The 57,671-nt window shown below is 67.0% G+C and carries 49 protein-coding genes, 1 tRNA gene and 3 rRNA genes (2 of these 53 cut by a window edge); 36 read left to right on the top strand and 17 right to left on the bottom strand.

All coding sequences use genetic code 11. The annotated features are described in order from the left end of the window. The 12 genes from QGN30_RS21025 to QGN30_RS20970 form a co-directional block, all read left to right on the top strand. Nucleotides 1-421, top strand: partial view of an L-threonylcarbamoyladenylate synthase gene (locus QGN30_RS21025; RefSeq protein WP_008254793.1) — the 3' portion only. Its footprint begins 239 nt before the window's first position; the window shows 421 of its 660 coding nt (coding positions 240-660); its start codon lies beyond the left edge, outside the window; its stop codon occupies nt 419-421. Nucleotides 422-482: 61 nt separating this feature from the next. Then, the gene (rfe, locus tag QGN30_RS21020) at nt 483-1,661 is read left to right on the top strand and encodes a UDP-N-acetylglucosamine--decaprenyl-phosphate N-acetylglucosaminephosphotransferase (RefSeq protein ID WP_008254794.1); all 1,179 of its coding nucleotides are present in this window, start codon (nt 483-485) and stop codon (nt 1,659-1,661) included. Nucleotides 1,662-1,877: 216 nt separating this feature from the next. After that, nucleotides 1,878-2,372: an ATP synthase subunit I gene (locus QGN30_RS21015; protein ID WP_036458460.1), complete on the top strand. Its 495-nt coding sequence runs from the start codon at nt 1,878-1,880 to the stop codon at nt 2,370-2,372. Further along, nucleotides 2,365-3,123 carry a F0F1 ATP synthase subunit A gene (atpB, locus tag QGN30_RS21010; protein ID WP_008254800.1) on the top strand — a complete coding sequence of 253 codons (759 nt, stop codon included), beginning with the start codon at nt 2,365-2,367 and terminating at the stop codon, nt 3,121-3,123. Before QGN30_RS21015 ends, atpB begins: the two co-directional genes overlap by 8 nt. A gap of 84 nt (nt 3,124-3,207) precedes the next feature. Next, entirely contained in the window at nt 3,208-3,456 is a 249-nt protein-coding gene (locus QGN30_RS21005) for a F0F1 ATP synthase subunit C (protein WP_024636915.1), read from the top strand. A 9-nt stretch (nt 3,457-3,465) separates the two neighbouring features. Then, nucleotides 3,466-3,999 carry a F0F1 ATP synthase subunit B gene (locus QGN30_RS21000; RefSeq protein ID WP_136244994.1) on the top strand — a complete coding sequence of 178 codons (534 nt, stop codon included), beginning with the start codon at nt 3,466-3,468 and terminating at the stop codon, nt 3,997-3,999. A 6-nt stretch (nt 4,000-4,005) separates the two neighbouring features. Continuing rightward, nucleotides 4,006-5,346 (top strand): F0F1 ATP synthase subunit B/delta, encoded by a 1,341-nt coding sequence (locus QGN30_RS20995; protein ID WP_008254814.1) that lies wholly within the window; start codon nt 4,006-4,008, stop codon nt 5,344-5,346. A 70-nt stretch (nt 5,347-5,416) separates the two neighbouring features. After that, a complete protein-coding gene (atpA, locus tag QGN30_RS20990; RefSeq protein ID WP_014382087.1) occupies nt 5,417-7,072 on the top strand; it encodes a F0F1 ATP synthase subunit alpha in 1,656 nt (551 codons plus the stop codon). 6 nt (nt 7,073-7,078) lie between these two features. Further along, the gene (locus tag QGN30_RS20985) at nt 7,079-7,993 is read left to right on the top strand and encodes a F0F1 ATP synthase subunit gamma (protein WP_008254818.1); all 915 of its coding nucleotides are present in this window, start codon (nt 7,079-7,081) and stop codon (nt 7,991-7,993) included. A gap of 28 nt (nt 7,994-8,021) precedes the next feature. Then, on the top strand, nt 8,022-9,482 hold the full coding sequence (atpD, locus tag QGN30_RS20980; RefSeq protein WP_008254823.1) for a F0F1 ATP synthase subunit beta: 1,461 nt from the start codon (nt 8,022-8,024) through the stop codon (nt 9,480-9,482). Nucleotides 9,483-9,532: 50 nt separating this feature from the next. After that, nucleotides 9,533-9,898: a F0F1 ATP synthase subunit epsilon gene (locus QGN30_RS20975; RefSeq protein ID WP_008254826.1), complete on the top strand. Its 366-nt coding sequence runs from the start codon at nt 9,533-9,535 to the stop codon at nt 9,896-9,898. A 6-nt stretch (nt 9,899-9,904) separates the two neighbouring features. Then, nucleotides 9,905-10,348 carry a DUF2550 domain-containing protein gene (locus tag QGN30_RS20970; protein WP_009955321.1) on the top strand — a complete coding sequence of 148 codons (444 nt, stop codon included), beginning with the start codon at nt 9,905-9,907 and terminating at the stop codon, nt 10,346-10,348. Nucleotides 10,349-10,378: 30 nt separating this feature from the next. Here QGN30_RS20970 and QGN30_RS20965 read toward each other — a convergent pair whose 3' ends face one another. Beyond that, complete coding sequence (locus QGN30_RS20965) at nt 10,379-10,963, bottom strand: cob(I)yrinic acid a,c-diamide adenosyltransferase (RefSeq protein ID WP_026071513.1); 585 nt, start codon at nt 10,961-10,963, stop codon at nt 10,379-10,381. 114 nt (nt 10,964-11,077) lie between these two features. Between QGN30_RS20965 and murA the strand changes: the two genes are divergently transcribed. The 4 genes from murA (at nt 11,078) to rrf (ending at nt 17,815) form a co-directional block, all read left to right on the top strand. Continuing rightward, complete coding sequence (murA, locus tag QGN30_RS20960) at nt 11,078-12,331, top strand: UDP-N-acetylglucosamine 1-carboxyvinyltransferase (protein ID WP_008254832.1); 1,254 nt, start codon at nt 11,078-11,080, stop codon at nt 12,329-12,331. Nucleotides 12,332-12,691: 360 nt separating this feature from the next. Next, nucleotides 12,692-14,222: ribosomal RNA gene (locus tag QGN30_RS20955) — 16S ribosomal RNA — on the top strand. Nucleotides 14,223-14,504: 282 nt separating this feature from the next. Continuing rightward, a 23S ribosomal RNA gene (locus tag QGN30_RS20950) occupies nt 14,505-17,613 on the top strand. An 89-nt stretch (nt 17,614-17,702) separates the two neighbouring features. Next, nucleotides 17,703-17,815 (top strand): 5S ribosomal RNA (gene rrf, locus QGN30_RS20945). The 16S, 23S and 5S rRNA genes sit together here, the layout of an rRNA operon. Nucleotides 17,816-18,048: 233 nt before the next feature. Here the strand turns inward: rrf and QGN30_RS20940 are convergent. Continuing rightward, nucleotides 18,049-19,224, bottom strand: a complete 1,176-nt coding sequence (locus tag QGN30_RS20940; RefSeq protein ID WP_014382089.1) for a PPE family protein — start codon at nt 19,222-19,224, stop codon at nt 18,049-18,051. A 12-nt stretch (nt 19,225-19,236) separates the two neighbouring features. Beyond that, nucleotides 19,237-19,536: a PE family protein gene (locus tag QGN30_RS20935; RefSeq protein WP_008254840.1), complete on the bottom strand. Its 300-nt coding sequence runs from the start codon at nt 19,534-19,536 to the stop codon at nt 19,237-19,239. A gap of 366 nt (nt 19,537-19,902) precedes the next feature. Here QGN30_RS20935 and QGN30_RS20930 point away from each other — a divergent pair, with 366 nt between their 5' ends. Next, nucleotides 19,903-21,057, top strand: a complete 1,155-nt coding sequence (locus QGN30_RS20930) for a PPE family protein (RefSeq protein ID WP_038535548.1) — start codon at nt 19,903-19,905, stop codon at nt 21,055-21,057. Between the two features lie 30 nt (nt 21,058-21,087). Here the strand turns inward: QGN30_RS20930 and QGN30_RS20925 are convergent, their stop codons facing one another. The 4 genes from QGN30_RS20925 to QGN30_RS20910 all read right to left on the bottom strand — a co-directional run bounded on the left by QGN30_RS20925 (nt 21,088) and on the right by QGN30_RS20910 (nt 24,169). Beyond that, on the bottom strand, nt 21,088-21,801 hold the full coding sequence (locus QGN30_RS20925; RefSeq protein WP_008254846.1) for a hypothetical protein: 714 nt from the start codon (nt 21,799-21,801) through the stop codon (nt 21,088-21,090). Nucleotides 21,802-21,823: 22 nt separating this feature from the next. Continuing rightward, nucleotides 21,824-22,132 (bottom strand): hypothetical protein, encoded by a 309-nt coding sequence (locus tag QGN30_RS20920; RefSeq protein ID WP_008254847.1) that lies wholly within the window; start codon nt 22,130-22,132, stop codon nt 21,824-21,826. A 61-nt stretch (nt 22,133-22,193) separates the two neighbouring features. Continuing rightward, nucleotides 22,194-22,685, bottom strand: a complete 492-nt coding sequence (locus QGN30_RS20915) for a methylated-DNA--[protein]-cysteine S-methyltransferase (protein WP_008254850.1) — start codon at nt 22,683-22,685, stop codon at nt 22,194-22,196. Beyond that, on the bottom strand, nt 22,682-24,169 hold the full coding sequence (locus QGN30_RS20910; RefSeq protein WP_009955327.1) for a DNA-3-methyladenine glycosylase 2 family protein: 1,488 nt from the start codon (nt 24,167-24,169) through the stop codon (nt 22,682-22,684). The genes QGN30_RS20915 and QGN30_RS20910 overlap by 4 nt, the downstream gene beginning before the upstream one ends. A 213-nt stretch (nt 24,170-24,382) precedes the next feature. On the opposite strand from QGN30_RS20910, the gene QGN30_RS20905 reads away from it, so the two are divergent. Then, nucleotides 24,383-25,456, top strand: coding sequence for a GGDEF domain-containing protein (locus QGN30_RS20905; protein WP_008254855.1), 1,074 nt, complete (start codon nt 24,383-24,385; stop codon nt 25,454-25,456). Between the two features lie 13 nt (nt 25,457-25,469). Here the strand turns inward: QGN30_RS20905 and QGN30_RS20900 are convergent, their stop codons facing one another. Continuing rightward, nucleotides 25,470-27,095 carry an adenylate/guanylate cyclase domain-containing protein gene (locus tag QGN30_RS20900; RefSeq protein ID WP_014379597.1) on the bottom strand — a complete coding sequence of 542 codons (1,626 nt, stop codon included), beginning with the start codon at nt 27,093-27,095 and terminating at the stop codon, nt 25,470-25,472. Between the two features lie 45 nt (nt 27,096-27,140). Here QGN30_RS20900 and nucS point away from each other — a divergent pair, with 45 nt between their 5' ends. Next, nucleotides 27,141-27,809 (top strand): endonuclease NucS, encoded by a 669-nt coding sequence (gene nucS, locus QGN30_RS20895; RefSeq protein WP_008254859.1) that lies wholly within the window; start codon nt 27,141-27,143, stop codon nt 27,807-27,809. Between the two features lie 22 nt (nt 27,810-27,831). Next, nucleotides 27,832-28,134 carry a hypothetical protein gene (locus tag QGN30_RS20890; protein ID WP_080552542.1) on the top strand — a complete coding sequence of 101 codons (303 nt, stop codon included), beginning with the start codon at nt 27,832-27,834 and terminating at the stop codon, nt 28,132-28,134. A gap of 10 nt (nt 28,135-28,144) precedes the next feature. On the opposite strand, the gene mce is transcribed toward QGN30_RS20890, so the two are convergent. Then, on the bottom strand, nt 28,145-28,612 hold the full coding sequence (mce, locus tag QGN30_RS20885) for a methylmalonyl-CoA epimerase (protein WP_014379600.1): 468 nt from the start codon (nt 28,610-28,612) through the stop codon (nt 28,145-28,147). An 89-nt stretch (nt 28,613-28,701) separates the two neighbouring features. Between mce and QGN30_RS20880 the strand changes: the two genes are divergently transcribed. Next, entirely contained in the window at nt 28,702-29,895 is a 1,194-nt protein-coding gene (locus QGN30_RS20880) for an acetyl-CoA C-acetyltransferase (protein ID WP_008254863.1), read from the top strand. 181 nt (nt 29,896-30,076) lie between these two features. Then, on the top strand, nt 30,077-30,991 hold the full coding sequence (locus QGN30_RS20875; protein WP_009955332.1) for a tetratricopeptide repeat protein: 915 nt from the start codon (nt 30,077-30,079) through the stop codon (nt 30,989-30,991). Between the two features lie 58 nt (nt 30,992-31,049). On the opposite strand, the gene glgB is transcribed toward QGN30_RS20875, so the two are convergent. Both glgB and QGN30_RS20865 read right to left on the bottom strand, forming a co-directional pair. Continuing rightward, complete coding sequence (gene glgB, locus QGN30_RS20870) at nt 31,050-33,278, bottom strand: 1,4-alpha-glucan branching protein GlgB (RefSeq protein ID WP_051475311.1); 2,229 nt, start codon at nt 33,276-33,278, stop codon at nt 31,050-31,052. A 35-nt stretch (nt 33,279-33,313) separates the two neighbouring features. Then, a complete protein-coding gene (locus QGN30_RS20865; RefSeq protein WP_198763772.1) occupies nt 33,314-35,407 on the bottom strand; it encodes an alpha-1,4-glucan--maltose-1-phosphate maltosyltransferase in 2,094 nt (697 codons plus the stop codon). Between the two features lie 295 nt (nt 35,408-35,702). Between QGN30_RS20865 and glgP the strand changes: the two genes are divergently transcribed. Further along, complete coding sequence (gene glgP / locus QGN30_RS20860) at nt 35,703-38,345, top strand: alpha-glucan family phosphorylase (protein WP_038535552.1); 2,643 nt, start codon at nt 35,703-35,705, stop codon at nt 38,343-38,345. A 9-nt stretch (nt 38,346-38,354) separates the two neighbouring features. Here glgP and QGN30_RS20855 read toward each other — a convergent pair whose 3' ends face one another. Continuing rightward, nucleotides 38,355-40,391, bottom strand: a complete 2,037-nt coding sequence (locus QGN30_RS20855) for an ATP-dependent DNA helicase (protein ID WP_416366865.1) — start codon at nt 40,389-40,391, stop codon at nt 38,355-38,357. Nucleotides 40,392-40,399: 8 nt separating this feature from the next. After that, the gene (locus QGN30_RS20850; RefSeq protein WP_009952842.1) at nt 40,400-41,707 is read right to left on the bottom strand and encodes a nicotinate phosphoribosyltransferase; all 1,308 of its coding nucleotides are present in this window, start codon (nt 41,705-41,707) and stop codon (nt 40,400-40,402) included. A 66-nt stretch (nt 41,708-41,773) separates the two neighbouring features. Between QGN30_RS20850 and clpS the strand changes: the two genes are divergently transcribed. The 8 genes from clpS to rdgB all read left to right on the top strand — a co-directional run bounded on the left by clpS (nt 41,774) and on the right by rdgB (nt 47,594). After that, nucleotides 41,774-42,079 carry an ATP-dependent Clp protease adapter ClpS gene (clpS, locus tag QGN30_RS20845; protein WP_026071508.1) on the top strand — a complete coding sequence of 102 codons (306 nt, stop codon included), beginning with the start codon at nt 41,774-41,776 and terminating at the stop codon, nt 42,077-42,079. A 24-nt stretch (nt 42,080-42,103) separates the two neighbouring features. After that, nucleotides 42,104-42,685 (top strand): oxidative stress transcriptional regulator AosR, encoded by a 582-nt coding sequence (gene aosR / locus QGN30_RS20840; protein ID WP_009952845.1) that lies wholly within the window; start codon nt 42,104-42,106, stop codon nt 42,683-42,685. Between the two features lie 5 nt (nt 42,686-42,690). Next, the gene (locus QGN30_RS20835) at nt 42,691-43,746 is read left to right on the top strand and encodes a P1 family peptidase (RefSeq protein ID WP_038535559.1); all 1,056 of its coding nucleotides are present in this window, start codon (nt 42,691-42,693) and stop codon (nt 43,744-43,746) included. 60 nt (nt 43,747-43,806) lie between these two features. Continuing rightward, nucleotides 43,807-44,478, top strand: coding sequence for a rhomboid family intramembrane serine protease (locus QGN30_RS20830; RefSeq protein WP_036458477.1), 672 nt, complete (start codon nt 43,807-43,809; stop codon nt 44,476-44,478). Beyond that, entirely contained in the window at nt 44,475-45,290 is an 816-nt protein-coding gene (murI, locus tag QGN30_RS20825; RefSeq protein ID WP_014384089.1) for a glutamate racemase, read from the top strand. Before QGN30_RS20830 ends, murI begins: the two co-directional genes overlap by 4 nt. A gap of 72 nt (nt 45,291-45,362) precedes the next feature. Beyond that, the gene (locus QGN30_RS20820; RefSeq protein WP_038535561.1) at nt 45,363-46,145 is read left to right on the top strand and encodes a cyclic nucleotide-degrading phosphodiesterase; all 783 of its coding nucleotides are present in this window, start codon (nt 45,363-45,365) and stop codon (nt 46,143-46,145) included. Nucleotides 46,146-46,167: 22 nt separating this feature from the next. Then, on the top strand, nt 46,168-46,947 hold the full coding sequence (gene rph / locus QGN30_RS20815; RefSeq protein ID WP_008254891.1) for a ribonuclease PH: 780 nt from the start codon (nt 46,168-46,170) through the stop codon (nt 46,945-46,947). Nucleotides 46,948-46,976: 29 nt separating this feature from the next. Then, on the top strand, nt 46,977-47,594 hold the full coding sequence (gene rdgB / locus QGN30_RS20810) for an RdgB/HAM1 family non-canonical purine NTP pyrophosphatase (protein WP_038535563.1): 618 nt from the start codon (nt 46,977-46,979) through the stop codon (nt 47,592-47,594). A gap of 167 nt (nt 47,595-47,761) precedes the next feature. Here the strand turns inward: rdgB and QGN30_RS20805 are convergent, their stop codons facing one another. After that, a complete protein-coding gene (locus QGN30_RS20805; protein ID WP_009952852.1) occupies nt 47,762-48,112 on the bottom strand; it encodes a DUF3817 domain-containing protein in 351 nt (116 codons plus the stop codon). After that, complete coding sequence (locus QGN30_RS20800) at nt 48,109-48,489, bottom strand: hypothetical protein (RefSeq protein WP_026071506.1); 381 nt, start codon at nt 48,487-48,489, stop codon at nt 48,109-48,111. Before QGN30_RS20800 ends, QGN30_RS20805 begins: the two co-directional genes overlap by 4 nt. A gap of 79 nt (nt 48,490-48,568) precedes the next feature. Here QGN30_RS20800 and QGN30_RS20795 point away from each other — a divergent pair. Beyond that, nucleotides 48,569-48,652 (top strand) — tRNA-Leu (locus QGN30_RS20795). 92 nt (nt 48,653-48,744) lie between these two features. Then, nucleotides 48,745-49,074 carry a hypothetical protein gene (locus tag QGN30_RS20790; protein WP_009952855.1) on the top strand — a complete coding sequence of 110 codons (330 nt, stop codon included), beginning with the start codon at nt 48,745-48,747 and terminating at the stop codon, nt 49,072-49,074. A gap of 7 nt (nt 49,075-49,081) precedes the next feature. Here QGN30_RS20790 and QGN30_RS20785 read toward each other — a convergent pair whose 3' ends face one another. Continuing rightward, nucleotides 49,082-49,507 (bottom strand): thiol-disulfide oxidoreductase DCC family protein, encoded by a 426-nt coding sequence (locus QGN30_RS20785; protein WP_038535566.1) that lies wholly within the window; start codon nt 49,505-49,507, stop codon nt 49,082-49,084. 271 nt (nt 49,508-49,778) lie between these two features. On the opposite strand from QGN30_RS20785, the gene QGN30_RS20780 reads away from it, so the two are divergent. The 3 genes from QGN30_RS20780 (at nt 49,779) to QGN30_RS20770 (ending at nt 55,306) form a co-directional block, all read left to right on the top strand. Continuing rightward, nucleotides 49,779-52,394 (top strand): ABC transporter ATP-binding protein/permease, encoded by a 2,616-nt coding sequence (locus QGN30_RS20780; RefSeq protein ID WP_038538531.1) that lies wholly within the window; start codon nt 49,779-49,781, stop codon nt 52,392-52,394. After that, the gene (locus QGN30_RS20775; protein ID WP_038535569.1) at nt 52,391-54,136 is read left to right on the top strand and encodes an ABC transporter ATP-binding protein; all 1,746 of its coding nucleotides are present in this window, start codon (nt 52,391-52,393) and stop codon (nt 54,134-54,136) included. Before QGN30_RS20780 ends, QGN30_RS20775 begins: the two co-directional genes overlap by 4 nt. Before the next feature lie 87 nt (nt 54,137-54,223). Continuing rightward, complete coding sequence (locus QGN30_RS20770; protein WP_038535571.1) at nt 54,224-55,306, top strand: phosphotransferase family protein; 1,083 nt, start codon at nt 54,224-54,226, stop codon at nt 55,304-55,306. Here the strand turns inward: QGN30_RS20770 and QGN30_RS20765 are convergent. Further along, on the bottom strand, nt 55,292-57,671 hold the 3' portion of the coding sequence (locus QGN30_RS20765; protein WP_038538534.1) for a helix-turn-helix transcriptional regulator. Its footprint extends 881 nt past the window's final position; only the last 2,380 of its 3,261 coding nucleotides appear in the window; the start codon falls outside the window, past its right edge; the stop codon is at nt 55,292-55,294. The two genes, QGN30_RS20770 and QGN30_RS20765, sit on opposite strands and share 15 nt — an antisense overlap.

The raw sequence follows: 57,671 nt of genomic DNA, 5'->3' as shown, positions 1-57,671 counted from the left end.
CACCATGCCGGACGGCGCCCGCGACCTGATCCGCGCGTTCTGGCCGGGCGCGCTCAGCCTGGTGGTCACACAGGCGCCGTCGTTGCAGTGGGACCTCGGCGATGCCCGCGGCACCGTGATGCTGCGGATGCCGCTGCACCCGGTCGCCATCGAACTCCTGCGTGAAGTGGGACCGCTGGCGGTCTCGAGCGCCAACATCTCCGGCCGTACGGCCGCCGTGGACGCCGGTGAGGCGCGAGATCAACTCGGCGATCTCGTCGACGTCTACCTGGAAGCGGGTCCGTCCGAGCAGGGCGCCGCCTCCACGATCGTGGACCTGACCGGACCCACGCCACGCATCCTGCGGCCGGGCCCGGTCAGCGCGGAGCGCATCGCCGAAGTCCTCGGTGTCGATCCTGAGGGCCTGACCGCCGAGGCCTGACTGGAGCGGTTGTCGCGAGCTCCCAGGTTTGTGCACTACGGTCTCGTTGGTGTCCAGCGACATGACCAACCTTGCCGGTGGTTTGCTCGCCCTTTCTGACCGCGGCGCCGGTGTTCCGCTACGCGAGCTGGCGCTGGTGGGACTCACCGCGGCGATCATCACCTATTTCGCCACCGGACCGGTCCGCGTGCTGGCGACCCGGCTGGGCGCCGTCGCCTATCCGCGGGAGCGCGACGTACATGTCACACCCACCCCGCGCATGGGCGGGCTGGCGATGTTTCTCGGCGTCGTCACCGCGGTGTTCCTGGCCTCCCAGCTTCCCGCGCTCACCCGCGGGTTCGTCTACTCCACGGGCATGCCAGCGGTCCTGGTGGCCGGCGCGGTCATCATGGGGATCGGGCTGATCGACGACCGGTGGGGCCTGGACGCCCTGACCAAGTTCGCCGGCCAGATCACCGCGGCCAGCGTGCTGGTCACCATGGGTGTGGCCTGGAGCGTCCTGTACATCCCCATGGGCGGGGTCGGCACCATCGTGCTCGACCAGGCGTCGTCGATCCTGCTGACGCTGGCGCTCACCGTATCGGTGGTCAACGCGATGAACTTCGTCGACGGGCTCGACGGTCTGGCCGCCGGGCTGGGCCTGATCACCGCGTTGGCGATCTGCATGTTCTCGGTCGGGCTGCTCCGCGACCACGGCGGCGACGTCCTCTTCTATCCGCCGGCGGTGATCTCGGTGGTGCTCGCGGGGGCGTGTCTGGGCTTTCTGCCGCACAACTTTCATCGCGCCAAGATCTTCATGGGCGACTCCGGCTCGATGCTGATCGGCTTGATGCTGGCCGCCGCCTCCACGACGGCGGCCGGCCCCGTTTCGCAAAACGCCTACGGCGCCCGCGACGTGTTCGCCCTGCTGTCACCGTTCCTGCTGGTCGCGGCCGTCATCTTCGTGCCGATGCTCGATTTGCTGCTGGCGATCGTGCGCCGCACCCGCGCGGGCCGCAGCGCGTTCAGCCCCGACAAGATGCATCTGCATCACCGGTTGCTGCAGATCGGCCATTCCCACCGCCGCGTGGTGTTGCTGATTTATCTGTGGGTCGGCATCGTCGCGTTCGGCGCGGCGAGCACGATCTTTTTCCGCCCCCGCGACACCGCCGCGGTGATGCTGGGCGCCATCGTGGTCGCCGGCGTCGCGACGGCGATCCCGCTCTTGCGCCGGGGCGACGACTACTACGACGAGGGGTAGTAGTAGGGGCGTGTTGTGTGGTACGGTCCAGGTAGAACCCCAAAAAGCCGCACAGGCGACCGGCCCCTCGGAGGCTCATCCGATCGGGCTGGTTCAAGACCGGCCTCGGGAGATACCCCTTGGGTGATTCAACTGTGACGTGCGATACGCTCGGCGGACCACCGATCAGTCGGTCGAGGGGTTCCCGTTTCACCAACCTGGGATTGAGGTGCTGCAGTGACGACACCAGCGCAGGACGCGCCGTTGGTGTTTCCCTCTGTTGCTTTCCGTCCGGTTCGGCTCTTCGCGATCAGCATTGTCATCACGGCGGTGGCGGTGCTCGCAGCCGGGCTGTCCGGTCACCTGATGGTTGGCGTCTTCTTCGGGATCGGGCTGCTGCTGGGTTTGCTCAATGCGGTACTGGTGCGTCGCTCCGTTGAGTCGATCACCGCGAAGGATCACCCGCTGAAAAGGTCGATGGCCGTCAACTCGGCGTCTCGGCTGGCCATCATCACCGTCATCGGGCTGATCATCGCCTACGTCTTCCGGCCCGCCGGCCTGGGCGTGGTGTTCGGATTGGCGCTTTTCCAGATCCTCTTGGTGGCATCGACGGCGCTGCCGGTGTGGAAGAAGCTGCGCGCCGGCGACTGGGCGGAATCCGCGGACGGTGCCGGAGGCGGCGTCAACGCAGGATCGGAAGGTACGGAAGGAAGGAACACCACCGATGCCTGAGACGACGTTCCTGGCCGAAGGTGCGATCGAGGTCGGCGAACACAACCACGCCACCTGGCTCGGCATGACCGTCAACACCGACACCATCATGTCGACGGGTATCGCCGCGCTGATCGTGCTCGCGCTGGCCTTCTTCCTGCGGGCGAAGATCACCTCGACCGGTGTCCCGAGCGGTGTTCAGTTGTTCTGGGAAGCCATCACGGTCCAGATGCGCGACCAGATCGAGAGCGCGGTCGGCATGCGGATCGCGCCGTTCGTGTTGCCGCTGGCCGTCACCATCTTTGTGTTCATCCTGATCTCCAACTGGCTGTCGGTGCTCCCGCTGCAGTACACCGACGCCTCCGGGCACACCACCGAGCTGCTGAAGTCGGCGGCGGCGGACATCAATTACGTTCTGGCGCTGGCACTTTTCGTCTTTGTCTGCTACCACGTGGCCGGCATCTGGCGCCGCGGCGTCGTCGGACACCCCCTCGCCGTGCTCAAGGGCCACGTGGCGTTCCTGGCGCCGATCAACGTCGTCGAGGAGCTGGCCAAGCCAATCTCGTTGTCGCTGCGACTTTTCGGCAACATCTTCGCCGGCGGCATCCTGGTCGCGCTGATCGCGCTGTTCCCGCCGTACATCATGTGGGCGCCCAACGCGATCTGGAAGGCCTTCGACCTGTTCGTCGGGGCGATCCAGGCCTTCATCTTCTCGATTCTGACCATCTTGTACTTCAGTCAAGCCATGGAGATCGAGGATCACCATGACTAAAGCCACCATGAATTGTTTTGTCCCACGCACCATTACAGAGGCCTGGTAGACCCCTACCAGATATCAAGGAGGATAAGAATGGCTCTGGACCCCCAAGTCGCTGCCGCTGCACTCATCGGCGGTGGACTCATCATGGGCGGCGGCGCGATCGGTGCCGGTATCGGTGACGGTATCGCCGGTAACGCGCTGGTTTCCGGGATCGCCCGGCAGCCCGAGGCGCAAGGTCGGCTGTTCACGCCGTTCTTCATCACCGTCGGTCTGGTTGAGGCGGCCTACTTCATCAACCTGGCCTTCATGGCGCTGTTCGTCTTCGCAACACCCGTCGGCACCTAGTTCGCTGTGATGGGTGACGCGAGCCTGAGCGTTCTGGCGTCCGGCCAGGTGGTGGCAGAGGGAGGCAACAACTTCCTCGTTCCCAACGGCACCTTCTTCTTCGTGCTGGCCATCTTCCTGATCGTGCTGGCCGTCATCGGCACGTTCGTCGTGCCGCCGGTCATGAAGGTGTTGCGCGAACGCGACGCCATGGTTGCCAAGACGGCCGCCGACACCAAGAAGGCGGCCGAGCAGTTCGAGGCCGCCCAGGCCGATTACGAAGAAGCCATGACCGAAGCCCGAGTGCAGGCGTCGTCGTTACGCGACAACGCGCGCGCCGAGGGCCGTAAGGTCGTGGAAGAGGCGCGGGCCCGGGCCGAGCAAGAGGTGTCCTCGACGTTGCAGCTGGCCGCCCAGCAACTGAAGCGGGAAAGGGACGCCGTGGAACTGGATCTGCGTGCCAACGTGGCGTCCACGGCGGCGACGTTGGCCAGTCGCATCCTCGGCGTCGACGTCGCCCCCGCTGCAGCGACCACATCCGCAACCAAGACATCCGGACGGTAATTACGTATGTCGACTTTCATCGGCCAGTTGGTGGGCTTTGCGGCCATCGTGTTCCTGGTGGTGCGTTATGTCGTGCCGCCGGTGCGTCGGTTGATGGCCGCGCGGCAGGCCACGGTGCGCCAGCAATTGAAGGACGCGGCCGCGGCGAGCGATCGGTTGACCGAGTCGACCACCGCCCACAGCAAGGCCGTGGAGGACGCCAAGGCAGAGTCGAAACGCGTTGTCGAAGAGGCGGAGTCGGACTCCAAGCGCATCACCGAGCAGTTGTCGGCCCAGGCCGGTGTCGAGGCGGAACGCATCAAGTCGCAGGGCGGCCGCCAGGTCGACCTGCTGCGTACCCAGCTGAGTCGTCAGCTGCGCCTGGAACTCGGTCACGAAGCGGTGCGCCAGGCCGGCGAGCTGGTGCGTAACTTCGTCGCCGACTCCGCACAGCAATCGGCCACCGTCGATCGATTCCTCGACGACCTCGACGCGATGGCGCCCGCCTCGGCGGATGTCCAGTATCCGCTGATGACCAAGATGCGCTCGTCGAGCCGTGTTGCGCTGACCAACCTCTCGGAGTGGTTCAGCACCATCACCAAAGACCTTGACAACAAGGGACTTTCCACCCTGTCCGGCGAACTCGTCTCCGTGGCGCAGATGCTGGACCGCGAAATCGTTGTCACCCGGTACCTCACCGTGCCCGCCGAGGACGCCGAACCCAGGACCCGGTTGATCGAGCGGTTGCTCGCCGGCCAGGTCGGCGACGCTACCCTCGACGTCCTGCGCTCGGCCGTATCGGAGCGCTGGTCGGCCAGTTCCGACCTCATCGACGCCCTCGAGCATGTCTCGCGGCAGGCGCTGCTCGAAGTCGCCGAACGTGAGGACAAGGTCGACGAGATCGAGGAACAACTGTTCCGGTTCTCGCGCATCCTGGATGCGCAACCACGACTGGCGATCTTGTTGGGCGACTACGCCGTTCCGGTGGAAGGCCGAGTTGCGTTGCTGCGCAAGGTGCTCGACAGCGCGAGCACCAAGGTTCATCCGATCGCGGCCGCGCTGCTGACCCAGACGGTCGAGTTGCTCAGGGGCCAGCCGGCCGAGGAGGCCATCCAGTTCCTCGCAGAGGTTGCGGTGGCGCGCCGCGGCGAAGTCGTCGCGCAGGTCAGCGCCGCGGCCGACCTGAGCGACGCCCAGCGCACCCGCCTGACCGAGGTGCTCAGCCGCATCTATGGTCACCCGGTGGCGGTGCAGCTGCAGATCGACAGCGAACTGCTGGGCGGGCTGCTCATCTCGGTGGCCGATGAAGTGATCGACGGAACGCTCGCGTCCCGTCTGACCGCGGCCGAGGCGCAGTTGCCCGACTGACCACCCCAGACCAACCACAAATCCATCCCGACGCACGCGTTACGAAGATCAAGTAGGAAGACGAAAAGCCATGGCCGAGTTGACAATCTCCGCTGGTGACATTCAGAGCGCCATCGAGGACTACGTAGGCTCTTTCACCTCCGACACCGCCCGCGAAGAGGTCGGTACCGTCGTCGACGCCGGTGACGGCATCGCCCACGTCGAAGGCCTGCCGTCCGTGATGACCCAGGAACTTCTCGAGTTCCCCGGCGGCGTGCTCGGCGTCGCGCTCAACCTCGACGAGCACAACGTCGGCGCGGTGATCCTGGGTGACTTCGAGAAGATCGAAGAGGGCCAGCAGGTCAAGCGCACCGGCGAGGTTCTCTCGGTCCCCGTCGGCGACGCGTTCCTGGGCCGCGTGGTCAACCCGCTGGGCCAGCCGATCGACGGTCAGGGCGACATCGAAACCGACGTCCGGCGCGCCCTGGAGATCCAGGCGCCCTCGGTGGTTCAGCGGCAAAGCGTGAAAGAGCCCCTGCAGACGGGGATCAAGGCCATCGACGCGATGACGCCGATCGGCCGCGGCCAGCGCCAGCTGATCATCGGCGACCGCAAGACCGGCAAGACCGCCGTCTGCGTCGACACCATCCTCAACCAGCGGCAGAACTGGGAGTCCGGCGACGAGCGCAAGCAGGTGCGCTGCGTCTACGTGGCCATCGGCCAGAAGGGCACCACGATCGCCTCGGTCCGGCGCGCGCTCGAAGAGGGTGGTGCGATGGACTACACCACCATCGTCGCGGCTCCGGCGTCCGACTCGGCCGGGTTCAAATGGCTTGCGCCCTACACCGGTTCGGCGATCGCCCAGCACTGGATGTACGACGGCAAGCACGTGCTGATCGTCTTCGACGACCTGAGCAAGCAGGCCGAGGCGTACCGCGCGATCTCGCTGCTGCTGCGCCGCCCGCCCGGCCGCGAGGCCTACCCGGGTGACGTCTTCTACCTGCACTCAAGGCTTTTGGAGCGTTGCGCCAAGCTTTCCGACGAACTCGGTGGCGGCTCGCTGACCGGTCTGCCGATCATCGAGACCAAGGCCAACGACATTTCGGCCTACATCCCCACCAACGTCATCTCGATCACCGACGGGCAGTGCTTCCTCGAGTCCGACCTGTTCAACCAGGGTGTGCGGCCGGCCATCAACGTCGGTGTCTCGGTGTCCCGCGTGGGCGGCGCCGCCCAGATCAAGGCGATGAAGGAAGTGGCGGGCTCGCTGCGTTTGGACCTCTCGCAATTCCGCGAATTGGAATCGTTCGCGGCCTTCGCCTCCGACCTCGACGCGACGTCGAAGGCTCAGCTGGATCGTGGCGCGCGGCTGGTGGAGTTGCTCAAGCAGCCCCAGTACCAGCCCATGCCCGTCGAGGAGCAGGTGATTTCGATCTTCCTCGGCACCGGTGGCCACCTGGACTCGGTGCCCGTGGAGGACGTCCGGCGCTTCGAAACCGAATTGCTGGACCACATCCGGGCCTCCGAAGAGAAACTCCTGTCGGGGATCCGCGACACCCAGAAGCTCTCCGACGAGGCGGCCGAAGAACTCGAGAAGGTCATCAACAACTTCAAGAAGGGCTTCGCCGCCACCGGTGGTGGATCGGTGGTGCCCGACGAGCACGTCGAGGCGCTCGATGAGGGCGAGCTCGAAAAGGAATCGGTGAAGGTCACCAAGCCCGCACCCAAGAAGAAGGCAAAGAAGTAGCAACCTATGGCTGCCACACTTCGTGAATTGCGCGGACGCATCCGCTCGGCCGGATCGATCAAAAAGATCACCAAGGCCCAGGAGCTGATCGCGACGTCGCGGATCGGTCGCGCTCAGGCGCGGCTGGACGCCGCCAGACCGTACGCCTTCCAGATCACCGCGATGCTCACCACGCTGGCCGCCGAGGCCGCCCTCGACCACCCGTTGCTCGTCGAGCGGCCCGAACCGAAGCGGGCGGGCGTGCTGGTGGTGACGTCGGACCGAGGTCTGTGCGGTGCCTACAACGCGAGCATCTTCCGCCGCGCCGAGGAGCTCTTCTCCTTGCTGCGGGAACAAGGCAAGACGCCGGTGCTGTACGCCGTCGGCCGTAAAGCGCTGAATTACTACAAGTTCCGCAACTGGGACATCAGCGGCTCCTGGACCGGCTTCTCCGAGCAGCCGCAGTACGAGAACGCCGCCGAGATCGGCGAGACGCTGGTCAACGCGTTCATGCTGGGCACCGGCGACGAGGACGAAGGCCAGTCCGACGTCGAGGGCGTCGACGAGTTGCACATCGTCTACAGCGAGTTCAAGTCGATGTTGTCGCAGGCGGCGGTCGCACACCGGATCGCCCCCATGGTGGTCGAATATGTCGAGGAACCGCCCGAAGTGCGAACGTTGTATTCGTTCGAGCCGGATGCGACAACGCTTTTCGAGTCGCTGCTGCCGCGGTACCTGACCACCCGCGTTTACGAGGCGCTGCTCGAATCGGCGGCATCGGAGCTGGCCTCGCGCCAACGCGCGATGAAGTCGGCTACCGACAACGCGGACGACCTCATCAAGGCCCTGACGCTGATGGCGAACCGCGAGCGGCAGGCCCAGATCACCCAGGAGATTAGCGAAATCGTCGGTGGCGCAAACGCGCTCGCCGACGCCCGCTAGGTAGCACCACTAGGAAGCGAAAGAAATTATGCCTGCTACGACAGCAACCGACGAGAAGTCCACGAAGTCGGCCAAGAGCGACACCAGCGGCCGGGTGGTACGGGTCACCGGGCCCGTCGTCGACGTCGAGTTCCCCCGCGGTTCCGTGCCGGAACTGTTCAACGCGCTCAACGCGGAGATCACGTTCGAGGAACTGGCGAAGACCCTCACGCTCGAGGTCGCCCAGCACCTCGGGGACAACCTGGTGCGCACCATCTCGCTGCAGCCCACCGACGGCCTGGTGCGCGGGGTCGAGGTGACCGACACGGGACGTTCCATCTCGGTGCCCGTCGGCCAGGAGGTCAAGGGCCACGTCTTCAACGCCCTGGGGCACTGCCTGGACAAGCCGGGCTACGGAGAAGACCTCGAGCACTGGTCGATTCACCGCAAGCCGCCGCCGTTCGAAGAGCTCGAGCCTCGCACCGAGATGCTCGAAACCGGCCTCAAGGTCGTCGACCTGCTCACCCCGTACGTGCGTGGTGGCAAGATCGCGCTGTTCGGTGGTGCGGGTGTCGGCAAGACGGTGCTCATCCAGGAGATGATCAACCGCATCGCCCGTAACTTCGGTGGTACGTCGGTGTTCGCCGGGGTGGGGGAGCGCACCCGCGAGGGCAACGACCTCTGGGTCGAACTGCAAGAGGCCGACGTGCTCAAGGACACCGCGCTGGTGTTCGGTCAGATGGACGAGCCGCCCGGTACCCGTATGCGAGTGGCGCTTTCCGCGCTGACCATGGCCGAGTGGTTCCGTGACGAAGCCGGCCAGGACGTGTTGTTGTTCATCGACAACATCTTCCGGTTCACCCAGGCCGGTTCGGAGGTGTCGACGCTGCTCGGTCGTATGCCCTCGGCGGTCGGCTACCAGCCCACGCTGGCCGACGAGATGGGCGAACTGCAGGAGCGCATCACCTCGACGCGAGGCAAGTCGATTACGTCCATGCAGGCGGTCTACGTGCCCGCCGACGACTACACCGACCCGGCGCCGGCGACGACCTTCGCGCACCTGGATGCCACCACCGAGCTGTCGCGTTCGGTGTTCTCCAAGGGCATCTTCCCCGCGGTGGACCCGCTGGCCTCGAGCTCGACCATCCTCGACCCGAGCGTCGTCGGTGACGAGCACTACCGCGTGGCCCAGGAAGTCATCCGAATCCTGCAGCGGTACAAGGACCTTCAGGACATCATCGCGATCCTCGGTATCGACGAGCTGTCCGAAGAGGACAAGCAGCTGGTGCAGCGGGCGCGGCGCATCGAGCGGTTCCTGTCGCAGAACATGATGGCGGCCGAGCAGTTCACCGGTCAGCCGGGTTCGACGGTTCCGCTGAAGGAGACCATCGAGGCGTTCGACCGCGTGACCAAGGGCGAGTTCGACCACGTGCCCGAGCAGGCCTTCTTCTTGATCGGTGGTCTGGACGACCTGGCCAAGAAGGCAGAGAGCCTTGGCGCCAAGCTCTAACTTGCACCCGGGCCGAAACGGGCTCGCACGCTATCGAAGGGGTCTGTGGCATGGCCGAATTGAACGTTGAGATCGTCGCCGTCGACCGAAAGATCTGGTCGGGTGCGGCAACGTTTCTGTTCACCCGCACCACCGTCGGTGAGATCGGCATCATGCCGCGGCACATCCCGTTGGTAGCGCAATTGGTCGACGACGCAATGGTGCGCGTCGAACGAGAGGGCGACGACGATCTCCGGGTCGCGGTGGATGGCGGATTCTTGTCGGTCACCGAGGAGACGGTGACCATCCTGGCCGAGTCCGCCGAGTTCGAGTCGGAGATCGACGAGAGCGCCGCGAGAGAGGCTTCTGAGTCGGACGATCCGCGTATCGCCGCCAGGGGGCGCGCCAGATTGCGCGCCGTCGGCGCGATCGACTAAGCGCCGATGAGCGCGCCCATGACCGCCATGGTCGTGCTCGTCGTCGTGCTGGCGGCCGCCGTCGTTGCGTTGAGTTATCGGCTGTGGAAGCTGCGCCAGGGCGGCACGGCGGGGATCATGCGCGACGTTCCCGCGGTGGGCGGTCACGGCTGGCGGCATGGTGTAATCCGTTACCGCGGCGGCGAAGCCGCGTTCTACCGGCTCTCCAGCCTGCGACTGTGGCCGGACCGGCGGCTGAGCCGGCGAGGCGTTGAGATCGTGGCCCGGCGCGCGCCACGTGGCGACGAATTCGACATCATGACCGACGAGATCGTCGTCATCGAACTGCGCGACACGACCCAGGACCGCAGGTCTGGCTACGAGATCGCCTTCGACAAGGGTGCGCTGACCGCGTTCCTGTCGTGGCTGGAGTCGCGCCCGTCGCCGCGCTCCCGCCGGCGCAGCATCTAGCCCGCATCACCGAACACCCTGCAGTGCCGGCTAACTCGGGGGGGCTTGGCCGCCGCCCGGCTTCCACAGCACATCGCCGTCCGGGTTGGCCACGCGCGACAGGATGAAGAGCAGATCCGACAGGCGGTTCAGGTATTTCGCGGGCAGGACGTTGACCTGCTGCGGGGCGGCGTCGACCGCCGCCCACGCCGAGCGCTCGGCTCGGCGCACCACGGTGCGCGCCACGTGCAAGTACGCCGACAGCGGCGAACCGCCCGGCAGCACAAAGGAATTCAGCTTCGGCAACGACTCGTTATATGTGTCACACCACTTTTCGAGCCGGTCGATGTAGGGCTGGCTGACCCGCAAGGGCGGGTACTCGGGGTTTTCCACCACCGGGGTGGACAGGTCCGCGCCGGCGTCGAAGAGGTCATTTTGGATCTGGCGTAACACGGCCTTGAGCTCGTCGTCGGGCTGACCGACGGCGACGGCGACGCCGATCGCCGAGTTGGCCTCATCGCAGTCGGCGTAGGCCACCAGGCGGGGGTCGGTTTTCGGGACCCGGGAGAAGTCACTCAATCCCGTGGTGCCGTCGTCGCCGGTCCGCGTGTAGATGCGGGTCAGGTGCACTGCCATGAGCAAAACGGTACTGCGGCGCATGTAGGGGCCAAGACTTGGCTCGTTGGCATACGGGCTCGCTGGCAAGCCGGCCGACTGACAAGCCGATACCGCTTCACTAGACTGACCCGGGTGGCTGAGCGATTCGTGGTGACCGGCGGCAACCGGTTGTCCGGCGAAGTCGCGGTGGGGGGCGCAAAGAACAGCGTGCTCAAGCTGATGGCCGCGGCGTTGTTGGCCGAAGGCACCAGCACCATCACCAATTGCCCCGACATCCTCGACGTGCCGCTGATGGCCGAGGTGCTGCGCGGCCTTGGGGCAACCGTCGAACTCGACGGTGACGTCGCCCGGATCACCTCGCCCGACGAGCCGAAATACGATGCCGACTTCGCGGCGGTGCGCCAGTTCCGGGCTTCGGTGTGCGTACTGGGCCCACTGGTCGGTCGGTGTAAGCGGGCCCGCGTCGCCCTTCCCGGCGGAGACGCGATCGGCTCGCGGCCGCTGGACATGCACCAAGCCGGCCTGCGCCAGCTGGGCGCGCAATGCAACATCGAACACGGATGCGTCGTGGCGCAGGCTGATACGTTGCGCGGCGCGGAGATTCAGTTGGAGTTTCCGTCGGTGGGCGCCACCGAGAACATCCTGATGGCCGCGGTCGTGGCCGAAGGCGTGACCACGATCCACAACGCCGCGCGCGAACCCGACGTCGTCGACCTCTGCACGATGTTGAACCAGATGGGCGCGCAGGTCGAAGGCGCCGGTTCGCCGACGATGACCATCACCGGCGTCCCGCGGCTGCACCCGACCGAACACCGCGTCATCGGGGATCGCATCGTCGCCGCCACGTGGGGCATCGCCGCCGCGATGACCCGCGGAGACATCTCGGTCACCGGTGTCGACCCGGCGCACCTGCAGGTGGTGCTGCACAAGCTGCACGACGCCGGCGCCACCGTCACCCAAACGGAAAGCAGCTTCCGGGTGGCCCAGTACGAGCGCCCGAAGGCCGTCAATGTCGCGACCCTGCCGTTTCCCGGGTTTCCCACCGACCTGCAGCCCATGGCGATCGCGCTGGCGTCGATCGCCGATGGCACGTCGATGATCACCGAGAACGTATTCGAGGCGCGCTTTCGTTTCGTCGAGGAAATGATCCGGCTGGGCGCCGACGCCCGCACCGACGGGCACCATGCCGTCGTGCGTGGGCTGCCGCAATTGTCGAGCGCGCCGGTGTGGTGTTCGGACATCCGGGCCGGCGCCGGCCTGGTGTTGGCGGGGCTCGTCGCCGACGGCGACACCGAGGTTCACGACGTCTTCCACATCGATCGCGGCTACCCGTTGTTCGTGGAAAACCTGGCGATTTTGGGAGCGGAGATCGAGCGGGTAGAGTAACCAAAGTCAGTGCCCCACAAGCGCGATCACCGACGCGAAGGTGGACGAGAGCGGGGCCTTGACTCCCTCGCTGGATTGGTACTAGCCTGGCACGGCTGCTCCCGACTCGGTCTCTGGAAGACCAAAACTGGGAGTTGACTCCACTGCCGGACTTGTATTAAGCTGGCAGGGTTGCCCCAAAACGGGCGAAACAAGTGTTGTTTGAGAACTCAATAGTGTGTTTGGTCTTTTTATTTGTTGTTGTTTTTTGGCCATACCTAGCACTCCCCGTGTGTGGGTATGGCAATTTTTGATGCCAGTTATTTGGTGTCTTGTCAGGTATCTCTGATTTGAAATTCACCTCGTTCATCGAGGAGTTTTTGTTTGGAGAGTTTGATCCTGGCTCAGGACGAACGCTGGCGGCGTGCTTAACACATGCAAGTCGAACGGAAAGGCCCCTTCGGGGGTACTCGAGTGGCGAACGGGTGAGTAACACGTGGGCAATCTGCCCTGCACTTCGGGATAAGCCTGGGAAACTGGGTCTAATACCGGATAGGACCTTTAGGCGCATGTCTTTAGGTGGAAAGCTTTTGCGGTGTGGGATGGGCCCGCGGCCTATCAGCTTGTTGGTGGGGTGATGGCCTACCAAGGCGACGACGGGTAGCCGGCCTGAGAGGGTGTCCGGCCACACTGGGACTGAGATACGGCCCAGACTCCTACGGGAGGCAGCAGTGGGGAATATTGCACAATGGGCGCAAGCCTGATGCAGCGACGCCGCGTGGGGGATGACGGCCTTCGGGTTGTAAACCTCTTTCACCATCGACGAAGGTCCGGGTTTTCTCGGATTGACGGTAGGTGGAGAAGAAGCACCGGCCAACTACGTGCCAGCAGCCGCGGTAATACGTAGGGTGCGAGCGTTGTCCGGAATTACTGGGCGTAAAGAGCTCGTAGGTGGTTTGTCGCGTTGTTCGTGAAATCTCACGGCTTAACTGTGAGCGTGCGGGCGATACGGGCAGACTAGAGTACTGCAGGGGAGACTGGAATTCCTGGTGTAGCGGTGGAATGCGCAGATATCAGGAGGAACACCGGTGGCGAAGGCGGGTCTCTGGGCAGTAACTGACGCTGAGGAGCGAAAGCGTGGGGAGCGAACAGGATTAGATACCCTGGTAGTCCACGCCGTAAACGGTGGGTACTAGGTGTGGGTTTCCTTCCTTGGGATCCGTGCCGTAGCTAACGCATTAAGTACCCCGCCTGGGGAGTACGGCCGCAAGGCTAAAACTCAAAGGAATTGACGGGGGCCCGCACAAGCGGCGGAGCATGTGGATTAATTCGATGCAACGCGAAGAACCTTACCTGGGTTTGACATGCACAGGACGCGTCTAGAGATAGGCGTTCCCTTGTGGCCTGTGTGCAGGTGGTGCATGGCTGTCGTCAGCTCGTGTCGTGAGATGTTGGGTTAAGTCCCGCAACGAGCGCAACCCTTGTCTCATGTTGCCAGCGGGTAATGCCGGGGACTCGTGAGAGACTGCCGGGGTCAACTCGGAGGAAGGTGGGGATGACGTCAAGTCATCATGCCCCTTATGTCCAGGGCTTCACACATGCTACAATGGCCGGTACAAAGGGCTGCGATGCCGCAAGGTTAAGCGAATCCTTTTAAAGCCGGTCTCAGTTCGGATTGGGGTCTGCAACTCGACCCCATGAAGTCGGAGTCGCTAGTAATCGCAGATCAGCAACGCTGCGGTGAATACGTTCCCGGGCCTTGTACACACCGCCCGTCACGTCATGAAAGTCGGTAACACCCGAAGCCAGTGGCCTAACCCTTGGGAGGGAGCTGTCGAAGGTGGGATCGGCGATTGGGACGAAGTCGTAACAAGGTAGCCGTACCGGAAGGTGCGGCTGGATCACCTCCTTTCTAAGGAGCACCACGAAAAGCACTCCAATTGGTGGGGTGCGAGCCGTGAGGGGTTCCCGTCTGTAGTGGACGGGGGCCGGGTGCACAACAGCAAATGATTGCCAGACACACTATTGGGCCCTGAGACAACACTCGGTCGATCCGTGTGGAGTCCCTCCATCTTGGTGGTGGGGTGTGGTGTTTGAGTATTGGATAGTGGTTGCGAGCATCTAGATGAGCGCATAGTCCTTAGGGCTGATGCGTTCGTCGAAATGTGTAATTTCTTCTTTGGTTTTTGTGTGTAAGTAAGTGTTTAAGGGCGCATGGTGGATGCCTTGGCATCGAGAGCCGATGAAGGACGTGGGAGGCTGCGATATGCCTCGGGGAGCTGTCAACCGAGCATTGATCCGAGGATTTCCGAATGGGGAAACCCAGCACGAGTGATGTCGTGTTACCCGCATCTGAATATATAGGGTGCGGGAGGGAACGCGGGGAAGTGAAACATCTCAGTACCCGTAGGAGAAGAAAACAATTGTGATTCCGTAAGTAGTGGCGAGCGAACGCGGAACAGGCTAAACCGCACGCATGTGATACCGGGTAGGGGTTGTGTGTGCGGGGTTGTGGGAGGATACATCTCAGCTCTACCTGGCTGAGGGGTAGTCAGAAAGTGTCGTGGTTAGCGGAAGTGGCCTGGGATGGTCTGCCGTAGACGGTGAGAGCCCGGTACGCGAAAACCCGTCACCTACCTTGTATCAATTCCCGAGTAGCAGCGGGCCCGTGGAATCTGCTGTGAATCTGCCGGGACCACCCGGTAAGCCTAAATACTTCTCGATGACCGATAGCGGATTAGTACCGTGAGGGAATGGTGAAAAGTACCCCGGGAGGGGAGTGAAATAGTACCTGAAACCGTGTGCCTACAATCCGTCAGAGCCTCCTTGTGGGGTGATGGCGTGCCTTTTGAAGAATGAGCCTGCGAGTCAGGGACACGTCGCGAGGTTAACCCGTGCGGGGTAGCCGCAGCGAAAGCGAGTCTGAATAGGGCGCATCCCCTTTGGGGTGTAGTGGCGTGTTCTGGACCCGAAGCGGAGTGATCTACCCATGGCCAGGGTGAAGCGCGGGTAAGACCGCGTGGAGGCCCGAACCCACTTAGGTTGAAGACTGAGGGGATGAGCTGTGGGTAGGGGTGAAAGGCCAATCAAACTCCGTGATAGCTGGTTCTCCCCGAAATGCATTTAGGTGCAGCGTTGCGTGGTTCACCACGGAGGTAGAGCTACTGGATGGCCGATGGGCCCTACTAGGTTACTGACGTCAGCCAAACTCCGAATGCCGTGGTGTAAAGCGTGGCAGTGAGACGGCGGGGGATAAGCTCCGTACGTCGAAAGGGAAACAGCCCAGATCGCCGGCTAAGGCCCCTAAGCGTGTGCTAAGTGGAAAAGGATGTGTAGTCGCAGAGACAACCAGGAGGTTGGCTTAGAAGCAGCCACCCTTGAAAGAGTGCGTAATAGCTCACTGGTCAAGTGATTATGCGCCGATAATGTAGCGGGGCTCAAGCACACCGCCGAAGCCGCGGCACATTCACGTTTACGTGGATGTGGGTAGGGGAGCGTCCCTCATTCAGCGAAGCCTCCGGGTGACCGGTGGTGGAGGGTGGGGGAGTGAGAATGCAGGCATGAGTAGCGATAAGGCAAGTGAGAACCTTGCCCGCCGTAAGACCAAGGGTTCCTGGGCCAGGCCAGTCCGCCCAGGGTGAGTCGGGACCTAAGGCGAGGCCGACAGGCGTAGTCGATGGACAACGGGTTGATATTCCCGTACCCGTGTATGGGCGTCCCTGATGAATCAGCGGTACTAACCACCCAAAACCGGATCGACCATTCCCCTTCGGGGGCATGGAGTTTCGGGGCTGCGTGGGACCTTCGCTGGTAGTAGTCAAGCAATGGGGTGACGCAGGAAGGTAGCCGTACCAGTCAGTGGTAATACTGGGGCAAGCCTGTAGGGAGAGCGATAGGCAAATCCGTCGCTCATTAATCCTGAGAGGTGATGCATAGCCGATTGAGGTGAATTCGGTGATCCTCTGCTGCCAAGAAAAGCCTCTAGCGAGCACATACACGGCCCGTACCCCAAACCAACACAGGTGGTCAGGTAGAGAATACCAAGGCGTACGAGATAACTATGGTTAAGGAACTCGGCAAAATGCCCCCGTAACTTCGGGAGAAGGGGGGCCGGAATACCGTGAACACCCTTGCGGTGGGAGCGGGATCCGGCCGCAGAAACCAGTGGGTAGCGACTGTTTACTAAAAACACAGGTCCGTGCGAAGTCGCAAGACGATGTATACGGACTGACGCCTGCCCGGTGCTGGAAGGTTAAGAGGACCCGTTAACCGTAAGGTGAAGCGGAGAATTTAAGCCCCAGTAAACGGCGGTGGTAACTATAACCATCCTAAGGTAGCGAAATTCCTTGTCGGGTAAGTTCCGACCTGCACGAATGGCGTAACGACTTCCCAACTGTCTCAACCATAGACTCGGCGAAATTGCACTACGAGTAAAGATGCTCGTTACGCGCGGCAGGACGAAAAGACCCCGGGACCTTCACTACAACTTGGTATTGGTGTTCGGTACGGTTTGTGTAGGATAGGTGGGAGACTGTGAAATACAGACGCCAGTTTGTATGGAGTCGTTGTTGAAATACCACTCTGATCGTATTGGACACCTAACGTCGAACCCTTATCGGGTTCACGGACAGTGCCTGGCGGGTAGTTTAACTGGGGCGGTTGCCTCCTAAAATGTAACGGAGGCGCCCAAAGGTTCCCTCAACCTGGACGGCAATCAGGTGACGAGTGTAAGTGCACAAGGGAGCTTGACTGCGAGACTTACAAGTCAAGCAGGGACGAAAGTCGGGACTAGTGATCCGGCACCCCCGAGTGGAAGGGGTGTCGCTCAACGGATAAAAGGTACCCCGGGGATAACAGGCTGATCTTCCCCAAGAGTCCATATCGACGGGATGGTTTGGCACCTCGATGTCGGCTCGTCGCATCCTGGGGCTGGAGCAGGTCCCAAGGGTTGGGCTGTTCGCCCATTAAAGCGGCACGCGAGCTGGGTTTAGAACGTCGTGAGACAGTTCGGTCTCTATCCGCCGCGCGCGTCAGAAACTTGAGGAAACCTGTCCCTAGTACGAGAGGACCGGGACGGACGAACCTCTGGTATACCAGTTGTTCCACCAGGAGCACGGCTGGATAGCCACGTTCGGACAGGATAACCGCTGAAAGCATCTAAGCGGGAAACCTTCTCCAAGATCAGGTTTCTCACCCTTTTAGAGGGATAAGGCCCCCCGCAGACCACGGGTTCGATAGGCTAGACCTGGAAGCTCAGCAATGAGTGCAGGGAACTGGCACTAACCGGCCGAAAACTTACCAACACACAATCGCAACCACAGTCCATTTCGGCGGCATTTTGCCGCTGGAAGCTTGAACACCGCACCCCCCACCAAACAAATTTAAATAGAGTTACGGCGGCCACAGCGACAGGGAAACGCCCGGTCCCATTCCGAACCCGGAAGCTAAGCCTGTCAGCGCCGATGATACTGCCCATACGGGTGGAAAAGTAGGACACCGCCGAACATACACAAAAACACCCCCGGCAACGGGGGTGTTTTTGCATTCGTAGCCAAAACCACTGGCGCACAGGGATTTACACCGGCATGCGGGATCGCAGCGTCCCGTGTCCGTAAGCCGGCGACGCGGTACGCGCGGTCGACGGGCCACGGTCGAGCCGGGTGCAGCGCCCTCCGCGATGCCAACGGCGGTGCGCTGAGCCGGATCTCGACCCGATTGCTCGGGACGTTGTTGCTCGGCTAGCCGGCAAACGGCGGGCGGGCCATCACCGTCGGGCGGATCCCGTAGCGCGGGCCGGCGCCGGTCGAACCCCCGCCGACACCCGCCAGCGGCATACCGCCCAACAGGTTTCCGGGTCCCGATGTCTCGGGAGTGGTGATGAAGCGGCTGATCGGAATCGACGAGGCTCCGGAGGCGACCGCCGGGCCCGCCGCGGAGGTCCAGGCGGGGGGCACGGAGAGGCCGCCGACCGGCGCCGCAGAAGCCAAAGTCGCCGATATGGCGCCGCCGCCACCGGTCAGCCCGCGCAGCGATGCGCCCACGGCGGGCAGGCTCGCGGCGGCCTTCGCTCCCTCACTGGCGGCCTTGGCTGCGGGAGCCAAACCCTTTGAGAGCGATAGGAAGTGGGTCGACATCCCGGTAACGCGATACATCATCGCGAGGGTGTTCTGGGCAGGGCTGGCGTATTCGGCCCACATGTCGAACACGGGGTTCTGTTCCAGCACGTCGGTGATCGGCGGCAGTTCCGTGTTCGCCGCCGCGGGCGACGAGAGTGCCTGCAGTGTGGGCGGTACCGAGGACAGCAACTGTGATTGTGCCGACTCCGCCCCGGCCGAGGTGCCGGCCGCCTGAGCGACCGAGGCCGCCTGCATGGCCTCGCCGGCCGGATTGGTGGTCTCCGCCGGCCGGGTGAACGGTGTCACCTGGGTGACCGGCGCGGCCTGACCCGCGTAGCCGTACATCGCCGTAGCGTCTTGCGCCCACATTTCGGCGTATTGCGTCTCGAGCTGAACGATCAGCGGCGTGTTTTGGCCCAGGACATTGGTCGACACCGCCTGTACGAGTTGGGCGCGGTTGGCTTCGATCAGCGGTGGGGGCACCGTGGCGGCAAACGCCGCTTCGTAGGCGCCCGCCGCGGCCCTGGCCGAAACGGCGGCCTGTTCGGCCTGCACGGCGGTGGTGCGCATCCACGCCACATAGGGTTTGGCGGCCTCGGCCATCTGGGCCGAGGCGGGGCCCATCCACTCTTCGCTCACCAGTTGCGTGATGATCCTGTCGTAGTCGTTGGCCGCGGAATCCAACTCCGCGGCCAGCAGATTCCAGGCCCACGCCGCGGCCATCATCGAGGCCGAGCCCGGGCCGGAATACATGCGCTCCGAATGGATCTCCGGGGGTAACGCTCCGAAATCCAGCACGTCGCACCCGCCTCAGCTGGACGCGGCGGCGTTGATGGCTTCGGTTGCCGCATATGAGCCGGCGCCGAAGTGCAGCATTCTCACGAAGCTGTCGTGAATCACCGTGGCCTGGGCGCAGACGGTCTGATACATCTGGGCGTGCGTGGCGAACTGCGCGGCAACCAGCACGGAGACCTCATCGGTTGCCGCGGGAACCACGCCCATCGTCGGCGCCGATGCCGCTGCATTCTGTGCGGCCAGCGCCGAGCCGATGGCAGCCAAGTTCTGGGCTGCGGCGGTTAACGCTTCGGGCTGGGTGGTCACGAACGACACGGTGATTCTCTCCTCGCTGGTTCCGATTCAACGGTGCTGAACGGCCGCTGAAAGCCGCTCCACCGCGAGGTTAAGGGCTGCGCGCCCAATAGTGTATTGCTAAAGACAAGTGTTCATCTTCAGCTAGATTCAGTTCATATCTGTGAACTCATATGTACATATATGTTCTTACGATCACATATGTGTACAAACGTCCACTCATAAGAGATGACCGCCGTGCCCGAGGATCGGCATCGCGTTCGTGATTCGACGGCCGACGCCGGCGGCTGCGCTGGACGGTACCCACGCACAAGTATCTGACCACAGTTTCGGGGGGCGTCGGCGCGCGTGCGACAGCCGTCGCCGACAAGACGAGGGGACCACTTAGTGGATTACGGGGCGCTTCCGCCGGAGGTCAACTCCGGGCGGATGTACGTCGGTGCGGGTTCGGGGCCGATGCTGGCGGCCGCCGCAGCCTGGGACGGGTTGGCCATCGAGCTGTACACCACCGCGGCCTCCTACGGTTCGTTGATCGCCGAACTCACCGGCGCGTGGCTGGGTCCGGCGTCGGCGACGATGGCCGCCGCCTCGGCCCCCTACGTGGCGTGGCTCACCGCGACCGCCGCACAGGCCGAACAGACGGCGGTCCAGGCGAAGGCCGCCGCGGGGGCCTACGAGGCGGCGTTCGCGATGACGGTTCCGCCACCGGTGATCGCGGCCAACCGCGCCCAGTTGATGATGCTGATCGCGACGAATTTCTTCGGCCAGAACCTGCCCGCGATCGCGGCCACCGAGGCCCACTACGCCGAGATGTGGGCCCAGGACGCGGCCGCGATGTATGGCTACGCCGCGGCGTCGGCCGGCGCCTCGGCGTTGCCCCCGTTCGACCAGCCGCCCTCCACCACCAACCCGGCGGGGGAGGGCGGTCAAGCGGCCGCGGTCGCCCATGCCGCCGACACGGCGGCCGAAACAAGCACGCAACCCGGTGCCTCCACCTCCGGATTAGCAAACCCAACGTTGGTCTCCAGCGCAGTGGTGGAAGGCTCGTCAGGGGCATCCGAATCGTCGGCATCGGAGTCCTGGAAAAAGTTGACCTCGTTGTATACCAACCACCTTGGTATGGCCTACAACCACGCGGGCGACTGGGAGCACATGATGAAGATCTGGGAAGGCGTGATGCCGGCCGCCGGTGACGGCAAAGCCGCGACGGCCGCGGCCACCTTGCGCGGTGTGGGAGGAACGCTCGGCGGTGGCCCGGTGTCCTCGGGTGCGTCCTCGCCCGTGACGGCGGGTCTGGGCAGGGCGGCCACGGTGGGTCACTTGTCGGTGCCGCAGAGTTGGGCCGCCGCGGCTCCGGCGACAAGCGCGGACACAGCCGCGCCGGCGGTCAGCACCGTCGGCGCCGGCGCCGAAGCCAAGGGAAGCGGGTTGCTCCGCGGCATCCCGCTGTCGGGCACGGGCCGGGGGGCCGGGGGCAAGATCGTCGGGCAGCGTTACGGGTTCCGCCCGATGGTGGTAGCCCGGCACGTGGTGGGCGGATAAACGCTCAGGTCGCCGAAGGCGCCGGATGGCCTACTTGCCGGACGTGAACCAGGCCACCTTGGCCTGCCACGATCGCGCGGATCCGTAGGCGAAGCCGATGGCGCTCAGGCAGGCGCACAACCAGACGGGCAAGGCGATGTCCGTGCCCGCCCAGGCGGTGCCGATTTGAATCACGCTCGCCGCCACCCCGAATCCCGCCGAGATCAGGTAGAGGTCGACGGTCGTCGTTGAGCGGGGATCCGTCCGCAGGATCAGCAGCACTCGCCCGGCGTAGGAGAGCAGGTAGATCATCAGGGCGCCCAGGACCAGCCAGTAAGCCAGCAGCCAGAAGTCGGCGGGGGCCGCGAAGAAGTCGAGGTGATGGCCCTCGTCGGCGATGACGAACAGAACCACCAGCAGCGGAACCGCGATGCGTAGCGGGCGCGTGACGTGCTTGCGCAACAGCTCGCTCTCGTGGGCTTCGTCGACCAGGCGGATGAGCCCATGGCGGATGATCGCCGTCACCGCGAAGATCCAGCAGATGTGTCCGAGCAGGTGTTGCACGTTCCACAGCCCGAAGACGCGGTGTAGCGGGGGTCCGAGCGCGGCCGCGGCCCAGTGCGACATCAGCAGCACCGCGCAGCCATGCAGTGCGATGTTGCGGGTGGCGCCGGCCTCCCATCGGGAGCGCCAGGTGTAACGCCGGATCCACAGGCTGCACAGAAGGGCGGCCAAGGTGACGACGATGAGTGCGGTTTTGATCATCCAAACGGTCCGGCAGTGCCGCTCAGACGGGCGGACTGTTGGGATCGGGGCGAAGGTCGCGCAGCCTGGGCGGGCCGGTCTGGGACTCCAGGTACTCGGTGACCGAGTCGGGGTCGATCAGACCGTAGCGGACCTGCAGGTCGACCGGGTTCAACCCCAAATACTTGGCCGCCCTGATCAGGTTGTCGGCGGTGATCAGCCTGCCCTCGCGAGCCGCCTTGTAGTACGCGGACTTGCGGTAGCCGAACGCTTCGTAGACCTCGGTGGCCGCCAGGGGTCTACCGACCAGATACGGCAGCACCACCGCCGGATCCTTCGCACTGTCGTCCACAAATATGGACGATAGCGTCGTACGACGGACCTCGCAAAAGAAACGCGACCACCGCCGGCGGTCAGTCGAACAGCGTTGCGCAACTGTGGGTCTTTTCCAGATCCAGCAGGGCGCGCTTGCGCTGCAGGCCGCCGCCGTAGCCGGTGAGGCTGCCGTTCGAGCCGATCACCCGGTGGCAGGGCACCACGATCGCGATCGGATTGTGCCCGTTGGCCAATCCCACGGCGCGCGCGGACCCCGGAGCGCCGATCTGCTCGGCGATCCATCCGTATGACCTCGTCTCCCCATAGGGAATCGTCAGCAACGCCTTCCATACGCGCCGCTGGAACTCGGAGCCGTGCAGGTCGAACTCGAAATCGAAGTCGGTGCGCTCGCCGGCGAAATAGGCGGCCAGCTGCTCGACGGCGGCGCCGAACGCCCGCGGGTTCGGCGACCAGCCGGCGCGGCTCGGCTCATAGGTCTGGTCGACCATCCGTAGGTTCGTCAATACGGAGCCGCGACCGGCCAGGGTCAGCAATCCGATGGGGCTGTCGATGGTGCGGTACTCGATCATGCGACCTCCTGTGGCGGCCAATGGTTTACGGGATGCTCGAGAGTGGTCCAAAGATATTGGGTGGCATAGGAACGCCAGGGGCGCCAACGGGCGCCGCGTTCCACGAGGGAGCGTTCGTCGGACGGCAATCCCAGCTGTTTGGCGGCCAGGCGCAGCCCGAGGTCGCTGGCGGGGAAGGCGTCGGGGTCGCCAAGGCCGCGCATCGCGATCACTTCCGCGGTCCAGGGGCCCACCCCGGGCAGCGCGAGCAACTGCCTGCGGGCACTGTCCCAGTCGCATCCGGTGTCCAGCACGATGCTGCCGTCGGCGAGGCCGGCAACCAATGCGCTCAGCGTGCGGCGGCGGGCCTTGGGCACCGCCAGATGGACGGGATCGATCTCGGCGAGCTCCTCGACCGAGGGGAAGGTGTGGGTCAACGTTCCCTCGGCGTCGTTGACCGGCCGTCCGTACGCGGCGACCAGCCGCCCGGCATGGGTGCTCGCGGCCCTGGTCGACACCTGCTGCCCGAGCACTGCGCGCACCGCGAGTTCGGCTTCGTCGACGGTGCGCGGAATGCGCTGCCCGGGCGCCTTGGCCACGACGGGTCGCAGTCCGGCGTCCGCGCCCAGCGCTTCGTCGACCGCCTCCGGGTCCGCGTCGAGGTCCAGCAGCCGCCGGCAGCGGGCGATCGCCGTGGTCAGATCGCGGAAATCGTCGAGCACGAGGACGCAACGGACATGGTCGACGGCGGGCGTCAGGTTCACGATGGCGTTGCCGAACGGAAGGCGCAAGCTGCGTCGGTACCCGCCATCGCGGACCTCCTCGCAACCGGGAACGGCGCCGGCCGCGAGATGGCCGAAGACGCCCTCGTAGGCGAAGGGTGTGCGCACCGGGAGCCGAAGGCACACGGTGCCAGGCGAATTGGCCTCGGACGCGGTACGGGCGGCCGCGCGCCGGCGCAGGGCGCTCGGTGTGCCTTCGAACACCGATCGCACGGTGTCGTTGAACTGACGGATGCTGGAAAAGCCCGCGGCGAATGCGACGTCGCCGAACGGCAGGTCCGTCGTCTCGATCAACACGCGGGCGGTCTGGGCGCGCTGCGCCCGGGCCAGTGCCAGGGGGCCGGCGCCGACCTCGGCCTGCAGGAGCCGTTCGAGCTGGCGAGTGGTGTAACCGAGGTGGGCGGCCAGACCACCCACACCGTCGCGGTCCACGGTGCCGTCGGCGATCAGCCGCATCGTGCGCGCCACCACGTCACCGCGCACGTTCCATTCGGGGGAACCCGGAGAGGCATCGGGACGGCACCGTTTGCAGGCCCGAAAGCCGGCCCGCTGGGCGGCCGCCGCGGTGGGGTAGAACCGCACGTTGCGGGCGAACGGCGGCCGCACCGGGCAGCTGGGCCGGCAGTAGATCCGGGTGGTCAGCACCGCGGTGACGAACCAGCCGTCGAACCGGGCGTCCTTGGACTGGACGGCGCGGTAGCAGCGGTCGAAATCGTCGTGCACGCTTCCAGACTTACACCCGGGCACCGACAAAACTAGCGGGAAAGCGACATCGTGGTGGGCGGGCACGCATCGGTGTCGGTCGGCCTCACGTCGGAGCGGCTTTCTTGTCGATTCGAGGTACTTCCCGCACGCGATGGTATTTACTGTGACCCAACTCGCCGGCTCTGACGGCGTGACCCGACGGGGTGAGTGAGTTCGGGGAAAGGCGAACCGATGAAGCGGCTGGCGACGTGGTGGGGGCAGGACGACCACTTCGATTGGCTGACAGGTTATTTGCAAGCGCACGGGCTGAGCACCAACACCCGCAGGGTGTTGGCTGTCGTGGCGTCCTCGTTGGTGCTGGTGCCCGTCAATGTGTACTGGGGCCCCGAGCCGTTGTATCCCCATGTGGCGCTGACGGTTTCGGTCGTGTCCGCCGTGATCGGACTGGGCATGGCGGTGCTGTGGTTGAGCGGATGGCCCACCCGGCGCCAGTCGATCTTCTACATCATGACCGGCTGCGTATCCATTGGCGGCGGCTGTCTGTGGCAGCCCCAGCCGCTCGTCGGGCTGATGTCCTGCTCGGCGCTCTCGGTGACCGGCGGCTACATCGCGTTCTTCCACACCACCAGGCTCATGGCGCTGAACCTCGGCGTGGCCAGCGCGATCGGGGCCTGGCAGGCGGTGCGTCTGGCCGCCGAGGGGCAAGCAGTGTTGGCCTTCACCGGCTACTTCCTGGTTCTGGAACTCAACGTGGTCGTTCCGCTCGCCATCCAGGTCGTGGTGCGCGCCCTGTGGGTTGATCTCTCGCGTGCCAACCGCGATCCGCTGACCGGCCTGCTGAACCGGCGAGCCTGCGACAGGGAGATAGTCGGCCGGATGCTCGCGGGCGCGCATCACATGTTCTTGGCGGTGGCCATGGTCGATCTGGACCGCTTCAAAGAGCTCAACGACACCCGCGGGCACGCGGCCGGCGATGAGGCGCTCATCGAGGTGGCCGGCACCCTGACGACCGCCTGCGGAGAGACCGCGATCGTCGGCCGCGTCGGCGGGGAGGAGTTCCTGGTCGCCGACATCGTCACCGCGGACCAGCTGCCAGAGTGGGGCCGACAGCTCTGTGACGCGATAGCCGCGATGAACGCATCGGTGACCGCCAGCGTCGGGATCGCCACCCTCGCGTTGCGCAGCGTCGTCTCGGACTATGCCGAGCACGCGTTCCACCAATTGGTCGCCCAGGCCGACACCGCGATGTATGAAGCCAAACGGTGCGGCGGCAACCAGAGTCGCCACCGCCAGGTGGCGGTCTGAGCCCGCCGAACACCTACTGAGCGGATGAAGGGGCGTCGACGAGCGACGCCAAACGGGTGGGGCGCTCGTGCCCGCGCAGGGTGACCGTTTCGCCCAATGACCAACGGGCCCGCTCGTCTTCGCTTGCGCCCTCGATGGCGTCGGCCGTCGCGAGCAGACGGTTGGTGTGTGACTTGGCGAGCTCGCACAGCCGCGCCGCCTCGTTGACCGGCTCCCCGATGACGGTGTATTCGAATCGTTCTTTGGCGCCGACATTTCCGGCGACGACCTGGCCCGCGGCCACGCCGATCCCGGCCTCGAGGTCGGACATCTCGTCCGCCAGGCGCTCGGCGATACACCGCGCGGCGGCCAGCGCCGCATCTTCGGGACTGTCCAGGCGGTTGGGCGCGCCGAAGATGGCCAGCGTCGCGTCGCCTTCGAATTTGTTGACCAGCCCGCAGTAGCGGTCGACCTCCTCGACGACGATCGCGAAGAAACGGTTCAGCACCGCAACGACTTCAGCCGGCGGCTGGCTCGTCACCAGCTGCGTCGACCCGACGATGTCGATGAAGACGACCGCGACGTGGCGTTCTTCGCCGCCCAGCTTCGGCCGTTCGCGTTCCGCGGCCAGCGCCACCTCACGCCCGACGTGGCGGCCGAAGAGGTCGCGGACGCGTTCCCGCTCCCGCAGGCCGTCGACCATCGTGTTGAAGCCGCGTTGCAGCTCACCGAGTTCGGTACCGTCGAACACCACGAGGTCCCCCCGCAGATCGCCGCGCTCGACGCGCGCCAGCGCCGCACGGACCACCCGCACCGGTGTCGCGGTGAGCCAGGCCAGGATCCACATCAGGACGCACCCGAAGATCAACGGAGCCATCGACACGATCAACACGGCCACCGCGAACTGCGTCTGGGTCAGATTGCGCAGCACGAGCTCGAACAGAGCGAGCATCATGATCCCGATGACGGGCACGGCCGAACCGAGGAACCAGACGACCATCGTGCGGCCCATGATGCCCGCCGCGAACCGTCGTGGCGGTGGACCGGCCTCGAGCGCCTGGGCGGCGACGGGCCGCAGCGCGAACTCCGCGAGCAGGTAACTAGCGGTGGCGACCACCACCCCGCCAAAGCTCACGACGAGCAGGAATCGCGGAATGAAGAGCGTGTTGACCATGCCGTACAGCGTCGTCAGCAGTATCGTCCCGACGCCCCACAAGACGAGGTCGACGAGGGCGATGCGCCACGGCGCGACAAAGGTGTTGCGCTCGTCCTCTGGAGTCGGCTCGCGCTCTTCGATCGCCCAGCGCAGGGCGATCACGGTCCGGCGGGTGATCCAGTACGTGCCCCACGCCGAGGCCGCCACGATGTAGGCCGGGGAGGCACCGAACGTGATCCACGCCGGCGCGTCGTCGAACACGCTCGGCACCGGGATGGCGACCGTCACCAAAAACAGCGCGACGGCGATGCCGATCAGGTTCGCGCCCAGCACCAGCACCGTCATGATGATCTGGATGCGCACCCGGCGGCGGCCCTGGCTTTCCGACACCCGACCGAGCAGCAGGGAGCCGTACGCCGGCGTCTCTGGCAGACGGCCGCTCTGACGGGTGACGCGCTCGAGCACCCGGCCTATTCGTTGTGCCAAGGACGTGTTGGCCGACATGGTGGCGTCAGCCTAATTTGTCGGCCACGCTCTAAGGTGAGTCGGGTGCGTCTAGTGATCGCTCAATGCACCGTGGACTACGTCGGCCGGCTCACCGCGCACCTGCCCTCCGCGCGCAGGCTGTTGCTGTTCAAGGCCGACGGATCGGTCAGTGTGCACGCCGACGACCGCGCCTACAAACCGCTGAATTGGATGAGCCCGCCGTGCTGGCTGAGCGAGCAGGCCGGTGACCCCCCGGTGTGGGTTGTCGAAAACAAGGCGGGCGAACAACTGCGCATCACCGTCGAGGAGATCGAACACGACTCCAGCCACGATCTCGGCGTGGACCCGGGGCTGGTCAAGGACGGCGTCGAAGCGCACCTGCAGGCGCTGCTCGCCGAGCACGTCCAGCTGCTCGGCGAGGGGTACACGCTGGTGCGTCGCGAGTACATGACCGCCATCGGCCCCGTCGATCTGCTGTGCCGCGACGAACGCGGCGGCTCGGTGGCGGTGGAGATCAAGCGGCGCGGCGAGATCGACGGCGTCGAGCAGCTCACCCGCTACCTCGAGCTGCTCAACCGGGACAGCCTGCTGGCGCCGGTGCAAGGGGTCTTCGCGGCGCAGCAGATCAAGCCGCAGGCGCGCACCCTGGCCGTCGATCGCGGGATCCGTTGTGTGACATTGGATTACGACAAGATGCGGGGCATGGACAACGACGAGTACCGGCTGTTCTGAAGCCCGTCACTAGACTGATCGCATGCCTCGGCGCCGCCCACCGCCACGCAGGCAGCGGCCGTCGGCGCCGCTGCTGCGCCGGGTGGAGGTCGGGCCCGACGGACACGAGTACGAGGTCCGTCCCGTCGCGGCGGCCCGAGCGGTCAAGACCTATCGCTGCCCGGGCTGTGATCACGAAATCCGCTCCGGCTCAGCTCATTTGGTGGTGTGGCCGATCGATTCGGTGTCCGGGACAGGCGCGGGTCACGTCGAGGACCGCCGGCATTGGCACACGCCGTGCTGGGCGCACCGCGCCACCCGCGGTCCCACCAGGAAGTGGTCTTGACTACCGGCTTTCAGGCGGCCGGTTCGACGAGCTCGATCAGCACTCCGCCGCCGTCCTTGGGGTGGATGAAGTTGATCCGGGAGTTTGCCGTGCCGCGCCGGGGCGCGTCGTAGATCAACCGCACGCCTTGCTCGCGGAGCCGCTCGACCATGGCGTCGAGGTCGCTGACCCGAACGGCCATCTGCTGAATGCCCGGCCCGCGCTTGTCGAGGAACTTCGCGATCGTCGAGGACTCGTCGATCGGGGCCATCAACTGGATCTGCGCGGTGCCCGCCGGGGCGCCCCGCACCGCCAGCATGGCTTCGCGGATTCCCTGCTCCTCGTTGACTTCCTCGTGCACCAGGATCATGCCGAGGTGGTCGTGGTACCAGTCGATGGCGGCGTCCAGGTCGGCGACTGCGATGCCGACGTGATCGATCGCCGTCACCAGTGAGGTGGCCAGGATCTGACGGGCGTCAACTTGATCGGTCGTCATCACATAACGGTAACCTGGCGGCAAAGATTGCGCTTCTTCGGGAGTCCGAATCGGCCGTCGGGGGAGCGCCCAGCAGGCCTTAGGAGAGAGTCATGACGACGTCGGTGATCGTTGCTGGAGCGCGCACACCCATCGGCAAGCTGATGGGTTCGCTGAAGGATTTCTCGGGCAGCGATCTGGGCGCCATCGCGATCGCCGGCGCGCTGGAGAAGGCCTTCCCAAATGTTCAAGAGCCGGGTTCGCTGGTCGACTACGTGATCATGGGCCAGGTGTTGACGGCCGGGGCGGGCCAGATGCCCGCACGCCAGGCGGCCGTGGCCGCCGGCATCGGCTGGGACGTTCCGGCGCTGACCATCAACAAGATGTGCCTGTCCGGAATCGACTCCATCGCGCTGGCCGACCAGCTCATTCGCGCCGGGGAGTTCGACGTGGTGGTCGCCGGCGGCCAGGAGTCCATGTCCAAGGCGCCGCACCTGCTGATGGACAGCCGCTCGGGCTACAAGTACGGCGACGTCACGGTCCTCGACCACATGGCCTACGACGGCCTGCATGACGTGTTCACCGACCAGCCGATGGGCGCGCTCACCGAACAGCGCAACGACGTCGACAAGTTCACCCGCCAGGAGCAGGACGAGTTCGCTGCGGGGTCGCATCAGAAGGCGGCCGCGGCGTGGAAGGACGGCGTCTTCACCGACGAGGTGGTGCCGGTCAACATCCCGCAACGCAAGGGTGATCCGCTGCAGTTCACCGAGGACGAAGGCATCCGCGCCAACACCACGGCCGAGTCGCTGGCCGGCCTCAAGCCGGCGTTTCGCCGCGATGGCACCATCACCGCCGGTTCGGCCTCCCAGATCTCCGATGGCGCCGCCGCGGTGGTGGTGATGAGCAAGGCCAAAGCGCAGGAGCTGGGGCTGAGCTGGCTGGCCGAGATCGGCGCGCACGGGGTGGTGGCCGGTCCGGACTCCACCCTGCAGTCGCAGCCGGCCAACGCGATCAAGAAGGCCATCAGCCGCGAGGGCATCTCCGTCGACCAGCTCGATGTCGTGGAGATCAACGAGGCGTTTGCCGCGGTCGCCCTGGCCTCGACCCGCGAACTCGGCGTGAATCCCGACATCGTCAACGTCAACGGCGGCGCGATCGCGGTCGGGCATCCCATCGGCATGTCGGGAGCGCGCATCACGCTGCATGCGGCCCTGGAATTGGCGCGGCGGGGGTCCGGATACGCCGTCGCGGCGCTCTGCGGGGCCGGAGGGCAGGGCGACGCCCTGGTTCTGCGGGCGGGTTAGCCAGGGATTGACGCTCCCCGCGACGTTGCTGGCGCCGTGTGGCGGCGAGAATTTTGTGATCTTCGTCATACGGGCCGATCACGCCCCTTTTTGAGGGGATTTTCGGCCCCGTCCCGGCCGTGCCCGAGCGGCGCCGCCACCGGGTGGATCGGTAGCCCGCGCGCATGACAAACTTGACGGCGTGACGCGTCCGCGACCTTCCATCGGCCCCGCGCTGACCGGTGCTGTCGATCTGTCCGGTCTCAAGCAGCGCGCCCAGTCGCCCGGCGCCGCTCCGGGAGGGCCCACGTCCCCGACCCCCGAGGGGGGTGGCATCACCGCGGTCACCGAGGCCAACTTCGAGGCCGAGGTTCTGCTGCGGTCCGAGGAAGTGCCGGTCGTCGTGCTGCTGTGGTCGCCGCGCAGCGACGCGTGCGTCCAGCTTCTCGACACGCTGTCCGGGCTGTCCGGCCAGGACAACGGCAAGTGGTCGCTGACCTCCGTCAATGTCGATGTCGCGCCCAGGGTCGCCCAGATCTTCGGCGTCGACGCCGTCCCCACCGTGGTGGCCTTGGCGGCCGGGCAGCCGATCTCGAGTTTCCAAGGCGTGCAGCCGGCCGAGCAACTGCGCGGCTGGCTGGACCAAATCCTCTCCGCGACCGCCGGGAAGCTTAGGGGCGCAACGGGTTCCGCGGAACCCGACGTCGTCGACCCCGAGCTGGCCGCGGCGCGCCAGCAGCTGGAGGACGGTGACTTCGAGGCCGCCAAGGCGTCCTATCAGTCGATCCTGGATGCCAACCCGGCCAGCGCGGAGGCCAAGGGCGCGATCCGCCAGATCGAGTTCCTGACGCGCGCGACCGCCCAGCGCCCGGACGCCGTCGCGGTCGCCGACGCGGCGCCGACCGACATCGAAGCCGCCCTCGCGGCCGCCGACGTGCAGATCCTCAACCAAGAGGTCGCCGCCGCGTTCGAGCGACTGATCGCCTTGGTGCGCAGCACATCCGGCGATGATCGCGCGTTGGTGCGCACCCGCCTGGTGGAGCTGTTCGAACTGTTCGACCCGGCCGATCCCGAGGTCGTCGTCGGGCGACGCAACCTCGCCAACGCGCTGTACTGACGCGAAATCGGCTCACGAACGTCGAGTTGTTGGCGCCAACAGCGCCGAAATCGCGCAACTAGTCCACGTTCGGCGATGGGGTTAAGGGCCCCTGCTCCGGTTCCAGCCACAGCGCCGACGTGGGCGGCAACACCAGCACCGCCGAGGCCGGGCGCCCGTGCCATGGGTCCTCGGTGGCATCGACACCGCCCATGTTCCCGACCCCCGAACCGTTGTAGACGGTGGCGTCGGTGTTGAGCACCTCGCGCCATCGGCCCGCCGACGGCAGGCCCAGCCGGTAGCCGCCGTGCTCGGCACCGGCGAAATTGAACACGCACGCCATCACCGAGCCGTCCTTGCCGTAACGCAGGAAGCTCAAGACGTTGTTGCCCGAGTCGTTGGCGTCGATCCAGGAGTAGCCGTCGGGCACGGTGTCTTGGCTCCACAGCGCCGGGTGGCTGCGGTAGATGTTGTTGATGTCGCGCACCATGCGTAGGACGCCGTTGGAGAATCCCTGCTCGTCGAGCTGCCACCAATCCAGACCGCGCTCTTCGGACCACTCGGCGCGCTGGCCGAATTCCTGGCCCATGAACAGCAATTGCTTGCCCGGGTGCGCCCACTGGTAGGCGAGCAGGCTGCGCAGGCCGGCGGCTTTGACGTGATTGTTGCCCGGCATGCGTCCCCACAGCGTTCCCTTGCCGTGGACCACCTCGTCATGGCTGATCGGCAGCACGTAGTTCTCGCTGAACGCATAAAGCATCGAGAACGTCATCTCGTGGTGGTGATAGCTCCGATAGATCGGATCGCGGCTGATGTAGTCGAGCGTGTCATGCATCCAGCCCATGTTCCACTTCATTGAAAAGCCCAGGCCGCCAAGGTTTGTCGGCCGGGTGACCCCGGGCCAGGAGGTCGACTCCTCGGCGATGGTGACGATGCCCGGGGCGCTCTTGTGCGCCGTGGCGTTCATCTCCTGCAGGAACTGGACCGCCTCCAAGTTCTCCCGCCCGCCGTAGATGTTCGGCGTCCAGCCGCCTTCGGGGCGGGAGTAATCCAGGTACAGCATCGACGCGACCGCGTCCACACGTAGTCCATCGATGTGAAATTCTTCGAGCCAGAACAAGGCGTTGGCCACCAGGAAGTTGCGTACCTCACGGCGACCGAAGTCGAAAACGTAGGTGCCCCAGTCGAGTTGCTCACCGCGTTGCGGGTCGGAATGTTCGTAAAGCGGGGTGCCGTCGAAGCGGGCCAGCGCCCACGCGTCCTTCGGGAAGTGTGCCGGCACCCAGTCCACCAGCACGCCGATACCGGCCTGGTGCAGGGCGTCGACGAGGGCCCGGAATTCGTCCGGGGTGCCGAACCGGGACGTCGGGGCGTAGTACGACGTCACCTGGTATCCCCAGGATCCGGCGAAGGGATGTTCGGCGACCGGGAGCAGCTCGACGTGGGTGAATCCGTGCTCCACAACGTAATCCGTCAGCTCGCGGGCCAACTGGCGGTAGTTGAGCCCGGGTCGCCATGAACCCAGGTGAACCTCGTAGGTGCTCATCGGCTCGAACACCGGGTTGCGCCCGGCGCGTTGCGTCATCCAGTCCGCGTCTTCCCAGGTGTACTTGCTGCGCGTCACCCGGGAGGCCGTGTGCGGCGGCACCTCGGTGGCGAAGGCCATGGGGTCGGCGCGTTCGGTGACCACTCCGTCGGCGCCATGAACGCGAAACTTGTACAGCCCCTCGAGCGGGAAGCCGGGCCAGAACAGCTCCCACACGCCCGAGGAGCCCAACACCCGCATCGGGGCGTCGTTGCCGGTCCAGCCGTTGAACTCGCCGATCAGGCTGACGCCCTTGGCGTTGGGCGCCCATACCGCGAACGACACCCCGTTGACCACGCCGTCGGCCGTGGTGAACGAGCGAGGATGCGCGCCAAGGACTTCCCAGAGGCGCTCGTGGCGCCCTTCGGCGAATAGATGAAGGTCGACCTCGCCGAGGGTGGGCAGGAAACGGTAGGCGTCGGCGACGACGTAGGGGTCGGCGCCCTCGTAGGTGATCTGGAGCCGATAGTCGATCAGGTTGGTGAACGGCAGCGCCACGGCGAACAGCCCGGACTCGACGTGCTGCATCGGGAATCGGTCGTCGCCGACGATCGCGACGACCTCGACCGCGTGGGGCCGGTACGCCCGAATGACGGTGTGGTCGCCGTATTCGTGGGCCCCCAGCACGCCGTGCGGGTTGTGGTGCGTGCCGGCGACCAGGCGCGACAGGTCGGCGGGGTCGGGCGCCAGGTGCGTCCGAGCGAGTTGGTCGGCTTGGCTCATGTCCCTTTCGCCTCCGGTCCGTTTCATGTCTGGTGTCAATGCCTGCGCAGCAGCGTCATTCGAGCGTCATGCGGTACGCGCGGCATGTTGATGATGTGCGCGACCGCCTGCCCGGGATCGATGCGAACGTAATTGGCTTGTCCCCATTGGAATTCCTGGCCGGTGATCTCGTCGCGCACCCAAAAGCGCTCGTAGGGCTCCATACCCAGTGCGGCCATATCCAAAAACAGGGTCGCTTCCTCGGGGCCGAAGGCGTTGAGCGTCACCACCACCAACACGCAGTCGCCGGTGGCCGGGTCGAACTTGCTGTAGGCGAGCAGCGCGTCGTTGTCGACGCTGTGGAAATGGATGGTGCGCAGCTGCTCGAGGGCGGGGTGGAGTCGGCGAATCGCGTTGAGCTGCGTGATGAATGGCTCAAGCGAGCGTCCCTCGGCGAGCGCACCCGCGAAATCGCGAGGCCGCAACTCGTACTTCTCGGAGTCCAGGTACTCCTCGCTGCCTTCGCGCACCGCGCGATGCTCGAACAGCTCGTATCCCGAATACACGCCCCAGGCCGGTCCCATCGTCGCGGCCAGCACCGCACGGATGGCGAACATCCCGGGCCCGTTGTGCTGCAAGATGGCGTGCAGGATGTCGGGGGTGTTGACGAACAGGTTGGGCCGGCGGAAGTCGGCCAAAGCGGCGATCTCGTTACCGAATTCGGTCAGCTCCCACTTCGCCGTGCGCCAGGTGAAGTAGCTGTACGACTGCGTGAAGCCCAGTTTGGCCAGCCCGTACTGGCGGGCCGGCGGCGTGAAGGCCTCGGAGAGAAACAGCACGTCGGGGTCGATGGCCTTGACCGCGGCGATCAACCACGCCCAGAAGTCCGGCGGCTTGGTGTGCGGGTTGTCGACGCGAAAAACCTTGACGCCGTGGTCCATCCAGTGCCGGACCACGCGCAGCACCTCGTCGTAGAGGCCGGCCGGGTCGTTGTCGAAGTTGATCGGATAGATGTCCTGGTACTTCTTGGGCGGGTTCTCCGCGTAGGCGATGGTGCCGTCGGGCAATTCGGTGAACCAGTTGCGGTGGTTACGCGCCCAGGGATGGTCCGGCGCGCATTGCAGCGCCAGGTCCAGCGCCACCTCCATGCCCAATTCGCGTGTCGCGGCGACGAACGCGTCGAAGTCCTCGATGGTGCCCAAATCCGGGTGGACGGCGTCGTGGCCGCCCTCGTCGCTGCCGATCGCCCAGGGAGAACCCACATCTGTCGGAGCGGCGGTGGGGGAGTTGTTGCGCCCCTTGCGATGTACCTTGCCGATCGGATGGATCGGCGGCAGGTAGACGACGTCGAACCCCATCGCCGCGATGCGCCCGAGCGCGGCGGTTGCGGTGGCGAATGTGCCGTGCACGGGGTTGCCGTCGGCGTCCCATCCGCCGGTCGAGCGGGGAAACATCTCATACCAGGAGCCGAACCTGGCCAACGGCCGGTCCACCCAGACGCTGTACTGCTCGCCGCGCGTGACGAAGTCGCGCAGCGGGTGGTCCGCCAGGATTTCCTCGATCTCCGGCCCGAGCGCCAGCGCCGTTCGGGTGACCGGGTCGCCGGGGGTGCGCAGCGCCGCGGCGGCGGCCAGCAGCGGTTCGCGCCGGGCGCGCGGCACCTCGCTCGCGGCGCGTTCGAACAACCCGGCGCCTACCAGAAGATCGTTGGACAGTTCCTTCTCGCCCTGACCGGCGTCCAGTTTGGCGACCAGTCCGTGCCGCCAGGTGTGGATCGGATCGCCCCACCCCTCGACGCGGAAGGTCCACAGCCCCACCTGGTCGGGGGTGAACTGGCCGTGGAACACATAGGGTTCCAGACCCATCGTCATCGGCAGCGCCAGCGGCTTGACCTTTTGCTGGTCGACCTTGCCGTCGCGGTCGGTCACCGGCTTTGCCGGAGCCTGAACCGCTTTGACCCGCCGGGTCTCGGTGACTTGCGGATAGCCCGGCCCGAGGTAGCGCACGACCAGGGTTGCGGCCACGGCTTCGTGGCCTTCCCGCCACACCGCGGCGCTGACCGGCACGACCTCGCCGACCACGGCTTTCGCGGGAAACGCGCCACAGGAAACGACCGGCTGGACGTTATCGATCTCGACACGACCGGGCACCACCACTCCGTTCCGATTTTCCCGCTTCCTCCGCGCCCCGCGCCGCGGGCCGCATCGTCACCGGGAGCGATCCAGATTGTGTGCGGCCAGTCCGGGGTGTGCTCCGCGCGGAACGCCGCTCGTCGGGAAACTTCCTGTCGTGGGGAACTTTCTATGCGGGGAAGCATCGTTGCGACCCCGATAACTAACCGATACCCACCCTAGTCTTCGGTCACACCCCGCCACGGAAAGCGAACGAAAAGCGGTCTTTCGCGCCGCCGTGCGCGGGCCGGAATCCTCAGTAAGGTAGGGACGCGTGAAAGCCCTCCGCCGGTTTACCGTCCGTGCTCACCTTCCCGAGCGTTTGACCGCGCTGGACCAGCTCTCGACCAACTTGCGATGGTCATGGGACACGCCGACCCAGGACCTTTTCGCGAGCATCGACCCGGACCTGTGGCAGCGATGCGGCTGCGATCCGGTGGCGTTGCTGGGGGCGGTCAAGCCGGCGCGACTCGACGAATTGGCGATCGACGAGACCTTCCTTCGCCGGCTCGACGAGCTGACCGCCGAATTGAACGATTACCTCAACCGCCCGCTGTGGTACCAGCAACAGCAGGACCACGGCGCCGAGATGCCGGCCGCCATCGCCTACTTCTCGATGGAGTTCGGCATCGCCGAGGTGCTGCCCAACTACTCCGGCGGCTTGGGCATCCTCGCCGGTGACCACCTGAAGTCCGCATCCGATCTGGGCGTGCCGTTGGTCGCGGTGGGGCTCTACTACCGGTCCGGCTACTTCCGGCAGTCGCTGACCGCCGACGGGTGGCAGCACGAGAACTATCCGTCGCTGGACCCGCAGGGGCTGCCGTTGCGGTTGCTGACCGATGCCACCGGCGACCCCGCCCTGGTTGAGCTGATGCTGCCGGACTCCGCGCAGTTGCACGCCCGGATCTGGGTCGCGCAGGTGGGCAGGGTCCCGCTGCTCCTGCTCGATTCCGACGTCCCCGAGAACGAGCACGATCTGCGGGGTGTCACCGACCGCCTGTACGGCGGCGATCAGGAACACCGGATGAGGCAGGAGATCCTGGCCGGCATCGGCGGCGTGCGGGCGATCCGCGCCTACACCGCCATCCACGGCCTGCCCGCGCCGGAGGTGTTCCACATGAACGAGGGGCACGCCGGGTTCCTGGGCGCGGAGCGCATTCGCGAGCTGATGACGGGCGCGGCGTTGGACTTCGACACCGCGCTGGCGGTCGTGCGCTCGAGCACCGTGTTCACCACCCACACCCCGGTGCCCGCGGGCATCGACCGTTTCCCCATCGACATGGTGCGGCTGTACTTCGACGACCATCTTGCCGACGAATCGGCATCCGGCGGCGACGGCGCGGCGGCCGACGCGACGAGCGCGCCCGTGTTGCTGCCGGGGGTGCCGACGGCGCGCATCCTGGCGCTCGGCGCCGAGGACGACCCGACGAAATTCAACATGGCGCACATGGGTCTGCGCCTGGCCCAGCGGGCCAACGGGGTCTCGTCGCTGCACGGCCGGGTGAGCCGGGCGATGTTCAACGAGCTGTGGCCCGGATTCGACCCCGGGGAGGTGCCGATCGGGTCGATCACCAACGGGGTGCACGCGCGCACCTGGGCGGCGCCGCAGTGGCTGCAGCTGGGCTACGAGCTGGCCGGGTCGGATTCGTTCAGCGATCCGGGGGTGTGGTTGCGCCTGCAGCAGGTCGATGCGGGTCACCTGTGGTGGATTCGTTCGCAATTGAGGTCCCTGCTGGTCGACGACGTGCGGCGCCGGCTGCGGCGGTCGTGGTTGGAACGCGGCGCCTCGGACGCCGAATTGGGTTGGATAGCAACAGCTTTCGATCCGGAAGTGCTGACCATCGGGTTCGCCCGGCGGGTGCCGACGTACAAGCGGTTGACGCTGATGCTGCACGATCCGGATCGGCTGGAGCAGCTGCTGCTGGACAGCGAACGGCCGATCCAGCTGATCGTCGCCGGTAAGTCGCACCCGGCGGACGACGGCGGCAAGGCCTTGATCCAGCAGGTGGTGCGTTTTGCCGACCGGCCGCAGGTGCGCCACCGCATCGCGTTCTTGCCCGACTACGACATGTCCATGGCCAGGCTGCTCTATTGGGGCTGCGACGTCTGGTTGAACAACCCGCTGCGCCCGTTGGAGGCCTGCGGCACCTCGGGAATGAAGAGCGCACTCAACGGCGGGCTGAACCTGTCCATCCGCGATGGCTGGTGGGATGAATGGTACGACGGCGAAAACGGTTGGGAGATACCGTCTGCCGACGGCGTGGCCGACGCGGAGCGCCGCGACGACCTGGAATCCAGCGCGCTGTATCGGCTGCTGGAAGAAGCCGTGGCACCGAAGTTCTACGAGCGCGACCAGCACGGGGTACCGCCGCGCTGGATCGAAATGGTGCGCCACACCCTGCAGACGCTCGGCCCGAAGGTCCTGGCTTCCCGCATGGTGCGCGACTACGTCGAGCAGTACTACACGCCCGCGGCGCAATCGCTGCGCAAGACGCTCGCGCCCGCCGACGGCGGCGGCGAGTTCGGCGCCGCCCGCGAGCTGGCCGCCTATCGCCGGCGCGCCTACGAGGCCTGGCCGAAGATCGTGATCACCGACGTCGACAGCACCGGCCTGCCGGACAGTCCGGTGCTCGGCTCGAAGCTGACCCTGACCGCCACCGTGCAGCTGGCCGGGCTGACGCCCGACGAGGTCACGGTCCAGGCGGTGGTCGGCCGCGTCGACGCCGGCGATGCGCTGCTGGAGCCGATTACCGTCGAGATGTCGTACACCGGCACCGCCGAGGGCGGCAACCAGGTGTTCTCGACGACCACCCCGTTGCCGCTGGCGGGATCGGTGGGATACACCGTGCGCGTGCTGCCCCGCCATCCGATGCTGGCCGCCAGCAACGAGCTCGGTCTGGTCACCCTGGCCCGGTAGCCGGAACCCTCAGGCGGACAGGCCTTCTTGCGAGTCCTCCGCTGTCCGCAGCCGCTGCAGCGCCTCACGCACCTGCGCCCCGTTGGTGGTCTGCCAGAACGGCGGCAGCGAGGCCCGCAGGTAGCCGCCGTAGCCGGCGGTGACCATGCGCGAGTCGAGCACCGCGACCACCCCGCGGTCGGTCACGCGGCGCAACAGCCGGCCGGAGCCCTGCGCCAGCAGCAGCGCCGCGTGGCTGGCCGCGACGGCCATGAAGCCGTTGCCGCCGCGCGCGGCGACCGCCCGCTGGCGCGCGCCCAGCAGGGGGTCGTCGGGGCGGGGGAACGGGATGCGGTCGATCAGCACCAGCGACAGCGACGGCCCGGGCACGTCGACGCCCTGCCACAGCGACAGGGTGCCGAACAGCGAGGTCTGCGGGTCGGCGCTGAACTGCTCGACCAGTGCGGACGTGCTGTCGTCGCCCTGGCACAACACCGGTGTCGACAGCCGTTCGCGCATGGCCTCGGCGGCCGCGCGGGCCGCCCGCATCGACGAGAACAGGCCCAGGGTGCGCCCGTCGGCGGCGGTGATGAGCTCGGCGATCTCGGTCAGCTGCTCGGCCGAGCCGACGCCGTCGCGCCCGGGCGGCGGCAGGTGCGCGGCCACGTACAGGATGCCGGCCTTGGCGTGCTGAAACGGCGAGCCGACGTCGAGGCCGCGCCAGCGTGCGTCGCCGCCGCCGCCGCCGTCGTCGCTCGTGGGAGCGGTCAGGCCCCACGCCGCGGCCATGGCGTCGAAGGAGCCGCCGATCGTCAGCGTCGCCGACGTCAACACCACGGTCGAACGCGAGAACACGCGTTGGCGCAGTAGCCCGGCGACCGAGAGCGGGGCCACCCGCAACACCGGGCGCGGTGCGCCCCGGTTCTCCTCGTGTTCCAGCCACACCACGTCGGTGCGGTCGGGGATGGCCGGCCCGAACGAGGCGAGCACCCGCGACGCCGTCTCCGAAATCTCGCTGAGCGCGGCGACCGCTTCGGCGCGGGCCGCCGCCGCCTTGGCGTCGTTCGTGGTGTCGATCGCCGAACGCGGCGCGGTGGCGACGTCGCGCAGCGCGGTCAGGTACGTCGCCAGGTCCTCGTCGAGGCGGTCGATGCGCCCCGGCGTGCCGTCGTGGATCGCCGCCGCGAAGTTGGCGGTCGTCGCGTCGAGGCGCTGGACCAGTTCCGGGCTCACCAACCGGCTGATCCGCCGCGAGGCGACCCCGAGCGCGGCCGACGTCAACTCCGCGGTGGCCACGGACGTCACCCGGTCCACCAACTCGTGCGCCTCGTCGACCACCAGCAGCGCGTGCTCGGGCAGCACCGCGGATTCGGCGACCGCGTCGATGGCCAGCAGCGCGTGGTTGGTGACCACGACGTCGGCACGGCCGGCCAGGCCCCTGGCCCGCTCGGAGAAGCACTCGGTGCCGAACGGGCAGCGGGCCACCCCGAGGCATTCCCGCGCGGAAACGCTGACCTGAGACCAGGACCGGTCGGGCACGCCCGGCTTCAAATCGTCGCGGTCACCGGATTCGGTGGTCGACGCCCACTCGGTGAGCCGTTGCACGTCGCGGCCCAGGGCGCTGACCGCCATGGGGTTGAAGAGTTCCTCTTGCGGCCGCCCGTCGACGTCGTCACCGTCGGCCGCCCCGCCGTTGTGAATCTTGTTGAGACACAGATAGTTTCGTCGGCCTTTGAGCAGCGCGAACTGCGGGCGGCGCGGCAGGGCGTCGGCCAGCGCATCGATGAGCCGGGGCAGATCGCGATCGACGAGCTGGCGTTGCAGCGCGATGGTGGCCGTCGACACGACGACGGGGGAGTCGTCGTCCAGGGCGTGCACGATCGCGGGCACCAGATAGGCGAGCGACTTGCCGGTGCCGGTGCCGGCCTGTACGACGAGGTGTTCGTCGGTGGCGAAGGCCCGCGCCACCGCGTCGGCCATCTCCTGTTGGCCGCTGCGTTCACTGCCGCCGAGCGCGGCCACGGCGGTGGCCAGCAGCTCGTGCACGGACACGTCGGACGTGGTCACTCCCTTGCTCAGGCGCGGATCTGCGTCGTCGTGACCGCGGGTTCGCCGTGCGACAGGTTCAGCCCCTCCCACGGCAGACTGCGCAGCCCGGAAGCTACCAGCTCGCGCGCCGCGGCGAGGTTCGGTTTGGACACCAGCTCCCCGCCGCGGACCAGCGGGACGGTCAACACCCGGGCCGGTTCATCGACGTCGGGCTGACGGCCGGCCGGGTACAGGATCTCCTCGGTGATGGTGCCGGAGCTGCGCGCGGTGCGCAGTGCCTCTTTGTGTCCGCCGTGGGATTCCTTGTGGCTGCTGCGCTTCTGCACCGGCAGGCCGTCCACTTCGACCAGCTTGTACACCATGTTCGCGGTGGGTGCGCCCGAGCCGGTCACCAGCGACGTGCCGACGCCGTAACTGTCCACCGGCTCGGCTGCCAATGCGGCGATGGAGAACTCGTCGAGGTCACCGGAGACCACGATGCGGGTCCCGGTGGCGCCCAGGTCGTCGAGCTGCCGGCGCACCTGGCGGGCCAGCACGCCCAGCTCGCCGGAGTCGATGCGCACGGCACCGAGCCCGGTGCCGGCGGCGGCCACCGCGTTGGCCACGCCGGCCGTCACGTCGTAGGTGTCCACCAGCAGGGTGGTGTCGACGCCGAGCGCCTCGACCTGCGCCCGAAAGGCCGCCAATTCGGTCGACTCCGCGGGGGTGTCGGCGCGCGCGTGCAGCATGGTGAACGCGTGCGCGGAGGTGCCCTCGGCCGGTATTCCGTAGCAGCGCTGAGCCTCCAGATTGGAGGACGCGGCGAAGCCGGCGATGTAGGCGGCGCGGGCCGCGGCGACCGCCGCCTGTTCGTGGGTTCGCCGTGACCCCATCTCGATCAGCGGTCGTCCCCTGGCCGCACTCACCATCCGCGCGGCGGCCGACGCGACCGCGGTGTCGTGGTTGAAAATCGACAGCGCCAGCGTTTCGAGCACCACGCACTCGGCGAACGTCCCGCTCACCGAGAGCACCGGGGATCCGGGGAAGTACAGCTCGCCCTCGGCGTAGCCGTCGATATCGCCGCCGAACCGAAAATCGCGCAAGTACCGCAACGTATCTGGATCGAGGAATTGCCCGAGCGACCGGCAGGCCTCGTCATCGAAGGTGAACTGCGGCAGCGCCTCGAGCAGCCGGCCGGTTCCGGCGACCACGCCGTAACGGCGTCCCTCGGGAAGACGGCGCGCAAAAAGCTCGAAGGTGGTGCGGCGATTGGCGCTGCCGTCCCGCAGCGCCGCCGCCAGCATCGTCAACTCGTACTTGTCGGTCAGCAGCCCGGTGACGACCGAGTCGTTCATTCCATAACGGTATCGGCTGCCCCGCGGGCTCGGAAACGTCGTGCATCCCTCGGTATCGTGTAGGCCATGGTTGTTATGTCAGCGCCCACTAAGCCGGGCACTACAGGACAACGCGAGTCCGCGCCGGTCGAGGTCACGGCGAGTCCCTGGGTCACGATCGTCTGGGATGACCCGGTCAACTTGATGACGTACGTGACATACGTGTTCCAGAAGTTGTTCGGCTACAGCGAGCCGCATGCCACCAAACTGATGCTGCAGGTGCACAACGAAGGAAAGGCCGTGGTGTCCGCCGGTAGCCGGGAGTCCATGGAAGCCGATGTGTCCAAGCTGCACGCCGCCGGTTTGTGGGCGACGCTGCAGCAGGACCGCTGACGATCGAGGCGCTGGCGATTCCCTGTGCGCAAATGGAAGCGCGTCGAGACCGCGGACGGTCCCCGTTTCCGGTCGGCCCTGGCGTCCCATGAGGCGGCACTGCTGAAGAACCTCGCCACCGCGATGATCGGTTTGCTCGACGAGCGTGAATCCTCTTCGCCGGCAGACGAACTCGAAGAAATCACCGGCATCAAGACCGGCAACGCCGAACCGCCCAAAGACCCCACCCTGCGCCGGCTGCTGCCGGACTTCTACCGAAACGACGACCAGGACACCGCGCCTGCAGATTCCGCGGACAGCCTGAACGCCGCGCTGCGCAGCCTGCACGAGCCGGGCATCGTCGACGCCAAACGCGTTGCGGCACAGCGGTTGCTGAGCACGGTCCCCGAGGACGGCGGCCGGTTCGAGCTGAGCGAGGAAGACGCGAACTGTTGGATCGGGGCGGTCAACGACATCCGGCTGACGTTGGGCGTCATGCTCGAGGTCGGACCCGAGGGCCCCGAGCGGCTGCCGGCCGATCATCCGCTGGCCGTGCACTTCGACGTCTACCAGTGGCTGACGGTCCTGCAGGAGTACCTGGTGTTGGTGCTGATGGGGTCTCGGTGACCGGGATGGGCGCGATCACCGACGTCGGTGGGATCCGCGTCGGCCACTACCAGCGATTGGACCCCGACGCCTCGTTGGGCGCGGGCTGGGCCTGCGGCGTCACCGTGGTGCTCCCGCCCCCGGGGACCGTCGGCGCGGTCGATTGCCGCGGCGGGGCCCCCGGAACCCGCGAGACCGATCTGCTCGACCCCGTCAACACGGTGCGGTTCGTGGACGCGGTACTGCTCGCCGGGGGCAGCGCCTACGGCCTGGCGGCCGCCGACGGCGTCATGCGCTGGCTGGAAGAACAGGAACGCGGCGTGGCGATGGGTGGGGGCGTGGTGCCCATCGTGCCGGCAGCGGTGATCTTCGATCTGCCGGTCGGCGGCTGGCAGTGCCGCCCGACGGACGAGTTCGGCTACCTGGCCTGCGCCGCCGCCGTGCAAGAAGGTGCGGCGATGGGCGTGGGCAACGTCGGCGCCGGGGTGGGGGCCCGGGCCGGGGCGCTCAAGGGCGGCGTCGGGACCGCCTCGACGGCGCTGCCGAGCGGTGTGACCGTCGGCGCGCTGGCCGTGGTGAACGCCGCGGGCGAGGTCGCCGACCGGGCGACCGGGTTGCCGTGGATGGCCGACTTGGCCCACGAGTTCGGACTCTCTCCGCCGCCGCCCGAGCAGGTCGGCGCCTTCGCCCGGCTGCCGTCCCCGTCGGACCCGCTGGAGGAACCGCTCAACACCGTCATCGCGGTGGTGGCCACCGACGCCGCCCTGAGCCCGGCGGCGTGCCGTCGGGTGGCCATCTCGGCCCACGACGGCCTGGCCCGCAGCATCCGGCCGGCCCACACGCCGGTCGACGGGGACGCGGTGTTCGTCCTGGCCACCGGGGCGGTCGAGGTCGAGCCCCCGTCGCCCAGTTCAAAGCCGGTGCCGGCCGCGTTCTCCCCCGAGACGCGGCTGGTCACCGAGGTCGGCATCGCGGCCGCCGATTGCCTGGCGCGAGCGGTGCTGGGCGGGGTGCTGGCCGCCGAATCGATCGCCGGGATCCCGAGCTACCGCGACGTGCTGCCCGGCGCACTCGGCCGATGAGGAATCCGCCCGCCGCGCCGGTAGCCTGGACGATGCCGGAAACGCGCTGGAAGGGCAGCTATGGGTAAGACCGCTCCGAGGGCACCCGCCGCCCAGGAGAAGAAGCGGTCCACGCCGATGGTGGGCGCCGCCACGATCCTCACCTTCGTCGTGTTGCTCTACTTCGTCGAGCTGGTCGACCAGATGACCCGGCACTCGCTGGATGCCAACGGCATCCGGCCCCTCGAGCTCGACGGCCTGTGGGGCATCGTCTTCTCCCCGCTCTTGCACGCGAGCTGGGAGCACCTGATGGCCAACACGGTGCCGCTGCTCGTGCTGGGTTTCCTCATGACGCTGGCGGGGCTGTCCCGGTTCGTGTGGGCGACCGCCATCGTATGGATCCTCGGTGGTTTGGGCACCTGGCTCATCGGTGACGTCGGCAGCAGCTGCGGCCCCACCGACCACATCGGGGCTTCCGGCCTGATTTTCGGCTGGCTGGCCTTCTTGCTGGTGTTCGGGATATTCGTGCGCCGGGTGTCCAACATCGTCATCGGGCTGGTCGTGATGTTCGCCTACGGCGGCGTCCTGCTCGGCGCCATGCCGGTGCTCGGACTCTGCGGGGGCGTGTCCTGGCAAGCGCATCTGTGCGGTGCGATCGCCGGCGTCGTGGCCGCCTATTGGTTGTCCGCCCCGGAACGCAAGGCCCGGTCGAAAAGGACGGCCGGCACCGCGTCGCCGCGCCGGAAGACATGAGCGGACCACTGGCGCCCGTCGGGGTCTTCGACTCCGGCGTCGGGGGGCTCACCGTCGCGCGGGCGATCATCGATCAGCTGCCCGACGAGGACATCATCTACGTCGGCGACACCGGCCACGGGCCCTACGGCCCGCTGACGATCCCCGAAGTTCGGGCGCACGCGTTGGCCATCGGCGACGACCTCGTGGGCCGCGGCGTCAAGGCGTTGGTCATCGCCTGCAACACGGCATCCGCGGCCTGCCTGCGCGACGCCCGCGAACGCTACGACGTGCCCGTCGTCGAGGTGATCCTGCCCGCGGTGCGCCGCGCGGTCGCGACCACCCGCAACGGACGGATCGGCGTCATCGGCACCCAGGCGACCATCAACTCGCATGCCTATCAGGACGCGTTCGCGGCCGCCCGCGACACCGAGATCACCGCGGTGGCCTGCCCGCGGTTCGTCGACTTCGTCGAGCGCGGCGTGACCAGCGGGCGTCAGGTGCTCGGGTTGGCCGAGGGCTACCTGGAGCCGCTGCAGCGCGCGCAGGTGGACACGCTGGTGCTCGGATGCACGCACTACCCGTTGTTGTCGGGACTCATTCAACTGGCCATGGGTGAGCACGTGACGCTGGTGTCCAGCGCGGAGGAGACCGCCAAAGAGGTGCTGCGGGTGCTCACCGAGCGAGACCTGCTTCGCCCGCATGATGCGCCGCCCGCGACTCGCGTCTTCGAAGCCACCGGCGACCCCGACGCATTCACCAGACTGGCGGCGCGATTCCTCGGTCCCGCCGTGTCCGGAGTTCAGCCCGTTCATCAGGTGCGCGTTGATTGACGACCGGGCGAGATTCTCGTCACACCAAAGCGGCCATGTTTTCGTCATGGCCCTGTCGGGCATGGCACAGTAGTGTCCGTGCGAATAACCGTGCTCGGCTGCTCGGGCAGCGTGGTGGGTCCGGATTCGCCTGCGTCGGGTTATCTGCTCCGGGCACCGGACACTCCGCCATTGGTCATCGACTTCGGCGGGGGTGTTCTCGGCGCACTGCAGCGCTATGCCGACCCCGGTTCCGTGCACGTGCTGTTGTCGCACTTACACGCCGACCACTGTCTGGATTTGCCCGGATTGTTCGTATGGCGGCGCTATCACCCGACGCGCCCGCTCGGTAAGGCGTTGCTGTACGGCCCCGGCGACACCTGGTCGCGGCTGGGCGCGGCGTCCTCACCCTACGGCGGCGAGATCGACGACTGCTCGGACATCTTCGACGTTCGTCACTGGGTCGACGGCGAGCCGGTGACGATCGGTGAGCTGACGGTGACGCCGCGGGTGGTGGCCCACCCGACCGAGTCCTACGGATTGCGGATCACCGATTCCTCCGGCGCGTCGTTTGTCTACAGCGGTGACACCGGTGTCTGCGATCAGCTCGTCGAGCTGGCCCGCGGCGCCGACGTTTTTCTCTGCGAGGCGTCTTGGACGCATTCGGCGGACCGGCCGCCCGCGCTGCATCTGTCGGGGACCGAGGCCGGCCGGGCCGCGGCCGAGGCCGGCGTTCGCGAATTGCTGCTGACGCACATCCCGCCGTGGACCTCGCGGGAGGACGTGATCAGCGAGGCCAAGGCCGAGTTCGATGGTCCCGTGCATGCGGTGGTGTGCGGTGAGACGTTCGATATCCGCCGCTCCGAGAGGGTCTGACACTCCACGTTAGGGTTGCGTCGTGACGAGACGAGAAGACGGCCGCCTTGACGACGAGCTTCGGCCCGTCGTCATCACCCGCGGTTTCACTGACCACCCAGCCGGTTCGGTGCTGATCGAATTCGGCCACACCAAGGTCATGTGCACAGCCAGCGTGACCGAGGGTGTGCCGCGCTGGCGCAAGGGTTCGGGGCTGGGGTGGCTGACGGCGGAGTACGCGATGTTGCCGTCGGCGACCCACACGCGCTCCGACCGCGAATCGGTGAAGGGGCGGCTGTCGGGGCGCACCCAGGAGATCAGCCGGCTGATCGGACGCTCGCTGCGGGCGTGCATCGACCTGGCGGCGTTGGGGGAGAACACAATTGCCGTCGATTGTGACGTGTTGCAGGCCGACGGGGGAACCCGCACCGCGGCCATCACGGGCGCATTCGTGGCGCTCGCCGATGCGGTGACGTATCTCGGGGCGGCGGGCAAGCTGTCGGATCCGCGCCCGTTGTCGTGCGCCATCGCGGCGGTCAGCGTCGGAGTGGTCGACGGCAGGGTCCGGGTGGACCTGCCCTATGAGGAGGACGCCCGCGCCGAGGTGGACATGAACGTCGTCGCCACCGACACCGGCACCCTCGTCGAGGTTCAGGGAACCGGTGAGGGCGCGACCTTCCCGCGTTCGACGCTGGACAAGCTGCTCGACGTGGCGCTGGCCGCCTGCGACAAGTTGTTCGCCGCCCAGCGCGAGGCGTTGGCGCAGCCATACCCCGGTGAGCTCCCCGAGGGGGCTCCGGCGCCGAAGGCGTTCGGCAGCTGACCGTGCCTGATAGTGACGACCCGCCGCGCTTGCACTCGTCACGCCTGCTGGTCGCCAGCCGCAACCCGAAGAAGCTGGCCGAGCTGCGCCGGGTGCTCGACGCCGCCGGTCTGACGGGCTTGACGTTGGTGTCGCTCGACGACGTCGCCCCGTTCGAGGAAGCGCCGGAGACGGGCGCGACCTTCGAGGAGAACGCGTTGGCCAAGGCGCGCGACGCGTTCACCGCGAGCGGGTTGCCAAGCGTGGCAGACGATTCCGGACTAGAGGTGGCCGCGCTCAACGGCATGCCGGGGGTGCTGTCGGCGCGCTGGTCGGGCAACCACGGCGACGACGCCGGCAACACCGCCTTGTTGCTGGCGCAAATGCGCGACGTGCCCGACGAACGGCGCGGCGCGGCGTTCGTGTCCGCCTGCGCGCTGGTGTCGGGGGCGGGCGAGGTCGTCGTCCGGGGCGAATGGCCCGGCAGCATCGCCCGGGAACCGCGCGGCGATGGCGGTTTCGGGTATGACCCCGTGTTCGTGCCCAACGGGTACGAGCGCACGGCGGCCGAGCTCAGCCCGAGCGAGAAGGACGCGGTCTCGCATCGCGGTCGCGCGCTGCAACTGCTGTTGCCGTCGCTTGAAGCGCTGGCCCGGTCCGCGGGCTGAATCCCCGGCGTGCGAGGCATTCGCAACATTCGTCACACCAGTCGCGGCGCGGGGTGACAGGCGAAATGCCCACCTCCTAGCGACAACCCGGTCGTGCGCGCGCGTTGTCGCTAGGAGGTGGGCATTGCGGGCCCGTCCCCGGCAGGGACGGGTGTGGCGGATGTGGCTTACAAGCCGAATCGGGCTTTGACGTCCCGGGTTTGGAAGTGCTCGACGATGATCCCCAACAGCGGGATCGTCCCCGACAACAGCACACCGACCGTCTTGCCGATCGGCCAGCGCACCTTGATCGCCAGGTTGAAGGCGGTCAACACGTAGATGAAATACACCCAGCCGTGGACCACTTCGATCCACCGGATCTCGTGGTCGAACGCCAGGTGCGAGACGATCTCGTAGCACAGCGCGATGAGCCACAGACCCGTCGTCCAGGCCATGATCCGGTAGCCGAGCAAGGCGGTGCGGATCTTGTCGACGGGCACGGCGGGCACTGCCCCGCCCGGGGTCTCCGGTGTGGTCATGCGGTTGTCCTCTTTTGTTTTTCGGCGTCCTGCGCGGCCAGCTCGGCCAAGTATTTGTTGTACTCCCGCAGCGCCGGGTCATCGGGTGCCTGCGGCGGGGGCGTGGGCCGGTCGGGCAGCAGACCGGCGGGGATCTCCGTCACGGCCTCGGTGCTGCGCGGCGGGGGTGGTTCCTCTTCGTAGCGCACGAATTTGCGGTAGGCGTACACGCAGAACCACGCGAACAGCGGCCACTGCAACGCATAGCCGAGGTTCTGAAACGAGCCGGAGACCGATTGGAACCTGGTCCACTGCCACCAGCCCAGGGCCAGGCAGCCGCACGCCGCGATGATCACCAAAGCGATCAGCGCGGGTCTGCGACGGTGTGTAGTGGACACCCCTTGACCGTACCGCGCGTCAATGCGCGCCCGTCGCGGACAAGTTGGACATATCGCAGGCGATACGATTGCCGGGCGCGCGGGCGTGGCGAAATTGGCAGACGCGATGGTTTTAGGTGCCATTGCTCGAAAGAGCTTGAGGGTTCGAGTCCCTCCGCCCGCACTGGTCAACATTCGAAATGAAATCTTCAGCGGGCTAAGCGTCAAACCCGTCCTGCGGGGTACATCGAACTCACAGGACACAAGGGAGACGCCATGCCCACCGGACGCGAGCCGGCACCACCCGGCGAAAACGCTTTCACCGCAGAAGATGTCGAACTCGCCGAACGCAGAGTGGCCATGGCGCGCGAGCGCGCGGCTCGCGCGGGGCTGTCCGCGGCACGAAGCTTCGAGGAATCCGCGATCCAGCATGAGCGAGTCGCCAAAAGCCAAGACTGGGTCGTCCGACAAGGGGTGCCGCACCGCGACGTGCACCGCGAATCCGCGCTCAAGCACCGCGAAGCCGCGGCCGAGGACCGCAAGCTGGCCGAGCTCAAGCGCAGGGAATCCGAGGCGGACCTGGCGGCCGGCGCCGCCACGGACTGACGCGTTCTCAGTCCTCTACGAAGCGGGCGCGAACCTCCGGAGGCGGCAGCGGACAGCTGTCGTACTTGCCGAAGACCCGATAGCGGATGGCGGCGAACCTGTCGTAGAGCCAGTCGCGCACGGGGGTCGGAACGAGACGGGCGACCGCGAGCGCTTTCCACGGCCCGCCGAAATAATCCGCGACGCGCAACGCGGCGGCTGAGCGGACGGCCACGCGTTCCGAGGGCTGTCCGGGGTCGTCGACGAACACCACCGAGTCGACGTTGCCGATCTCGGGGTGCCGTTCGATGATCGCTTTGGCGAAGACGCTCTGCAGGGCCGCAAAGCGCAGCGGACCTGCGGGGTCGAAGCGAAGGATCGTGCGCACCGCCCGATTGCACACCCCGCAGACACCGTCGTACAGCAGGACCGGGGCTGCCGACTCACCGCTCATGTCTCCCAGGTTACTGACGCCGCGGAAGGTGGGCGGGCCCCAAGGTTGACCTATGGTAAGGCAACCCTTAGTTTGTGGGGGTAACGTACCAAGTCGTGACCGGGTGGCCGGTGATCCGCGGCGGGGTGCCGCCCGCGCGGGATCGTGGCAGGTGTCGAATTCACAGTTTGTGCGGCCCTCGCCGGCCGCACCGATCCGTGGCCTCGTGGCGGTGATCCCGCCGGATCGTCAGCTCCGCGCCGGCGCGGAGCGCCGCGAGAAAGGACCGCTAATGGCACGCGGATTCCAAGGTGTGATGTTGCGCAGCTTCGGCGCGCGCGATCACACCGCGACGGTCATCGAAACCGTCCGGATCGCACCGCACTTCGTGCGCGTGCGCATGACGTCGACCACGCTGTTCGAAGACGTGGACGCCGAACCGGCCGCATGGCTGCGGTTCTGGTTCCCCGATCCGGACGGATCGAAGACCGAGTTTCAGCGCGCCTACACGATTTCGGAAGCCGACGTCGCGGCCGGACGCTTCGCGGTCGACATCGTGCTGCACGAGCCGGCCGGTCCGGCGTCGCAGTGGGCGCGCACCGTGCAGCCCGGCGCCACCATCGCCGTCATGGCACTGATGGGTTCGTCGCGGTTCGATATGCCCGACGAGCAGCCGGCCGGGTATCTGCTCATCGGCGATTCGGCGTCCATTCCGGGGATGAACGGGATCATCGGCGTCGTCCCGGACGACGTCCCGATCGAGATGTACCTCGAACAGCACGACGACAACGACACGCTGATCCCGATCGCACAGCATCCGCGGCTGCGGCTGCACTGGGTCGCCCGCCGCGACGAGAAATCGCTTGCGGCGGCGATCGAGAGCCGAGATTGGTCCGACTGGTATGCGTGGGCGACGCCGGAGGCCACGACGCTCAAGCAGGTGCGGACCCGGCTGCGCGACGAGTTCGGCTTTCCGAAATCCGAGGTGCACGCCCAGGCGTACTGGAGCGCCGGGCGCGCGATGGGTACCCGCCGCGGTGACGAGCCCGAGGGCTCCGAAAGCGTGGCGCTCACCGTCGCCCCGGAAGAGGTTGCGGCGCAACTGGAGTCGGCTCGGGAGGTTCCCGAGACGGCGCCCGCCCCGGTGTCGCGCGGAAACTGGCGCGCCCAGGCCGCGGGCCGATTGCTCGCGCCGCTGCGCTCGGCGCTGATCCTGTCGGGCCTGTTGCAGGCGGTCATCACGCTGGTGCAGCTGGCGCCGTTCGTGCTGCTGGTCGAACTCGCCCGCCTCCTGGTGTCCGGGGCGCCCGCGTCCCGGCTGTGGAACGTCGGCATCGCCGCGGTGTCGTTGCTGGGCCTGGGGGCGTTGCTGGGCGCGGCCCTCACCCTCTGGCTCCACGTCGTCGACGCACGATTCGCCCGCGATTTGCGTACGGGATTGTTGCGCAAGCTGTCTCGGCTGCCGCTGGGCTGGTTCACCGCGCGCGGATCGGGTTCCATCAAGCAACTGCTCCAGGACGACACGCTGTCCCTGCACTACCTGGTCACCCATGCCATCCCGGACGCGGTGGCCGCGGCCGTCGCGCCGGTGGCGGTGCTCGTCTATCTGTTCGTGGTCGACTGGCGGGTGGCGCTGGTGTTGTTCGCGCCCGTCCTGGTCTACCTGGTGCTGACCTCGTCCCTGACGATTCAATCGGGCCCGCGCATCCCGCAGTCGCAGCGCTGGGCGGAGACGATGAGCGGCGAGGCCGGCGCCTACCTGGAGGGTCAGCCGGTGATCCGCGTCTTCGGTGGTGCCGCCGCATCGAGTTTCCGGCGCCGCCTGGACGAATACGTCGGCTTCCTGGTCGCCTGGCAGCGCCCACTGGCCGGCAAGAAGACCTTCATGGATCTGGTCACCCGGCCGTCGACCTTCCTGTGGCTCATCGCGACCACCGGCACCCTGCTGGTGGTCGGGGGGCGGATGGATCCGGTCAACCTGTTGCCATTCTTGTTGCTGGGAACCACCTTCGGCGCACGCCTGCTCGGGATCGCCTACGGCCTCGGCGGCATCCGCGCCGGCATGTTGGCCGCCCGGCGCCTGCAGAACACGCTCGACGAAGCCGAACTCGCCGTGCGCGATCACGGCCAAGCCCAGGGGGAGCCGACGAAGGCGGTGGTGTTCGACGACGTCAGTTTCGGCTACCGTCCGGGCGTTCCCGTGATCCACGACGTGTCGCTGGCCCTGTGCCCCGGCACGGTCACAGCGCTGGTGGGGCCGTCGGGATCCGGCAAGTCGACGCTGGCCGCGTTGCTGGCACGGTTCCACGATGTCGATCAGGGCTCGATACGCGTTGGGGGACAAGATATCCGGTCGATGACCGCCGACGAGCTGTACGCCCAGGTCGGATTCGTGCTGCAGGAGACGCAGTTGGTGCACGGCACCGTGGCGGAAAACATCGCGCTGGCCGCTCCTGAAGCCACCCCGGCGCAGATCGAACAGGCGGCGCGCGAGGCGCAGATCCACGACCGGATCATGCGGCTGCCGGACGGCTACGACACCATGCTGGGCGCCGGGAGCGGCCTGTCCGGCGGGGAGCGCCAGCGCCTCACCATCGCCCGCGCGATCCTGGCCGGCACCGGCGTTCTCATCCTCGACGAGGCCACCGCGTTCGCCGATCCGGAGTCGGAATACCTTGTGCAGCAAGCGCTCAACCGGTTGACACAGGACCGCACCGTGCTGGTGATCGCGCACCGGCTGCACACCATCACCCGGGCCCACCAGATCGTCGTGCTCGACCACGGCCGCGTCGTCGAGCGCGGCACCCACGACGAGTTGCTGGCCGCCGATGGCCGGTATCGGCGCCTGTGGGAGGGCGGCCAGCGCGATGAGGTGGCCGCCGGCGCGGCCGGGGAGGGTGCCCGATGATCCGCACGTGGTTGAGCCTGGTGCCGGCGGATCGGCGCACCCGGGTCGTCGCCTACACGGTGCTGGCGTTGATCTCCGTGGTGGTGCGGGCGGTGGCCACCGTGCTGCTGGTTCCCCTGGTGGGCGCGTCGTTCAGCGAGGCCCCACACCGCGCGATGATGTGGCTGGGGTGGCTGACCGCCGCCACCGCGCTCGGCTGGGTGATCGACACCGCGACGGCGCGCATCGGCTTCAACCTGGGCTTCGCGGTGCTGGACCACAGCCAGCATGACGTGGCCGACCGACTGCCCGGTGTGCGGCTGGATTGGTTCACCGCCGAGCACACCGCGACGGCGCGGCAGGCGATCGCGGCGACGGGCCCCGAACTCGTCGGCCTCGTCGTCAACCTGCTCACGCCGTTGATCTCGGCTGTGCTGCTGCCGGCCGCCATCGCGGTCGTCCTGCTGCCGGTCTCCTGGCAACTCGGTCTGGCCGCGCTGGGCGGGCTGCCGCTGATGCTGGGCGCGCTGTGGGCGTCGGCGCGCCTGGCGCGTCGCGCCGATTCCACTGCGGCCGAGGCCAACAGCGCGCTCACCGAGCGGATCATCGAGTTCGCCCGGACCCAGCAGGCATTGCGCGCCGCGCGGCGCGTCGAACCGGCCAGGAGCATGGTCGGCGACGCGCTGGCCGCCCAACACGGCGCAACCATGCGGCTGCTCTCCATGCAGGTGCCGGGGCAGCTGCTGTTCAGCCTCGCCAGCCAGCTGGCCCTGATCCTGCTGGCCGGGGCGACCACCGCGCTGACGGTGAACGGAACGCTGTCGGTGGCCGAGGCCATCGCACTGATCGTCGTCATCGTGCGCTACCTCGAGCCGTTCACCACGATCAGCGAGCTGGCGCCGGCGCTGGAGAGCACCCGCGCCACGCTCGACAACATTCGCTCGGTGCTCACCGCGCCGCTGATGAACGCGGGCGCCGCGACGCTGCCGGGCGGCACGGCCCCGCGTATCGAGTTCGACGACGTGACGTTCGGGTACCCAGCTGTCGGTGGCGCCACCGACCTGGTGCTCGACGGGGTGAGTTTCTCATTGGAGCCGGGAAGCACAACGGCGATCGTCGGACCGTCCGGGTCGGGCAAGAGCACCATCCTGGCGCTGATCGCGGGGTTGCACGAGCCCACGCGCGGCCGGGTGCTGATCGATGGTGTCGACGCGGCGACGCTGGACGCCGAAGCCCGGCGGGCGGCGAGCAGCGTCGTGTTCCAGCATCCCTACCTGTTCCACGGGTCCATCCGCGACAACGTTTTCGCCGGGGACCCCGGCGCCGACGACGACCGGTTCGCGCGCGCGGTGGCGCTCGCCCGCGTCGACGAGCTCGTCGCACGGCTGCCCGACGGCGCCGACAGCGTCGTCGGCGAGGCCGGTTCGGCGCTCTCGGGCGGTGAACGCCAGCGGGTCAGCATCGCCCGCGCGTTGCTCAAACCCGCGCCGATACTGCTGGTAGACGAGGCGACCAGCGCACTGGACACCGAGAACGAGGCCGCCGTGGTCGACGCGCTGACCGCCGACCCGCAATCGCGCACCCAGGTGATCGTCGCGCATCGGTTGGCGAGCATCAGCCACGCCGACCGCGTCCTGTTTCTCGACAGCGGCCAGGTGGTCGAGGATGGCACGGTCGACGAATTACTCGCTGCGGGGGGTCGTTTCGACGAATTCTGGCGCCAGCAGCACGAGGCCGCCGAATGGCGCATTCTGGCCGATTAGGTCACCGCTGTTGACCGCAACTCTTGCGGTATGCCTTACAGTTGGTCAGTCGGATCGAGCTGTCCGCGGGCAGGAGGCGTGCTGGGAATGAGTGCTGTGCTGTCGTCGATACCGCGTTACCCCGGCGACGTGACCCCGGCATGGCTGTCGGCCGCGCTCAGTGGCCGCGGCGCGCCCGTCGAGGTCGCCGAGGTCGACGTGGTCGCGATCGGCACGGGACAGACCGGGGCGACCTACCGGGTGAGCGCCCGCTACGCGACGGACCCCGGTGACCTTCCGCAGACCTTCGTGATCAAGCTGCCCGCCCAGGACGACACCGTGCGCGACCGGGTGGTGATCGGCTACCGCAGCGAATGCGCGTTCTACTCCTCGGTGGTGGACCGGGTGCAGGTGCCGACCCCGCGGTGCTTCTACTCCGAGATCGCCGAAGACGCAATGGATTTCGCCCTGCTGCTCGCGGATCAGGCGCCGGCGGTGCAGGGCGATCAGCTCATCGGTTGCGGCGAAGCCGAAGCGCGCCTGGCGGTTAACGCCCTCGCCGGCCTGCACGCGCCGACCTGGTGCGACCCCGCCTGGCTCGATTTCCCCGGCATCGCGTTCGGGCGCCCGGATGAGGCCGGCGCTGCCGGCATGGGCGAAGTGGCGAAGATGAGCGCCGATATCACGCTGGAGAAGCTGGGCGATCGGATGAGCGCCGAAGACCGCGATACCTTCAGCGCGGCAATGGGTGTGATCACACCGTGGCTGCTGTCCGAGTACGACCGGTTCGCCCTGCTGCACGGCGACTACCGGCTGGACAACCTGCTGTTCGACCCGGACCGGACCCGGGTCAGCGTGGTCGACTGGCAGACGCTCGGGGTGGGCCTGCCGACCCGGGATCTCGCGTACTTCACCGCAACCAGCCTCAATTCGCAGCTGCGCGCCGGCATCGAGGAGGAGCTGGTCGCCGACTACCATCGCGCGCTGACGGCCGGCGGTGTCAGCGACTACGACCGCGAAACATGTTGGCGCGATTACCGGCTCGGGGTGCTGCAGGCGCCGCTGATCTCGGCGCTGGGGTTTGCGTTCGCCGCCGCCACCGAGCGTGGCGACGACATGGTGCTGGCCATGCTCAGCCGCGGCTGCCAGGCGATCCGCGAGCTGGGCACGCTGGAGCTAGTCGAGCACTGATCGGCGGGCGGCTTCCTGAGCCAGCTGCATTCGCGACGTGATTCCGAGTTTCGCGTAGACGTGGGTCAGGTGCGTCTGCACGGTGCGCGGGGAAATGAAGAGGCGTTCGCCGATGTCCTTGTTGCCCAGTCCTTCGGCGACGAGGCGCACGACGTCGCGTTCGGTCGGGGTCAGCGAGTCCCAGCCCGTGGGGGGCCGCTTGCGTTCGCCTCGTCCGCGGCGGGCGTAGGCGATCGCTTCGTCGGTGGACAGCGCAGCGCCAGCGGCCCACGCGGCGTCGAACTCCTTGTCCGTCAAGGCGTTACGGGTCTGCTCCAATGACGCCTGGTAGTCCGCGTCGTACACCCGGAAGCGGACTATGCCGGTGCGCCGACGGACCGCATCCGCCGCGCCGAAGAGCCGTGCCGCCTCCGGGTGGCTCCCGGCAAGGTGTGCCAACTGGGCGAGGCACTCCAGCAGATCTGGAACGAATAGGTGCGCCCGCAATTCGACCGCACGGGTCAGCGCGTCGTGGGTGTCGCGTTCGGCCTGGCCCGGTTCGTTTTCCGCCAGCGCCACACGCGCACGGGTCGTCAGCGCCTGCACCATGAACCACCCTGCACCGGACGCGATGTCCTCCTCGGCGAAGCGACGCGCGGATGTCAGGTCGCCGCGGGCCAGCGCGACCTGCGCCCAGGGCTTCGCGGTGGTGGACGCAAGCGGCCAGTCCCCGAACCGCTCGCGTGCGGCGTCGCCGGCCTCGGTGGCCGCGTCGATATCGCCGCCGGCCAGCGCCGCGTAGGCCAGCGACGAGTACACCACGCCCTCCATATACCGGCCGATCTCGGCGGCGCCGTCGAGGGCGTCACCCGCGAGGGCGCGACCTTCGTCCGGCTGTCCGGTGTGCGCCGAAACGTGGGCCAGACGCTCGCGGGCGGACACCTGCCAGATCAGGGCGTGCGTCGCGTCGGCTTCGTTCATCAATTCGCGGAGTCGCGCCGCGGCGCCTGTGACGTCACCGAACACCCATTGCGCAGCGATCAGACACCAACGGCATCCGCGTGAGTAGCCTTGGTCGCCGATCGCGTCCGCGAGGTCGCGCCCCTCGGTCGCTGCCGCCACGGCGGCGGCGGGATCACCCGTGCCGACTGTCGCCGTCAGGGCCTTGCTGTAGAGGATCTGGGCCAGTCTCCACCGGTCACCTATGGCCCGTGCCAAGTCTTCCGCCTCCGACAAATACGGTCGGGCGAGTTCCGCGTTCCACGCGGCGAGGCGACCGCAAGCCGTGAGAGTCCGCACCAGCAACGCCGGATCGTCCAGCTCGCGCGCGATCGCCAGCGAACGCTGCGCTCGCGCAAGGCTTTCCGGGTCGCGCATGTTGTCCAGGAATGCCTTGTCGGCCAGCGCCCTCGCCATCGCTCGGGGCGACACCTCGGCGCCCTGACGCTCGGCGTCCGCTAGACCCGCGTCGAGCCAGTCCGATCCCTCCCTGAGGCCGCCCCGGGTGAGCCACAGCGGCTGCAGCGACGTCGCCAGTTGCAGCGCGCCGTTGGTGTCGGAGTTCTCCCGGCTCCACGCGAAAGCGGCACGCAGGTTGTCGATCTCGGCCTGCGCTCGATCGAGGAGGAGTTCGAGCCTTGCGTCGCCCGGCGCGTCGACGGCCGCCGCCAGATCAGCGTAGTGCTCGCGGTGCCGGTCCCGAATGGCGACGACCTCGGGGCATTCGCCGAGCTTTTCCTGCGCGTACTGGCGGATCGTCTCCAGCAGCCGGTATCGCATGGGGCCGCCGGCAGATTCGGCCGTCACCAGCGACTTGTCAATGAGCAGCGCGAGCACGTCCAGCACCTGGTGAGACGCCAAATCCTGGTCGCAGACCACCTTTCGGCAAGCGTCGAGGTCGAACCCGCCCATGAAAACCCCTAGCCGGCGGAACAGGATCCGCTCGGGCTCGGTCAACAGCGCGTGTGACCAGTCCACCGATGCGCGCAGCGTCTGCTGGCGGCGCACCGACGTCCGCGACCCGCCCGTCAGCAACCGGAACCGGTCCTGCAGGCCGGCCAGAATCTCGTGCGGCGACAGCGCGCGGACGCGTGCCGCCGCCAGCTCGATCGCCAGCGGCATGCCGTCGAGGCGACGGCAGATCTCGTATACCGCGGCCGCGTTGTCCTCGTCGACGGTGAAGCCGGGGCGCGCATTGCTCGCGCGATCGGCGAACAGCCGCGTGGCGTCGTCGTCGAACGACAGGGACGGCACCCGCCACGTCACCTCGCCGCTCACGCCGATCGGCTCGCGGCTCGTCGCCAGCACCGTCAGTCGCGGGCAACCCCCCAATAGCGCACCGGTAAGTCCCGCACTGGCGTCCAGCACGTGCTCGCAGTTGTCGAGC

This window comes from Mycobacterium sp. 3-98 (assembly GCF_035918355.1).
Taxonomy (GTDB): domain Bacteria; phylum Actinomycetota; class Actinomycetes; order Mycobacteriales; family Mycobacteriaceae; genus Mycobacterium; species Mycobacterium intracellulare.
The sequence above is the reverse complement of the archived record's forward strand: the minus strand, read 5'-3'. Positions and strand labels throughout refer to the sequence as shown.

Bases quoted from the DNA above. Each gene is read 5' to 3' on its own strand.
- rfe (WP_008254794.1), top strand. From the start codon at position 483: ATGACCAACCTTGCCGGTGGTTTGCTCGCCCTTTCTGACCGCGGCGCC.
- atpB (WP_008254800.1), top strand. From the start codon at position 2,365: ATGCCTGAGACGACGTTCCTGGCCGAAGGTGCGATCGAGGTCGGCGAA.
- QGN30_RS21000 (WP_136244994.1), top strand. From the start codon at position 3,466: ATGGGTGACGCGAGCCTGAGCGTTCTGGCGTCCGGCCAGGTGGTGGCA.
- QGN30_RS20995 (WP_008254814.1), top strand. From the start codon at position 4,006: ATGTCGACTTTCATCGGCCAGTTGGTGGGCTTTGCGGCCATCGTGTTC.
- atpA (WP_014382087.1), top strand. From the start codon at position 5,417: ATGGCCGAGTTGACAATCTCCGCTGGTGACATTCAGAGCGCCATCGAG.
- QGN30_RS20985 (WP_008254818.1), top strand. From the start codon at position 7,079: ATGGCTGCCACACTTCGTGAATTGCGCGGACGCATCCGCTCGGCCGGA.
- atpD (WP_008254823.1), top strand. From the start codon at position 8,022: ATGCCTGCTACGACAGCAACCGACGAGAAGTCCACGAAGTCGGCCAAG.
- QGN30_RS20975 (WP_008254826.1), top strand. From the start codon at position 9,533: ATGGCCGAATTGAACGTTGAGATCGTCGCCGTCGACCGAAAGATCTGG.
- QGN30_RS20970 (WP_009955321.1), top strand. From the start codon at position 9,905: ATGAGCGCGCCCATGACCGCCATGGTCGTGCTCGTCGTCGTGCTGGCG.
- QGN30_RS20965 (WP_026071513.1), bottom strand. From the start codon at position 10,963: ATGGCAGTGCACCTGACCCGCATCTACACGCGGACCGGCGACGACGGC.
- QGN30_RS20925 (WP_008254846.1), bottom strand. From the start codon at position 21,801: ATGATCAAAACCGCACTCATCGTCGTCACCTTGGCCGCCCTTCTGTGC.
- QGN30_RS20915 (WP_008254850.1), bottom strand. From the start codon at position 22,685: ATGATCGAGTACCGCACCATCGACAGCCCCATCGGATTGCTGACCCTG.
- QGN30_RS20905 (WP_008254855.1), top strand. From the start codon at position 24,383: ATGAAGCGGCTGGCGACGTGGTGGGGGCAGGACGACCACTTCGATTGG.
- QGN30_RS20900 (WP_014379597.1), bottom strand. From the start codon at position 27,095: ATGTCGGCCAACACGTCCTTGGCACAACGAATAGGCCGGGTGCTCGAG.
- QGN30_RS20890 (WP_080552542.1), top strand. From the start codon at position 27,832: ATGCCTCGGCGCCGCCCACCGCCACGCAGGCAGCGGCCGTCGGCGCCG.
- QGN30_RS20880 (WP_008254863.1), top strand. From the start codon at position 28,702: ATGACGACGTCGGTGATCGTTGCTGGAGCGCGCACACCCATCGGCAAG.
- glgB (WP_051475311.1), bottom strand. From the start codon at position 33,278: ATGAGCCAAGCCGACCAACTCGCTCGGACGCACCTGGCGCCCGACCCC.
- QGN30_RS20850 (WP_009952842.1), bottom strand. From the start codon at position 41,707: ATGAACGACTCGGTCGTCACCGGGCTGCTGACCGACAAGTACGAGTTG.
- clpS (WP_026071508.1), top strand. From the start codon at position 41,774: ATGGTTGTTATGTCAGCGCCCACTAAGCCGGGCACTACAGGACAACGC.
- QGN30_RS20835 (WP_038535559.1), top strand. From the start codon at position 42,691: ATGGGCGCGATCACCGACGTCGGTGGGATCCGCGTCGGCCACTACCAG.
- QGN30_RS20830 (WP_036458477.1), top strand. From the start codon at position 43,807: ATGGGTAAGACCGCTCCGAGGGCACCCGCCGCCCAGGAGAAGAAGCGG.
- murI (WP_014384089.1), top strand. From the start codon at position 44,475: ATGAGCGGACCACTGGCGCCCGTCGGGGTCTTCGACTCCGGCGTCGGG.
- QGN30_RS20805 (WP_009952852.1), bottom strand. From the start codon at position 48,112: ATGACCACACCGGAGACCCCGGGCGGGGCAGTGCCCGCCGTGCCCGTC.
- QGN30_RS20790 (WP_009952855.1), top strand. From the start codon at position 48,745: ATGCCCACCGGACGCGAGCCGGCACCACCCGGCGAAAACGCTTTCACC.
- QGN30_RS20785 (WP_038535566.1), bottom strand. From the start codon at position 49,507: ATGAGCGGTGAGTCGGCAGCCCCGGTCCTGCTGTACGACGGTGTCTGC.
- QGN30_RS20780 (WP_038538531.1), top strand. From the start codon at position 49,779: ATGGCACGCGGATTCCAAGGTGTGATGTTGCGCAGCTTCGGCGCGCGC.
- QGN30_RS20775 (WP_038535569.1), top strand. From the start codon at position 52,391: ATGATCCGCACGTGGTTGAGCCTGGTGCCGGCGGATCGGCGCACCCGG.
- QGN30_RS20770 (WP_038535571.1), top strand. From the start codon at position 54,224: ATGAGTGCTGTGCTGTCGTCGATACCGCGTTACCCCGGCGACGTGACC.